The following is a 56,721-nucleotide window of genomic DNA, read 5'->3' as shown; positions in this document are numbered from 1 at the left end:
CCGACACGGGCGTGCACGCGTGGGGCCAGGTGATCCACTTCGACACGACGACGCCCGCGGCGGACCTCGACCTCGAGAAGCTGCAGCGGGCGGTGAGCTCCATATGCGGGCCCGCGATCGTCGTGCGCGCCGCCGAGATCGCCGCCGAGGGCTTCGACGCCCGCCGCTCGGCGCGGGCGCGGCGCTACCGCTACACGGTGCTGAACCGTCCCGTCGCCGACCCGTTCCTCGCCGCGACGAGCTGGCACGTGCCCGACCCGCTCGACCGGCGCGTCCTCGACCTGACGTGTGATCCCATCATCGGCGAGCACGACTTCACGTCGTTCTGTCGCGCCCCGAAGGGCGTGAAGGACTACTCGATGGTGCGCCGGGTCGTCGACGCGCGATGGACCGACATCGGCGACGGCCTGGTCCGCTTCGACATCGAGGCCAACTCGTTCTGCCACCAGATGGTGCGCTCGCTCGTGGGCACCATGGTCGAGATGGGCCGGGGCCACAAGACCGCGGGGCAGATGGCGGCCATCCTCCGGGCCCGTTCCCGAGCCGCGGCGGGCGACCTCGCACCACCGCACGGGCTGTGCCTCTGGGATGTCGTCTACTGAGGCGAGACGTCGTAGCCCGCGCCGCGTAACCCGGCGACGACCTCGTCGCGGTGCTGGGGATCGCGGGTCTCGACGGTGACGAGCACCTCGACGCGATCGAGCGGGAGCGCGACGCCGGATCGGTGGTGCTCGACGGACAGCACGTTCAGGCCCATCTCCGCCACCGCGCCCGTGAGCCCGGCCAGGGCGCCGGGGCGGTCGTCGAGGACGATCCGCAACCGCAGATAGCGGCCCGCCGCGGTGAGGCCGTGGTTGATGAGCTTGATGAGCAGCAGGGGATCGACGTTCCCTCCCGACAGCACCGCGACGACCGGACCGGTACCGGGCACCTTGCCGGCGAGAAGTGCCGCGAGCGTCACCGCGCCGGCCGGCTCGACCACCGCCTTGGCCCGCTCGAGAAGCAGCAGGACGGCGCGGCTGATGTCCTCCTCGGTGACCGTGACGATGTCGTGCACGTGGGCGCGGATGTGGGCCATGGTCAGCTCGGACGGCGACTTGGCGGCGATGCCGTCGGCCATGGTGGCCACCCGGTCGAGGCACACGAGCCGGCCCGCGTCGAGCGAGGCGCGCACCGCCGCCGCGCCCGCGGCCTCCACGCCGACGACGCGGACGTCGGGACGGGTGCACGCGAGCGCGGTCGCGACGCCGGAGATGAGGCCCCCGCCGCCGACGGCGACCACGACGACCTCGGCCTCGGGCGCCTCGTCGGCCAGCTCGAGGCCGACGGTGCCCTGCCCCGCGATCACGAGCGGGTGGTCGAACGGGGGCACGTAGACCGCACCGACCTCCTCCGCGTACCGGTTGGCGGCCGCGAGCGCGTTGTCGACCGCGCCGCTCTCGAAGCGCACGGCTGCGCCGTAGCCGCGGGTGGCCTCGATCTTCGGCAGGGCGGCGTTGGCCGGCATGAAGATCGTGGCGCGGCGACCGGTCAGCGACGCCGCGAGCGCCACGCCCTGCGCATGGTTACCCGCCGAGCCGGCGACCACCTCGAGGGCGTCGGCAGGCAGGCGGGAGACGAGGTTGTAGGCACCCCTGATCTTGAACGAGCCGGTGCGCTGGAGGTGCTCAGGCTTGAGCATCACCGGACGGCCGAGCCGCCGGCTCAGGCTGTCGGAGCGGTCGACGGGCGTGGGCCGGATGATCCCGGCGATGCGCCGGCGGGCGTCACGCACGTCGTCGAGGGTGATCATTCGCTCGAGTCGATCGTACCGACGTTTGCCCGAGGTACCGGCCGCCCGTAGAATCTCCGGGTTCGCCCACGCTCGAGACGAGAGGACAGCGTGCGCACCTTCTCCCCGAAGGCCTCCGACATCCAACGCGCCTGGCACGTCGTCGACGCCGACGGCCTGGTGCTCGGTCGCATGGCCTCAGAGGTGGCGCGGATCCTCCGCGGCAAGCACAAGCCGATCTTCGCCCCCCATGTCGACACCGGCGACCACGTGATCGTCGTCAACGCGACCCGGGTCGTGCTCACGTCCGACAAGAGCGAGAAGCGTCTCGTCTACCGTCACTCGGGGTACCCCGGGGGCCTCAAGCGGCGCACCTACGGCGACCTGCTCGCGGCCAAACCCGAAGACGCGATTCGCCGGTCGGTGCGCGGCATGTTGCCCAAGGGCCCCCTCGGCCGGAGCATGCTCAAGAAGCTCAAGGTCTACAGCGGTCCCACCCATCCGCACGCGGCGCAACAGCCGCAGGCGCTCATCATCGAGCACGCCCGCCACACCACCGCCGAATCCTGAGGCGAAGCGAGGAACGACGTTGCCCAAACCCCTCACGCAGTCGACCGGACGCCGCAAGCAGGCGGTGGCGCGCGTGCGCCTCCGTCCGGGCAGCGGCCAGATCACGGTGAACCGGCGCAAGCTGACCGACTACTTCCCGTCGGAGACCCACCGCATGATCGTCACCGAGCCGCTGCGCCTCACGACCACCGCTGAGGTCTACGACGTCGACGCGACGATCGCCGGTGGCGGGATCACGGGTCAGGCCGGCGCCCTGCGCCTCGGCATCGCACGCGGGCTCATCGATCTCGACGCAGAGCTGCGCAGCGCGTTGAAGCGAGCCGGCTTCCTCACTCGTGACGCGCGCGAGAAGGAGAGCAAGAAGTACGGCCTGAAGAAGGCCCGCAAGGCGCCGCAGTACTCGAAGCGGTAGTGAGGCCGCGCTGACGCTCCGCTTCGGCACCGACGGCGTGCGCGGTGTCGCCAATGCCGACCTCACACCGGAGCTGGTCGTCGCTCTCGGCCGGGCCGCCGCCAGGGTTCTGGGACCCGGGCCCTTCATCGTCGGCCGCGACACCCGCGTGTCCGGACCGCTGCTGCGCGCCGCGTTGACGGCCGGGATCACAGCCGAAGGCGACGACGTCGTCGATCTCGGGATCCTCCCGACGCCGGGTGTCGCCGCCCTGTCGGCGGCGGACGGTCTCCCGGCCGCCATGCTCTCGGCGTCGCACAACCCGTTCTCCGACAACGGGATCAAGTTCTTCGCGGCCGGGGGGCGCAAGCTGGGCGACGACGCGGAGCGGGCGCTCGAAGCCGAGCTCGACCGCGTGCTGCGCGACGGGCCGCCTGCAGAGCCACCTACCGGCGCCGACGTCGGTGCGATCACGTCCGGGCTCGGCGGGCGCGAGCGCTACGAGGCGAGCGTCATCGCCACCCTCGAAGGGCGACGGCTCGACGGCTTGCGCGTCGTCATCGACTGTGCCCACGGCGCGGCGTTCGCGGTGGCACCGAGCGTGCTCGGCCGGCTCGGTGCTGATGTGACGGTCCTCAACGCGAGACCGGACGGGACGAACATCAACGCGCATTGCGGGTCGACGCACCCCGAGGGGCTCCAGCACCGCGTCGTGGCCGAAGACGCGCAGGTCGGGCTCGCCTTCGACGGTGACGCGGACCGCGTGCTCGCCGTCGACCACCAGGGCCGGCTCGTGGACGGCGACCAGCTGGTCGCGCTCTGCGCGCTGGACCGGCGTGACCGGGGCCTGCTCGTGGGTGACACCGTCGTCGTCACCGTGATGACCAACCTCGGGTTCCGGCTGGCGATGGCCGAACGCGGCATCAAGTGCGTGGAGACCCAGGTCGGCGATCGCTACGTGCTGGAGGCGTTGGAGGAGGGAGCCTGGTCGCTCGGGGGCGAGCAGTCGGGCCACGTGATCTTCCGCGACCTGGCGACGACGGGCGACGGTCTCCTCACGGGCGTGCAGGTCCTCGACGTCGTCGCCCGCAGCGGTCGGCCCTTGGCCGAGCTGGCGGCGGTGATGACCCGACTCCCCCAGGTGCTCCGCAACGTCCGGGTGGCCGATCGCGACGGGCTCGATGCCGCCGATGCGCTGTGGTCGGAGGTGCGCGACGCAGAGGCCGCGCTCGGCGACCACGGTCGCGTGCTCATACGGCCGAGCGGCACCGAGCCGGTGGTACGCGTGATGGTCGAGGCGCCTACCCTGGAGGACGCGGAGGCGGTGACCGCCCGCCTCGTCGCCGCGGTCGAGCGTTCCCTGGGCCCGAGCGGCCCTTAGAGCGGGGTGCACAGGGCCCGAGCGGCCCTTCGAGCGGGGTGCACAGGGCCCGGGTCGGGAGCCGTAGCCTGGAGAGATGTGCGGGATCGTGGCCGTCGTCCGTCGCCCCGGCAGGCGAGCCGTCCCCGACCTGCGCGCGCTGACGTCGGAGCTCGCGGAAGCCGCGTCCCTGCTCGGACCGACGCTGGGCTCGATGGAGCCGGCCGACGTCGTACGAGCGGTGCGGCGGGCCGCCGGCGGAGTCGAAGGCGTCGACCGGCAGCTGGGAGGCACGGCGGGGTTGCGAGCGCTGCTCGTCGCGCCGGTCGATGACCTCGACGGGCCCGCCGGGGAGCTCGAAGCCGGGATCGCCCGGATCGAGCGGCTCCTCGACGCGGAGGGGGTGCGCTTCGGGAGCCACATCGAGGCGGTGAACGTGTCCCTCGAGCAGCTGAAGGACTCGGTGTGGGCCGTGCGCAACGACCGCCTCCGTACCGCTCGGGCCGTGGCGGAGTTGACCGGGCCCGAACCTTCGGTGGCGGCGATCGAGGCCTGCGCGTCGATCCAGATCGCGCTGTCCGCGCTCGACCGGTTGGAGGTGCGCGGCCGTGACTCTGCGGGCGTGCACGTGACCGTCGAGGGACACGGGCTCGACCTCGAGGCTCCCGCGGTGCGCGCGCAGCTGTCCGAACGCACATCCGACCGCCTGTTCAGGTCGACCGCGGTGCGGCTGAGCGACGGGCACCTGTGCTTCGTCTACAAGGCGGCGGCCGAGATCGGTGAGCTGGGCGACAACACGCGTGCCATACGTCAGGCCATCGTGTCCGACGAGCTCCTGCGTCTGGCCCTTCGTCACGACGACGCACAGGCGACGGTGCTCGCGCACACCCGATGGGCGAGCGTCGGGATCATCTCCGAGGCCAACGCCCACCCGGTCAACCAGGAGGAGCACGACCGCGACGGGCCCTACGTGGTCGCGGCCCTGAACGGCGACGTCGACAACTACGCGCAGCTGCGCGACGCGGCGGGCCTGCGCCTGCCGCCGGAGTTCACGACCGACGCGAAGGTGATCCCCGCGCTCGTGTCGCGCCGCCTCGTGGACGAGCCCGATCTCGCCGAAGCCTTTCGCCGTACGGTTGCCTCGTTCGACGGATCCGTCGCCATCGCCGCCGGGTCGACGAAGGCACCCGGACAGGTGCTTCTGGCGCTGCGTGGCAGCGGACAGGCGCTCTACGTCGGACTGGCCGAGGACGCCTACGTGGTGGCGAGCGAGCCGTACGGAGTCGTGGAAGAGACGTCGACGTACCTGCGGATGGACGGCGAGACGTCGCCCGGTGCGTCCGCGCCGGGCCAGATCGTGGTGTTGGACCGCGCCGGCGCAGGCACGTCGGAGGGAATCCGGCGCTTCGCGTACGACGGCACTCCGCTGCCGGTCCACGACGGCGACCTCACCACCGCGACGATCACGACCCGCGACATCGATCGCGGCGACTTCCCTCACTTCCTCCTCAAGGAGCTGTCGGAGGCCCCGCAGTCGTTCCGCAAGACGCTCCGGGGTCGCATCGAAGAGCACAACGGCAGGCTGGCCGTGGCCCTCGGGCGAGAGGCGCTTCCCGACGCGATCGTGGAGCGACTGCGCGACCGCACCATCCGGCGCGTCCTGGTGATCGGGCAGGGGACCGCGGCGGTGGCGGGTCAGGCGATCGCCGCCGCGATCGACGGTGAGGTCGGCGCGGCGCGACTGCGCGTCGGGGCGCTCCCCGCAACCGAGCTGTCGGGCTTCGCCCTCGACGACGACATGTCCGACGTCCTGCTCGTCGCGGTGAGCCAATCCGGCACCACGACCGACACCAATCGCACCGTCGACCTGGTGCGCGCGCGCGGCGCGAGCGTGATCGGCATCGTCAACCGGCGGAACAGCGACCTCGTGGAGAAGGCGCACGGGGTCCTCTACACGTCCGACGGGCGCGACGTCGAGATGAGCGTGGCTTCGACCAAGGCCTTCTACGCGCAGATCGCGGCCGGCTACCTGCTCGCGCTCGCCATCGCTGCCGCGCTGAGCCCCGAGGACCGAGGTGCGCACCACGAGCTGCTCGCGGCGCTCCGCGACCTCCCGGCGGCCATGGACCGGGTGCTGGCGCGGCGCGACGAGATCGCGGATGCCGCTCAGCGTCACGCGCCGGGCCGGCGCTACTGGGCGGTCGTGGGCAACGGGCCCAACCGGGTCGCCGCGCAGGAGATCCGGATCAAGCTCTCCGAGCTCTGCTACAAGTCGATCGCCTGCGACACCACCGAGGACAAGAAGCACATCGACCTCTCGTCGGAACCGCTGATCCTCGTGTGCGCGGCGGGACTCGAGGGCCCCAACGCCGACGACGTCGGCAAGGAGGTCGCCATCTACCGGGCCCATCGGGCGGCCCCCGTCGTCATCGCGACGGATGGTCAACGGGCGTTCACCGCTGCGCTCCAGACCCTTCGCGTCCCGAAGACCCATCCGCGGTTGGCGTTCGTGCTCTCGGCGATGGTGGGTCACCTGTTCGGCTACGAGGCCGCGCTCGCGATCGACGGGCAAGCGCGCATCCTCCGCGAGGCGCGCGCCGCGATCGAGGCCTCCGTCGCGGCCGGCTACGACGGCCACCGCGTGCTGGAGCAGCTCGCGCCGGCGCTCGAGCCACTGACGTCGCGCTTTCTCGACGAGGTGCGCGCCGGCTCCTACAACGGCCACCTCGAGGCCAGCACCGCGGTTCGAGTGGCCGCGCTGCTCCGCTACGCCACGGGCATCGCGCCGCTCGAGGCGTACGCGGTCGACTCCGGCAAGGTGGGTACGCCGGGCGCACTGATCGAGGACCTCACCGAGGCGCTGACCCGGGCCATCGAGGAGCTCACCCGGCCCATCGACGCGATCAAGCACCAGGCCAAGACGGTGACCGTGGGGATCTCGCGTTCGGAGGACGCGCTGTTCGAGGCGCCCCTCGTGCGCCAGGTGCTGACGACGGGCGTCGCCCGAGACTGCCTCAGCTACCGGGTGCTGCGGACGCTCGCCGGTCTCGACCCCTCGGTCGCCGAGGTCACGGGCTTCACGCGGTACCGCATCGAAGGTGACGTCGGCGACAATCTGGCGACCGTCCACGTCGTCGACAAGGGTGGCATCGCGGCCGATCTCGTCTCGCGGACCGAGCGCGACCCGCGGTTGCGCGGTACCAAGCACACGGTGGCCAGCGACCACGAGGTGATGGTGGCCCGCGGCCGCAACGACGGGCGCACGGTGGTGATCGTGCCCGAGAGCAAGGACACACACGTCACCGGGCTCGCGCTCCTGCATGTCCGGTTCCACGACCGCCTCACGGCCGAGGCGGCGCGTTCGGTGCTGAAGGCGTACCGGGGCCGCTACGACGCGCTACGCGACACCGTCACCGAGACCGAGCCCTCGTTCGACGAGGACGAGCTCGCCGCGCTCCCGGTCGTCGACCTGCTGACCGCGCCGATGCACACCCTTGCGGACCACTGGCGCGCATGAGCGAGGCGGTCCAATCCGCGGGTGCGTCCCGGCGGTCGTGATCGGTATCGGCATCGACGCCGTGGAGGTCGACCGCTTCCGGCGGGTGCTGGCGCGCACGCCGGGCGTCGCCCGCCGGCTCTTCACCGAGTCGGAGCGGGCGTACGGCGATCGGAAGCGTGACCCGGCCGAGCGACTGGCCGCGCGGTTCGCGGCCAAGGAAGCGGTGATGAAGGCGCTCGGCGTGGGGCTGGGCGCATTCCCCTTCCACGACGTCGAGGTGGTGCGGGCCCCGTCCGGCCAGCCCGTGCTCGAGCTCCGCGGGCGCGCCGAGGCGCTCGCCCGGCAGCTGGGCGTCACGGGCTGGCGCCTCTCGCTGACGCACACCCACCGCGTCGCCGAAGCAATCGCCGTGGCTCTCTAATGGTGGCTCCCGGCTCCTGTCAGGCGGGAGCCCTTCCCACCGCTCCTCGCTTCGCTGCGGGCGGCGGGCCCCTTCCCACCTGCCACCCGCTCGCTCGCGTTGATGGAACCGGCCAGCGGCCGGTGCTGCTTTGATCCCTGTCCTGACGCCGGAGGAGATGAAGCGGGTCGACCAGGCCGCGCCCGAACCCGTCGACGTGCTGATCGGCCGGGCGGGGGCCGCGGTCGCCCGCGTCGCGCTCGACATGCTCGGCGGCGCGTACGGACGCCGGGTGGTCGTCGTCGCAGGGAAGGGGAACAACGGCGCCGACGGACGGGTCGCGGCCGAATGCCTGCAGCGCCGGGGTGTGCGGACGCGCGTCTTCGACGCGGCGGACGCGCCGAAGGTCGTTCCGCCGTGCGACCTCGTCGTCGACGCCGCGTACGGCACCGGCTCTCGCGGCGCGTACGACGCGCCCGACACCGACGGCGCTCCGGTGCTCGCCGTCGACATCCCATCGGGTGTCGACGGGCTCACGGGGGAGGCGCAGGATGGCGCCGTCCAGGCCGATGTCACGGTGACCTTCGCCGCGTTGAAGCCGGGCCTCGTGCTCTCGCCCGGCGCGGAGCGCTCCGGTCGCGTCGAGCTGGTCGACATCGGGCTCGACGTCTCGGGCGCGACGGCCCACCTGATCGAGGCCTCCGACGTGCGGGCCTGGCTACCCGAGCGCGCACCCGACGCCCACAAGTGGCGGAGCGCTGTGTGGGTGGTCGCGGGATCGCGCGGCATGACGGGTGCGGCCGACCTCTGCGCGCGCGCCGCCATGCGCGCCGGGGCGGGGATGGTCCGCTTGGGCGTGCCCGGGCTGGAGCGACCGGAGCCACCCCTCGAGGTCGTGGGGCGGGTGCTGCCGGCCGGCAACTGGGACGGCGAGGTGCTCGAGGAGCTCGACCGATTCCGCACGCTGCTGCTCGGTCCCGGCCTGGGTCGCACCGACGCGACCCGTGACGCGGTGCGTGCCCTCGTCGCGGCCGCGCCGGTGCCGCTGATCGTCGACGCCGACGGTCTCGTCGCGCTGGGCGACGCTGACGCGGCGGCCGGGGCCATCGCGCCCCGCCGTCACCCGACGGTGCTCACGCCGCACGAAGGCGAGTTCGGCGGGCTGGCCGGCAACCCGCCGGGCCCCGATCGCATCGGCTCGGTGCGGGCGTTGGCGCGCCGCACGGGCGCGACCGTGCTGCTCAAAGGGTCGACCACCGTCGTGGCCGCGTCCGACGGTCGCATGCTGCTGGAGAACGAGGGCGACGCCCGGCTCGCCACCGCCGGTACCGGCGACGTGCTCTCCGGAGTCGTGGCCGCCTTCCTGGCCCAGGGTCTCGACGGGCCCGAGGCCGCGGCCGCGGCCGCCTTCGTCCACGCCACCGCGGGCCACCTAGGCTGGCGCCGGGGCCTGGTGGCGGGCGACCTGATCGACCTCCTGCCGGCCGCGCTGAGCCGTCTCGACCCGTAGCACCGACCGCAGCGCACCGAGGACCAGCGTCACCGAGACCAGCGTCACCCGAAGATCAGCCCGAGGAGACCCATGCCGAGGAGCACACCCGTCCGCCAGCTGATGACCACCGACGTCGTGACCTTCCGGCCCGACGACACCGTGGAGTCGGCCGCTCGTGTGCTCACCGAGCGGCGCCTCGGCGGGGGTCCCGTCGTCGACGCCGAGGGCCACGTGCTCGGGCTCTTGGAGGACGACGATCTCATCGTGCAGGACGCCAAGCTCCACTTCCCGACGGTCATCACGGTGCTGGGCGCCTATATCGAGCTCCCGTCGTCGCAGCGCCACTTCGAGGAGGACCTACGCAAGGCGGTCGGCGTGACAGTGGTCGACGTGATGGACCCCACCGCGCCCACGTGCGGGGAGGACGACACGCTCGAACAGGTCGCCACGGTCATGCACGACCGCAACCTGTCCCGCCTTCCGGTCGTGCGCGCTGGCAAGCTGGTGGGCATCATCTCCCGAGGCGACGTCGTGCGGGCCCTCGTGCAGCCCTGATGGCGCTCCGTCCCGCGTGGGCCGAGGTCGATCGCGCCGCGATCCGCCACAACACGCGGCTCATCGTCGAGCGGGTCGCGCCGGCTCAGGTGTGCGCGGTCGTGAAGGCCCACGGCTACGGGCACGGTCCGGTGCAGGTTGCCGACGCGGCCCTGCGCGCGGGTGCCACGTGGTTGGGCGTCGCCCTGGTGGAGGAGGGTGCGCACCTGCGTTCGGCAGGTCAGTTCACCGAGCCGATCCTCCTGCTCTCCGAGCCCCCCTGCTCGCAGATGGACGCCGCGGTGGCCCACGGCCTCACGCCGACCCTCTACACCGCGGCTGCCGTCGATGCCGCGGCGAAGGCGGTGGCGGCGTCCACGCGACGCGAGCCCCTGCCGGTACACGTCAAGGTCGACAGCGGCATGCACCGCGTGGGGGCACGTCCTGACGCGGCGGTGCGGCTCGCGCTGGCCGTCCACGACTCGCCCGAGCTGCGGCTCGAAGGGCTCTGGACCCACCTGGCGGTGGCCGACGAGCCCGACCACCCGTTCACCACCACGCAGATCCAGCGGTTCGGCGCGGTGGTCGACGAGTTGGCTGCGCACGGCGTCCGCCCGCAGCTGTTGCATGCGGCCAACTCCGCGGCCGCGCTCACCCGACCGGACGCGCGCTACGACATGGTGCGCTGCGGCATCGCGCTCTACGGCCTCACCCCGAGCCCACAGCTCGGCGCCGTCGCCGACCTCCACCCGGCGCTGGCGCTCAAGGCGCGGGTGGCGCTCGTGAAGCGCGTCGACGCGGGGGAGGCTGTCTCGTACGGCTTGCGCTACCGGCTCGACAAGGTCTCCCACGTCGTCACCGTGCCAATCGGCTACGCCGACGGCGTGCCCCGGCGGTTGGGGGCGGTGGGCGGAGAGGTGCTCATCGGCGGTCGCCGCCGACCCATCGCGGGCACGGTCACGATGGACCAGATCACCGTCGACTGTGGCGACGACGACACCGTCGTCGCCGGCGACGAGGTCGTGCTCATCGGGCGACAGGGTGACGAGGAGATCACCGCGTGGGACTGGGCCACGCGCCTCGACACCATCGCCTACGAGATCGTGAGCGGCATCAGCCGCCGAGTCCCGCTCGACTACCCGTGAGGCACGCGACGAGTTGCACCGCCTGATCGCAGACTTCGCGTCCAACCCGTGATCACCGACGTCGCGGGCGTGCGAGTCGGGCACTGGACCGACGTGCGTGCTGCGACCGGCTGCACCGTGGTGCTCTTCCCCGCGGGCACCGTCGCGTCAGGCGAGGTGCGGGGCGGGGCGCCGGCCACGCGCGAGTGGGCGCTCCTCGAGCCGCATCGCACCGTCACCCGGCTCGACGCGCTCGTGCTGACGGGTGGGTCGGCGTTCGGCCTGGCTGCCTGTGACGGTGTGATGCGGTTCTGCGAGGAGCGGGGGATGGGCTTCGCGACCTCGGCCGGCGTCGTCCCCATCGTCGTGGGCGCGGGGCTCTTCGACCTGACGCGCGGCGACCCGACGGTGCGACCGGGCCCGGACGAGGGCCGCGCTGCGTGCGAGGCCGCGACCGACGGCCCCGTGCCCCTGGGCTTGGTCGGCGCCGCGACCGGCGCGACGGTCGGTGGGTGGCGCGGCCGTGACCACGTGCGCCCGGGCTGGATCGGCTCGGCGACGCGCCGCGCGGGCGACCTCGTCGTGGCCGCGCTCGTGGCCGTGAACGCCTTCGGCGAGGTCGACGGCCCTGACGACGCTCTCATCGCGTCCGCCGACGACCCCACCGTCGACTGCGCTGCTGCCGGCGGTGCGTTCGTGCACACCACGCTCGGCGTGGTCGCCACCAACGCGACCCTCGACAAGGTGGGCTGTCTGCACGCCGCGCAGGCGGGCCACGACGGCCTCGCCCGGGCCCTGATGCCGGCGCACGCGACGGTCGACGGTGACGCGATCGTCGCGGCCGCGGTCGGGGGCGTCGCCGCACCCGTCGACCAGGTCCGGTTGCTGGCGACACGGGCCGTCGAGGCGGCGGTCCGGTCGGGAAGCGTCCCTCCGGGTGGGCAGTAGCATCGTCGGAGTGCGCACGCTCGATGATCTGGCCACGGAAGCGAGCGCGTGCACGCGCTGCGCACTTGCCCACGGGCGCACGAACGTGGTGTTCGGGATGGGCGATCCCCATGCCGACCTGATGTTCGTGGGCGAGGGACCGGGCGCGGAGGAGGACCAGCGCGGCCTGCCGTTCGTCGGCCGCTCGGGGAAGCTGCTCGACCAGCTCATGATGGAGGAGATCGGAATCACGCGCGACCGTTGCTACATCGCGAACACGGTGAAGTGCCGGCCGCCCGGGAACCGCGACCCATTTCCCGACGAGGTCGCGACCTGCCGGCCCTACCTCGAGCAGCAACTCGATCTCATCGCGCCTCGCGTCGTCGTTACGCTCGGCAACTTCGCCACCAAGTTGCTCCTCGACACGAACGAGGGCATCACTCGCGTGCGGGGTCGGACCTATCCGTATCGCGACGGAGTGTTGGTCCCCACCTTCCACCCCGCTGCCGTCCTCCGCGGCGGCGGCCAGCAGCTGGCGATGATGCGCGCCGATCTCGTGCGCGCCAAGCGCGCGCTCCCCTCGACGACCGAGGCCGCGAGATGATCCGACTGCGGACGAAGTCGGTCGACGACACCGGCGCCCTCGCGTTCGAGCTCGCCGCCCTGTCGCGCCCCGGCGACGTCATCCTGCTGGCCGGCGACCTCGGTGCCGGAAAGACCGTCTTCGCCCAGGGGTACGGGCGCGCGCTCGGCGTCGTCGAGCCCATCACCAGCCCGACGTTCACGCTCGTCCGCACCTACCAGGAGGGTCGCTTCCCGCTAATCCACGTCGACGTCTACCGTCTCGACCACCTCCAGGAGCTGATGGACCTCGGGATCATGGAGCTGCTCGACGCCGGTGGGGTCACGTTGATCGAATGGGGCGACGTGGTGGCGGTGTCGCTCCCGCCCGACTTCCTCGAGGTTCGCCTCGAGCTCGGCGACGACGACGACGAGCGCGTGGTCGGGATCCGCGCCGTCGGCGCCGCGTGGTCCGCTCGCATCGCGGCCATCCGACTCGCGTGTGGACGCTGGGTCGCGGAGAGCTGAGCGACCGCTTTGCTGATCCTCGGCATCGAGACCGCCACCTTGCAGGTGGGTTGCGCCATCGGCGGTCATGAAGGCGTGCTCGCGTCGTTCTGCGCCGCGCGCGGTCGCCGCCACGCGGAGACGCTCACACCCGCGATCGACTTCGTCTGCCGTCAGGCGAGGGTGAGCTTCGATGAGATCGGGGCCGTCGCCGTCGACATCGGGCCCGGGCTGTTCACCGGGCTGCGCGTCGGCGTCGTCACCGCCAAGGCGCTGGCTCAGGCGCTGCGGGTGCCCATGATCGGTGTGGCCAGCCTCGACCTGCTCGCGTTCCCTCTGCGGCACTCGAGCAAGCTGATCGTGCCGGTGATCGACGCGCGCCGGGGGGAGCTGTTCTACGCCTTCTACCGGCAGGTCCCCGGTGGCGCGCAGCGCCTCTCGCCGTACCAGCTGGGCACGCCCGCCGACCTCGCGTCGGAGCTCCAGGCGACCGGCGCGGACTGCCTCCTGGTCGGTGACGGTGCCCTGCGGTACCCCGAGGTCTTCGACGACGTGGCGCGCACGGAGTTCGGGTCGGTCAGCAACGCCTACCCGTCGCCCTCGTCCCTTGTCGAGCTCGCTCACCCGCGGGCCCTGCGCGAGGAGTTCCTGCCGACGTGGGAGCTCGAGCCGCTCTATCTCCGCAAGGCCGACGCGGAGATCAACTGGGAAAGGCGGGCGGGTTAGGTGGCGCAGGCGCGCGACGATCGCCGCTCGCTGGAGCTGGCCGTGCAGCTGGTCCCGATGCGACGCCGTCACCTGCGCTCGGTGCTGCGAATCGAGGCGCAGGTGTACCCGCGCCCGTGGTCGCTCAGCTTGTTCATGAGCGAGCTGGCGCTCCGCAGCACCCGGGCGTACTACGTCGCGCGCGTCGAGGGGATGGTCGTCGGCTATGCCGGTCTGATGATCACCGCCGACGACGGCCACGTCACGACGATCGCGGTGGATCCCGCCTGGCACCGCCACAAGATCGCGACGCGCCTCATGCTCGTGCTGGCGGGCGAGGCGATTCGTCGCGGCGCCACCGGTCTCACGCTCGAGGTACGCGTCGGCAACCACGGCGCCCAGGCCCTCTACCGGCAGTTCGGGTTCCATCCGGCCGGCATCCGCAGGAACTACTACGTCGAGACCAACGAGGACGCGCTCGTGATGTGGGCGGACGACGTCGACGGGCCCGAGTACGCGCAACGGCTCGCGCGCATCGAGGCGGGCGTTCCGGGGACGACCATCGTGGAGGAGCTTCGGACGTGGTGACGGCGCCGCGCGCCGAGCCGTTCATCATCCTCGGGATCGAGACATCGTGCGACGAGACCGCGGCGGCGGTGGTGGCCAACGGCTCCGACGTGCTCTCCTCGGTCGTGTCGAGCCAGATCGACCTGCACGCGCGCTTCGGCGGCGTGGTCCCCGAGCTCGCGAGTCGGGCTCATGTGCAGCTGCTCACCCCGGTCGTGGCCGAGGTGCTCGTGGAGTCGGGAGTCGACGGGAGCGCGCTCGACGCGGTTGCCGCGACCATCGGGCCCGGGTTGGTCGGCTCGCTGCTCGTCGGCATCAGCGCGGCCAAGGCGCTCGCGCTCGTGTGGGGCGTCCCCTTCGTCGGCGTCAACCACCTCGAGGCGCACCTCTACGCGGCGTTCCTGGAGGAGCCCGACCTCGAGCCGCCGCTGGTGGTCCTGCTCGCCTCGGGTGGTCACACGCTGCTGGTGGCGATGGACGGCCACGGTCGCTACCGCCAGCTGGGCACGACGGTCGACGACGCGGCGGGGGAGGCGTTCGACAAGGTGGCCCGCTTCCTCGGGCTCGGCTACCCGGGCGGTCCCGCCATCGACCGGGTGGCGATCACGGGTGACCCCGAGGCCGTCGCGTTCCCGCGAGCCATGCTCGACGAGGGCTACGACTTCTCCTTCAGCGGGCTGAAGACGGCGGTCGTGACCTACGTGCGGAAGCACCCCGACGTCGCCACCGCGGACGTGGCGGCGTCGTTCCAGCGGGCGGTCGTCGACGTGCTGGTGGCGAAGGCCCGCCGGGCGGCGCGCGACGTGGGGGCCACGGGCCTCTGCCTCGCCGGCGGGGTCGCCGCCAACTCCCTGCTCCGCGAGCGCGTCCTCGACGCCTGTGTGGAGGACGGGCTGCGTGCGTTCCTGCCGAGCCGCCAGTTCTGCACGGACAACGCGGCGATGGTGGCGGCCGCCGCCTGGTGGCGGCTCCGCACCCACGGGCCGACCGGGCTCGACGAGGGCGCCCACCCCAACCTGCGCCTGGTCTGACGGGGCGCCGGGAGGCCAGGTTGATGAGCACGCCGGGGCGGAGCTATCGTTAGCACTCGTCGAGTGTGAGTGCTAACTCAGGGCACGAGCGCCGACCGTCCCGCATCCCGCCCCACGGAGGCGCCCCAGAATGAACCTCAAGCCGCTCGAAGACCGCATCGTCGTCCGGCCCGGCGAGGCCGAAGAGACCACGGTCAGCGGGATCGTCATCCCCGACACGGCCAAGGAGAAGCCCCAGACCGGTGAGGTGCTGGCGGTCGGGCCGGGCCGCCGGAGCGACCAGACCGGCGCCATCATCCCCCTCGACGTGAAGGTCGGCGACACCGTCGTCTACAGCAAGTACGGGGGCACCGAGATCGTCGTCGACGGCGAGGACCTGCTGATCCTCTCCGGCCGCGACGTGCTCGCCATCCAAGAGACCAAGAAGAAGAAGTAGGAACCCCATGCCCAAGATGCTGAAGTTCGACGCCAACGCCCGTCGCGGCCTGGAAGCGGGGGTCAACAAGCTCGCCGACGCGGTCAAGGTCACCCTCGGCCCGCGCGGTCGCAACGTGGTGCTCGAGAAGAAGTTCGGCGCGCCGACGATCACCAACGACGGTGTCACGATCGCGCGCGAGGTGGAGCTCGACGATCCGTTCGAGAACATGGGCGCCCAGCTCGTGAAGGAGGTCGCCACCAAGACCAACGACGTGGCGGGCGACGGCACCACCACCGCCACCGTGCTCGCGCAGGCGCTCGTCCACGAGGGCCTCCGCAACGTGGCCGCAGGTGCGAACCCGATGGACCTCAAGCGCGGCATCGAGCAGGCCGTGAACGCGGTCGTCGCGTCGATCAAGAAGCAGGCGAAGGACGTCGACGACAAATCGGAGATCGCCCAGGTCGCCACCATCTCGGCGGGCGACCCCGCCATCGGCGCCGTCATCGCAGATGCGATCGACAAGGTCGGCAAGGACGGCGTCGTCACCGTCGAGGAGTCGAACACGTTCGGCATGGACCTCGACTTCGTCGAGGGCATGCAGTTCGACAAGGGCTTCCTGTCGCCCTACTTCGTCACCGACCCCGAACGCCAGGAGGCCGTGCTCGACGACCCCTACATCCTGCTCGCCAACCAGAAGATCAGCTCGGTCCACGACCTGCTGCCGATCATGGAGAAGGTCGTGCAGGCCGGAAAGCCCCTGCTGATCATCGCCGAGGACATCGAGGGCGAGGCGTTGGCCACCCTCGTCGTGAACAAGATCCGCGGCACCTTCCAGGCTGCGGCCGTGAAGGCCCCCGGCTTCGGCGAGCGCCGCAAGGCGATGATGGAGGACATGAGCGTCCTCACGGGCGGTCAGGTGATCTCCGAGGAGGTCGGGCTCAAGCTTGAGAACGCCACCCTCGACCTGCTGGGCCGCGCCCGCAAGGTGCAGATCACCAAGGACGACACCACCATCGTGGAAGGTGCGGGCAGCGAAGACGCGGTAAAGGGTCGCATCAGCCAGATCAAGCGTGAGATCGACGACACCGACTCCGACTGGGACCGCGAGAAGCTGCAGGAGCGGCTGGCGAAGCTGTCCGGTGGCGTGGCTCTCATCAAGGTCGGCGCGGCCACCGAGATCGAGCTCAAGGAGAAGAAGCACCGCATCGAGGACGCCCTCTCGGCCACGCGCGCCGCGATCGAAGAGGGCATCGTCGCCGGCGGCGGCACGTCGTTGCTGCGGGCCCGCCCCGCCATCGACAAGCTCAAGCTCACGGGCGACGAGGCCACCGGCGCGGCGATCGTGCGCAAGGCGCTCGAGGAGCCGCTCAAGTGGATCGCCTTCAATGCCGGGCTCGAGGGATCGGTGATGGTGCAGCAGGTGGAGCGCGAGACCGGCAACATCGGCCTCAACGCCGAGACCGGCGCCTTCGAGGACCTGCTGAAGGTGGGCGTCATCGACCCCGCCAAGGTCACCCGCTCGGCTCTGCAGAACGCGGCGTCGATCGCCGGGCTCCTGCTCACCACCGAGGCGCTCGTCGCCGACAAGCCCGAGAAGGTCGATGCCGCCGCCGGCGGTGGCATGCCTCCGGGCGGCATGGGCGGCATGGGTGGTATGGGCGGCATGGGTGGCATGGGGATGATGTGAGCCCGCGGGCTGGGCTCGCATGACCGACCGACCCCCGCCCGACCCGGCCAAGCTGCTCGGGTACTGGATGGAGTGGGAGCGGGGGCAGACGCCTCCGGGTCGGGTGATCACCAATATGAAGCAAGCCGGGCTGCGTGAGCTGCTCGAGAGCATCCTCGCGACACGGGACGCGATCGCCGAGCTGGGTGACGACGAGCCCGCGTAGCGAGCTCGCGACCGGGTCCCCGTGAGCCCGGCGCGCGGCGGGCCGCAGAAGATCCCCCGGCCTCCCGGCGCTCGCGCCGGTGACGACGCGCCGTGGGCGAACGTGCCGGTCGAGGGGCGCCGCGCGATCGGGTTGGCCCGGGTGCGGCCCGTGCTCGAGGCGCTGGGACCGCCACGCCGTCCCGAGTCGCTGATGCCGCGCGCCACTCCCGCCGGGGTGCTCGTCACCCTCTTCGAGGAGGACGGCGAGACGAGGGTCGTGCTCACCCGGCGCACGACCACGCTGCCGTCGCACCGAGGCGAGGTCTCCTTCCCGGGCGGCAAGGTGCTCGTCGGCGAGGACCCTCGCACCGCCGCGCTGCGGGAGGCGGAGGAGGAGATCGGCCTGTCGCCCGCCGTGGTGGAGGTCGTGGCCGAGCTCGACCATCTCGCCACCGTGGCCAGCCGATTCGTGCTCGCGCCGTTCGCCGGCCTGCTCACGGCCCGACCGGCGCTCACCCCGAACCCGAGCGAGGTCGACCGCGCGTTCGACGTCTCGCTCGCGGAGCTGCTGCAGGACGACGTCTTCCACGAGGAGCGCTGGGACATCTTCGACGAGGAGCGACCGGTGTTCTTCTTCGACCTCGTCGGCGACACCGTGTGGGGCGCCACCGCTCGCATCCTCTACCAGCTGCTCGCGCTGCTCACGGTCGGCGACGTCCCCAAGGACGCGCTGTGATCTGCCGACAGGGCCCCGGCCTCACCGTCCCGACGGCCCACATCGGGCGACGGTAGCCTGACCTCCGATGCCGACCCTGATGTTCGAGGGCGAGACCCACGACGAGATCGTCCGCAAGGTGCGTCGGTGGTTGGCGTCGATCGACGGCGGGGAGCACCTGTCGCCCGTCGAGGTGGTCGAGCGGGCATCCGAGCTCACCAAGGACGCCCTCGGCGTGATCGCCGCTGCCGCGCCCGCTCCGGTGGCCCAGAGCGAGCTGGTGAAGGCGCTCACCCGCCGGGGCTACGAGGCCACTGACCAGACGAAGCGGGCGGTGACCACCGGTCTCACCGCACTGAACGAGTTGTCCGGGGGCGAGATGGTGAAGCGCATCGAGGGCGCCCGCCGGTCGGCGGTGTACGAGATGAACGTGGCCGTCGCCAAACAGGTGCTCAAAGCCCTGCGGGGCTAGGCGGCCCGTGACCCGGAAGCAGGGCGCGCAGAGGCGCGGTCTTCGGCCGTGGGTTCGATATCCTGGGCGGTTTCCACCGGGTGAGCGAGACGGGAGGCTGTGTGGCTGACGTCGAGATCGGCATCGGCAAGTCGGGCCGACGGGCATACGGGTTCGATGACATCGCCATCGTGCCCAGCCGGCGCACGCGCGACCCCGAGGACGTCGACATCTCGTGGGAGATCGACGCGTTCCGGTTCGACCTGCCGCTCATGGCCGCGGCGATGGACGGCGTCACCAGCCCCGCGACCGCGATCGAGGTGGGTCGCCTGGGCGGCCTGGCCGCGCTCAACCTCGAGGGCCTGTGGACCCGCTACGAGGACCCCGACCCGTTGTTCGAGGAGATCGCCACGCTCGACAACGACAAGGCGACGGCCCGCATGCAGCAGATCTACGCGGAGCCGATCGACCCGGAGCTCATCACGGAGCGCATCCGCGAGATCAAGGAGGCCGGCGTCGTCTCGTGCGCGTCGCTGACGCCGCAGCGCACCGAGCTCTACGCCAAGGCCGTCCTCGAGGCCGAGCTCGACCTCCTCGTCATCCAGGGCACCGTGGTGTCGGCCGAGCACGTCTCGAAGACGGTCGAGCCGCTCAACCTCAAGCGCTTCATCCGCGAGTTCGAGATACCCGTCATCGTCGGCGGATGCGCGTCGTACCAGGCGGCGCTCCACCTGATGCGAACCGGCGCGGTCGGCATCCTCGTCGGCGTGGGCCCCGGCAACGCGTGCACCACCCGCGGCGTCCTCGGAGTCGGCGTGCCGCAGGCAACTGCCATCGCCGACGCAGCCGGCGCGCGTATGCGTCATCTCGACGAGACGGGCGTGTACGTCCACGTCATCGCGGACGGCGGTATGAGCAAGGGCGGCGACATCGCCAAGGCCATCGCGTGCGGCGCCGACGCAGTGATGATCGGTTCGCCCCTCGCCTCCGCCCAGGAGGCGCCGGGAAAGGGCTACCACTGGGGCATGGCCACGTTCCATCCCACCCTGCCCCGCGGGGCCCGGGTGCAGACGCGCATCCGCGGCTCGCTCCAGGAGATCCTCGTGGGCCCCGCGCACGAGAACGACGGTCGCCTCAACCTCATGGGCGCGCTCCGCACGTCGATGTCCACGTGCGGGTACGACTCGGTCAAGGAATTCCAGAAGGCCGAGGTCATGGTCGCCCCGGCGCTGCAGACCGAGGGCAAGGGACTGCAGCGGTCACAGGGCGTCGGCATGGGGCGCTAACGGGTTCCCATGGCGCCGACAAGTCCTGTCCCTCAGGGACACTCCCGGAGCTGTGGGCGCCCCGGGACTGCGCGCGGGTCCTGTCCCTCAGGGTCCCCCCCGAATGGGCCCCTCCCCGCAAGCGGGGCCCCTCCCATCCGGGTCCCTCCCTACGGGCCACCCGCGCGCATTCCCTCGTCTTCCGAGAGGCTCCCGTCCGGGCCTCTCGCTGCGGGCCACCCATCGGCGTCGTCGCCCGTTAGCTTGGGTTCTTGAGCGAGTTCGACACTGTCTTCGTTGTTGATTTTGGGGCGCAGTATGCGCAGTTGATCGCGCGGCGGGTGCGTGAGGCGCATGTGTACAGCGAGATCGTGGCGCGTGATGTGCCTGTCGCGGAGCTGCTGGCGCGGCGGCCTCGGGGGATCATCTTCAGTGGCGGGCCAAAGTCGGTGCACGTCGAGGGTGCGCCCACCATCGACGCCGCGGTGTACGACGCCGGCGTGCCGATCCTGGGCATCTGTTACGGCGCCCAGCTCCTCGCCCAACAGCTCGGGGGCGACGTGGCCCGCACGGGGTCGGGCGAGTACGGCCGCACCGGCCTCGAGGTCCTCACGTCGTCATCCGCCCTCTTCGGCGACCTGCCCACCCTGCAGGACGTCTGGATGAGTCACGGCGACTCGATCGTGGCCGCGCCGCCGGGATTCCGGGTCACCGCGCGCACTGCGCAAGTGCCGGTCGCGGCGCTCGAGGACCCCGAGCGACGCGTCTACGGCGTGCAGTTCCACCCGGAGGTCGCGCACACCGCGCGGGGCCAGGAGGTGCTCAAGCACTTCCTCTACGACGTGTGCGAGTGCCGGCCCTCGTGGACGATGACCTCGATCATCGAGCAGTCCGTCGAGGCGGTGCGCGCCCAGGTGGGCAGTGAGAAGGTCATCTGCGGGCTGTCGGGTGGTGTCGACTCCGCGGTGGCGGCCGCGCTCGTGCACAAAGCGGTCGGCGACCAGCTCACGTGCGTCTTCGTCGACACCGGTCTCATGCGCATGGGTGAGGCCGAGCAGGTGGAAGAGACGTTCCGGCGCCAGTTCAACGTCGATCTCGTGCACGTGAAAGCGGCCGACCGCTTCATCGAGGCGCTCGACGACGTCATCGACCCCGAGCGGAAGCGCAAGGCTATCGGCGAGACGTTCATCCGGGTGTTCGAGGAGGTGGCGCGCGATTTCGAAGATGCGCGCTTCCTGGTGCAGGGCACCCTCTACCCCGACATCATCGAGTCGGGCACGAGCGACGCGGCGAAGATCAAGTCGCACCACAACGTCGGCGGCCTCCCCGACGACATGCAGTTCGACCTCGTCGAGCCGCTCCGCAACCTGTTCAAGGACGAGGTCCGGCTCATGGGCGAGGAGCTGGGGCTGCCCGAGGAGATCGTGTGGCGCCAGCCCTTTCCCGGGCCCGGCCTGGCAGTGCGCATCGTGGGCACGGTCACGCCCGAGCGGCTCGAGGTGTTGCGCCGCGCGGACGCCATCGTCACCGAGGAGATCAAGCGAGCCGGGCTGTACCGCGAGCTCTGGCAGAGCTTCGCGGTGCTGCCGGCGGTGCGCACTGTCGGCGTCATGGGCGACGAGCGCACATACGCCTACCCGATCGTCATCCGCGCCGTCACCAGCGACGACGCCATGACCGCGGACTGGGCCCGCCTCCCCTACGACGTGCTCGAGCGCATGTCGACCCGGCTCATCAACGAGGTACCGGGTGTGAACCGGGTGGCCTTCGACGTCACGTCGAAGCCGCCGGGCACCATCGAGTGGGAGTAGCCCCCGCCGACCTTCCCGCGCAAAGTGACGCCGGAGCGTTGCCCGGCGGGGGAAGATCGGAGGCGATGCCGGACCGCGACCTCCTCGAGCACCTGAACCCCGTGCAGCGGGAGGCGGTGACCCACCCCGGCGGGCCCCTGCTGCTCGTGGCCGGCGCGGGCTCCGGGAAGACGCGTGTGCTCACGCATCGGGTGGCGTACCTGATCAAGGAGCTGGGCGTCTCGCCGTTCGAGATCCTGGCCATCACGTTCACCAACAAGGCCGCAGACGAGATGAAGAGCCGGGTGTCGGCGCTCGTCGGCCCGGTCGCCCGCAAGATGTGGGTCTCGACGTTCCATGCCGCCTGCGTCCGCATCCTCCGCCGCGACGGTGATCGCCTCGGCTATCGCTCGTCGTTCACGATCTACGACCAAGCCGATTCGCAGCGTCTGACCGCGTACGTGTTGCGCGACCTCAACATCGACGCCAAGCGCTTTCCGCCGCGGACGGTGCACGGCCTGATCAGCGCGGCCAAGAACGAGCTGATCGACTTCGAGACGTACGCCGCGACCGCACGCACGATCTACGAGCGGCGCATCGCCGAGGTCTACCGCGAGTACCAGCAGCGCCTCCATGCGGCCAGCGCCATGGACTTCGACGACCTGCTCACCGTCACCGTCGACCTCTTCCGCACCAGCCGCGATGTGCTCGCCCACTCGTCGACGAGTTCCAGGACACCAACAAGGCGCAGAACGAGCTGGTCGTGATGCTGGCCGAGAAGCATCGCAACATCTGCGTGGTGGGCGACAGCGACCAGAGCGTGTACCGGTTCCGCGGGGCCGACATCCGCAACATCCTCGAGTTCGAGGAGGCGTTCCCCGACGCGACCTTGATCGTGCTCGAGCAGAACTATCGCTCGACCCAGACGATCCTCGACGCGGCCAACGCGGTGATCGCCAACAACCAGATGCGCAAGCCCAAGGCGCTCTGGACCGAGCAGGTCGGCGGCGAGCTCATCCAGCGCTACTACGCGGAGGACGAGCACGACGAGGCGCTCTGGGTCGGGCACGAGATCTCACGTCTCCACGACCAGACCGGCTACCGGTGGGGCGACGTTGCCATCTTCTACCGCACCAACGCCATGAGCCGCGTGTTGGAGGAGACGCTCGTTCGCCTCGGCCTTCCCTACAAGGTGGTCGGGGGCACGCGCTTCTACGACCGACGCGAGGTGAAGGACGTCATCGCCTATCTGCGCGCGGTCGTGAACCCCACCGACGAGGTGTCGCTCAAGCGCGTGGTCAACGTTCCCAAGCGGGGAGTCGGCGACACGAGCATCAACCGGCTCGACGCGTGGGCCAACGCCCACGGGGCCACGTTTCACGACGCGGTGCGAGCCGGTGAGCAGGCCGGGCTCAGCGGCAAGGCGTTGTCCGGCGTGCATCAGTTGACGGTGCTCCTCGACGAGCTGCGCGAGCTCAACGCCGAGAGCGGGCCGGCCACCGTGCTCGAACGGGTGCTCGCGCGCACGGGCTATGCAGCCGCGCTAGAAGCCGACCGCAGCATCGAGGCGCAGGGGCGGCTGGAGAACCTCGCCGAGCTGGTCGGCTACGCGCGCGAGTACGAGAGCACCGACGAGTTCCTCGAGGCCGTCAGCCTCGTCGCGGACGCGGACGAGGTCGACGACGATGAGACGAAGATCGTGCTCATGACGCTGCACACGGCGAAGGGCCTCGAGTACCCCGCCGTGTTCATGGTGGGCCTCGAGGACGGCATCTTCCCCCACCTGCGCTCCCTGGGCGAGCCGGACGAGCTGGAGGAGGAGCGTCGCCTCTGCTACGTCGGCATCACGCGCGCCCGCGAGCGGCTCTACCTCTCGCACGCGTGGGCCCGCATGCTGTTCGGGTCGACGCAGTACAACCCACCCAGCCGCTTCCTGAAGGAGATCCCCGAGCAGCTCACGGCAATGGTCGAGGGTGGACGTCAGGAGCGCGCGGGCAGCATCCGGGCCGGACGCGACCAGATCGTCGATGCGGCGATGCGTGAGGGGCCGGCGCGACCCGCGCGCGGGACGGGGGCCGACCGGCTGGGCCTGGCCGTAGGCGACGACGTCGTCCACGGCAAGTGGGGTGAGGGCGTGATCCTCGAGATCATGGGTAGCGGCGACAACGCCGAGGCCAAGATCCGCTTCCCCAGCGTGGGCGAGAAGCACGTGCTGCTCGGGTGGGCGCCGTTGAAGAAGGTCCCGCGGTGAGGGTCGATGTCACCGACGTCGACGTCGCGCTGCGACTATTGGCGGCCGCCGGCCTCGGCGGCGCGATTGGCTTCGAGCGCGAGCTGTCCGACCAGCCCGCAGGCCTGCGAACGCACGTCACGGTCGCGCTCGGGGCCGCGCTGTTCGGCGTGATGAGCGTGCACGGCTTCGACGCCTACGTTCAGTTGCGGGCCAGCAGCAACTACCAGATCGACGTGACCCGGGTCGCCTCGCAGGTGGTGGTGGGTGTCGGTTTCCTCGGGGCGGGGGCCATCCTCAAGGAGGGGCTGTCCATCCGGGGCCTCACCACCGCGGCCAGCCTCTGGGCGACCGCGGCCATCGGCCTGGCCGTCGGCCTGGGCAGCTTTCTCGCTGCGACGATGACGACCGCTTTCCTGGTGGTCACCTTCGTCGGTTTGCGGGCGCCCCGCCGATGGTTGCACGAGCACCTTCGCCGCGACCGCGAGCTTCTCGTCATCCGGATGGCGGCAGGGTCGGACGCTTCCCAAGTGATCACGGAGCTGACGTCGATCGACGGTCTCGACGTGCGGTCGCTCAGCACCCGACGTCGCGACGACGCGGTGGTCGTGCAGGCCGACGTCGTGAGCTCCAGAGGGGAGCACCTCAGCGACCTCCTGGCGCCGATCGCCGAACGCGCCGACGTCGCCGAGCTCGACATCGGTTAGCCCGGCGATACCCTGCGAGAACCACGTCAACCCGAGAAGATGCGCTCGAAGGTCGAGAGGTCGGCGGCGTAGGGCTCGTGAGGCCGGGGCCAGTGCACGACGAAGTCGGTGGCCCCGGCCTCGGCGTAGCACTCGGCGGTGTGGCGGAACGCCTCGATCGAGCCGAGCCCGCTGTCGAGGCGCGCGCCGGAGAGCACGAGGCGGCGCAGCGAGGTGGGATCACGACCGACCTCGACGCACGCCTGGTCGAGCCGCGCCATCTGCTCGGCGACGAGCTCGGCGCCCGCTTCGGCGCTCAGCTTTGGCGCACGGATGCGATCGCCGTTCGTGACCCAGGTGTCGCCGTAGGTCGCCGCGAGCCGCATTCCCGAGCGCCCGGAAGCGGCCACTGCGAACGGGATGCGCGGGCGCTGCACGCACCCGGGGTAGGTGCGGGCTTCGTCCGCTGAGTAGAAGCGCCCCGCGAACGAGGTTGCCGGCTCCCGAAGCAGTCGGTCGGTGAGCTCGACGAACTCCGCGAACCGCTGCGCCCGCTCACGCGGCGACCACGAGTCCTGCCCGAGCATCGTCGCATCCCAACCGTCGCCGCCGGCACCGATGCCGAGCGTGAGCCGGCCGCCCGAGATGTCGTCGAGCGTCACGAGCTCGGTCGCGAAGGGCACGGGATGGCGGAAGTTCGGCGACGCGACCAGCGGGCCGAGACGGATTCGCTCGGTCGCGCTCGCCGCGGCGGTGAGCGTCGGCACCGCGCCGAACCATGTCGAGTCGCGCAGCGAGCGCCAGGCCAGGTGGTCGTACGTCCACGCGTGGTCGAACCCTAGCTCCTCGGCGCGTCGCCACGAGCGTTGCGCCTCCGCCCAGGGGAGCTCGGGCAGGATCACGACTCCGAGCCGCATTCCCGCGCCCACGGCGGCGGGCTCGGCGGCGCTCATCGCGGAGGCGCGGTCGTGGTGACCTCGGTGCGGAGGTCGATGATGAGCCGCCCCGCCTTGTTCACGGTGGCGGAGTACTGCTTCAGGCCGGTGCCGTCGATGGGGTAGACCGCGCCCGTGCAGGGGGCCCTGAAGTCGCGTGTGGCCGCACGCCAGCGCACCTGACACCGCCGGCCCTTGCCGGGCGGGTTCGCTTCGAAGGCCCGCCATTCGTCGCGACCGACGTGGCTCACGAGGATGTCGCGCTGGAACCCGACGAGAGCGGGGAGCAGCACGGGCTGCTCGTCGGCCCGATGTGCGAACGCCGCTGCGTTCCCGGCGTCGTAGACGGGGTCGCCCAGACGGCTCTTGACGTCGCCCGAGCTCAACAGCAGCAACACCAGTCCGGCGAGGAGCACCGCGACCAGCACGCCACCGACGCTCGTCACGAGCAAGGTGGTGCTGCGCTTCACCCCAGCCATCGGGCGGTCACCTCGTCGAAGCGGCGGCGCCTGTCACCCGGACGGGCCGCGTCGAGCGCCGCGACGAGCGCGCGGCACATTGACGCGGAGTCCTCGCGCACGACCTCGTCGACGATGCCGAGGTCGAGGAGATCGGTGCTCGTGAGCCGCAACCGCGCCGCCAGCTCGGGCGCCTTCGCCGCGTCGCGCTCGAGGATGGCGGCCGCGCCCTCGGGCGCGATGACCGAGAAGATGGCGTGTTCCTGGATGAGGAGACGATCGGCGTACGCGAGCGCGAGCGCGCCGCCGCTGCCGCCCTCCCCGACGCAGATCGACACACTCGCCGTCGCCAGCCCGTCCATGGCCGCGAACGTGAGGGCGATCTCGCGCGCGATGCCGTCGGCCTCCGCGTCGGGCCCGGGATCGGCGCCCGCGGTGTCGACGAACGTGAGCAACGGCAGCCCGAGGCGACCGGCGAGGGCGATGGCGCGGCGGGCCAGGCGGTAGCCCGCGGGCTGGTGCCTTCCGTCCCGGGCTCTGTTGGTGGCCTCCGGGGCCGGCCGGGCCCGGCGGTCGTCGGCGATCACGACGACGCGTCGACCGGCGATCGCCGCCAAGCCGGCCCGCACTGTGGGGTCGGTGCCGCGCAGGTCGACCCAGGGTGCACAGAGCAGGTCGGCCCACTGTCTACCGGTGAAGCGATGTCGGGCCCGCGCCCGCTGCACCTCGCCCCACGGCTCCTCGGCGGGCTCCACGTCGGCGACGACGGCTGCGGACGCCGCGGCGGCGGCACCCTCGATGCCCAGGACGACGTCGATCCAGGCCGCCTCTTCGTCCTCGGTCACGAGCGCGTCGATCAGCGCATGGGCGTACGCGGACTCCGCGGTGTGCGAGCCCTCGGGCAATCGCTCACCCGTCGTGAGCTCGACGACCCGAGGCCCGGTGAACCCGATGACGGCGCCGGGGCGTGCGGCCGAGACGTCGACGAGGGACGCGTACGACGCCAGCACGCCTCCCGTCGTCGGACCGCGGTGGACGGCCAGCGACAGGAGGCCCGCCTCCGAGTGCTCGCGCGCCGCGCCGGCCGTGCGCGCCATCTGGATGAGCGACACCATTCCCTCCTGCATGCGCGCGCCGCCTGACGCGCTGAGCACGACCATCGGCAGCCGTTCCTCGACCGCCCGCCGGTATGCCCGCACGACCTTCTCGCCGTGCGCCGCGCCCATCGAGCCACCGAGCACGTCGAAGCGGCCCTCGACGAACGCGTAGTCCCGCGTCCGACCGGTGACGACCGATTCTTCCGTGGGCGGCGAGTAGCCCGGCCACCGCAGCGGGTCGCCGCCCGTGAGGTGGTCGTCCCATGTCGTCTGGATGGGGTGCGGCGGCACCCGCCTAGTATTGCGACTTCGTGAGTCGCAGATACCGAGTCGTCGTCGCCAAACCCGGCCTCGACGGCCACGACCGGGGGGCCAAGGTGATCGCGCGTGCGTTGCGCGACGCGGGCTTCGAGGTCATCTACACCGGCCTGCACCAGACACCCGAGCAGGTCGCCGAGACGGTCGTGCAGGAGGACGCCGACGCCGTCGGGCTGTCGCTGCTCTCCGGTGCGCACATGACTTTGTTCCCTCGTGTGCTCGACCTGCTCAAGGAGAAGGGCGCGGGCGACGTGCTCGTGTTCGGCGGTGGCATCATCCCCGACGCGGACATCCCGAAGCTGAAGGCGATGGGGGTGGCCGCCATCTTCACGCCCGGGGCCACGATGGCATCGATCACTGACTGGCTGACCGAGGCGTTTCGGGAGTCTGCGGCCGAGAGCGGAAACGGGAGACGGGAGTAGTTGGACCTCTTCGAGTACCAGGGCAAGCAGTACTTCGCGCGCTTCGGCATCCCGGTGTCCGACGGCGGGGTGGCGACCACGGTCGACGCGGCCGTCGCCCAGGCCGAGAAGGCGGGCTACNNNGGTGGGCGGGCGAGGCAAGGCGGGCGGCATCAAGCTGGCCGCGGACGGGGACGAGGTGCGCACCCACGCCGGCAACATCCTCGGCATGGACATCAAGGGCCACGTCGTACGCCGCGTCTGGGTCGAGCACGCGTCCGACATCACCCGCGAGTTCTACGCCAGCTTCACCCTCGATCGGGGGGCCAAGCTGCACCTCGGCATGCTCTCCGCCCAGGGCGGCGTCGAGATCGAGCAGGTCGCGGCGGAGTCGCCCGACGCGATCGCGCGGATCCACGTCGACCCCGTCGACGGCCTCACCGAGGACGCGTGCCGCGAGTGGGTCGACGCAGCCAACCTCGATCCTGCGGCGCGTGAGGGCACGGTCGACATCCTGTTGAAGCTCTGGCGTTGCTACGTCGAGGGCGACGCCGACCTGGTCGAGATCAACCCGCTCATCCTCACGCCGGAGGGCAGGGTACACGCGCTCGACGCCAAGGTGACGCTCGACGACAACGCCGCGTTCCGCCATCCCGAGTGGGACGAGTTCCGCGGCCTCGAGGAGCTCGACGACCGCGAGCGTCTCGCGAAGGAGAAATCGGGCTCGACGGTACCGTCGGCATCATCGCCAACGGCGCCGGTCTGGCGATGAGCACGTGCGACGTCGTGAACCAGGTGGGCGGAGCGCCGGCGAACTTCCTCGACATCGGTGGTGGTGCCAGCGCGGAGGTGATGGCCAACGCGCTCGAGGTCATCAACACCGACCCGAAGGTGAAGTCGATCTTCATCAACATCTTCGGGGGCATCACCCGTGGCGAGGAGGTGGCGAACGGCATCGTGCAGGCGCTCGGCCGTGTCGCCATCGACGCGCCGATCGTCATCCGCCTCGACGGCACCAACGCCGACGAGGGGCGCAGAATCCTCAAGGCCCACGAGAGCGACTCGTTGATCTCGCTGCCGACGATGCTCGACGCAGCGCGCCGAGCCGTGGCGCTGGCGGGAGGTGCCGGGTGAGCATCTTCGTGAACAACGAGACGAAGGTCGTGTACCAGGGCCTCACCGGGTCGCAGGGCCGCTTCTACGGCCTGCGCAACCGCGCGTACGGCACCGGCGTGGTGGCCGGCACGCACCCGAAGAAGGCGGGCACCGACGTCGACGGCATCCCCATCTTCGCCACGGTCGCCGAGGCGGTGCAGGCGACGGGTGCGACGGTGTCGTGCGTGTTCATCCCCGCGGCCGGCGTCGAGCGCGCGGTGGTCGAGGCGGCCGAAGGCGGGGTCGAGCTCGTCGTCGTGATCACCGAGGGCGTGCCCGCGCACGACGAGGCCCGCTTCTACAACCGGCTCCGCCGCGACTTCCCGGCGACACGTCTGCTGGGGCCCAACTGCCCCGGCATCATCACGCCCGGTGAGTGCAACATCGGCATCACCGCGGGCGAGATCGCCAAGGGGGGCGGCCCGGTGGGCATCGTCAGCCGCTCGGGCACCCTTACCTACCAGGCCCTCTACGAGCTGAAGCAGCAGGACATCGGGGTCACCACCTGCGTCGGCATCGGAGGCGACCCGGTGCCGGGCACGACGTTCATCGACTGCCTCGCCGCCTTCGAGGCCGACCCCGCGACCAGAGCCGTCATCATGATCGGCGAGATCGGCGGGGCCGAGGAGGAGAAGGCGGCCGACTTCATCGCCAAGGAGATGTCGAAGCCCGTCGTCGCCTACGTGGCGGGCGTGACCGCGCCGCCAGGCAAGAAGATGGGCCATGCGGGCGCGATCATCTCGGGTTCAAAAGGCACGGCCAAGGCGAAGATGGAAGCGCTCGAGGCGGCCGGTGTGCGTGTCGGGCTCAACCCCACCGAGGCGGGGGCGCTGATGGCCGAGGTGGTGGCCGGGCTCTGACCGGCCTCCCGATAGGGTGAGGCCATGCGGATCGGGGTGCTCGCGTCGGGCGGGGGCACCAATCTGCGCGCCATCCTCGAGGCCGACCTGCCCGTCGTCGTGGTGGTGTGGTGGTGGTCGACTGGCCGTGTGGAGCGGCTTCCGTGGCCGAGGCGCGCGGTGTGCTCGTCGAGCTCGTCGAGCGGCGGAAGCCGTTCGACCGGGTCGAGTTCACCCATCAGGTGGTCGACGCGCTCGAGCGTCACGGTGTCGAGCTGGTGGCGATGGCCGGCTTCATGACGATCCTCGAGAAGCCGATGTTCGACGCGTTCGCGGGCCGGGTCCTCAACACGCACCCCTCGCTGCTGCCTTCGTTCAGGGGCGCGCACGCGGTCGCCGACGCCCTGGCTGCGGGGGTGAAGGTCACCGGCTGCACCGTCCACGTGGCCACGCTCGAGGTCGACGAGGGGCCGATCGTCGCTCAGGAGGCGGTTCCGGTCCTCCCGGGTGACACGACGGAGGCGCTCCACGAGCGCATCAAGGCGGCCGAGCACCGCCTCTACCCGCAGGCGATCAGGGAGCTCATCTCGAGATGAGGGCACTGCTCTCCGTTTGGGACAAGACCGGCCTGGTCGACCTGGCGCGCGGCCTCACCGACCTGGGTTGGGAGCTGGTGTCGAGCGGCGGCACCGCCCGTGCGCTCGCCGACGCGGGCGTGGCGGTCACCGAGGTCGAGGCGGTCACGGGCTCGCCCGAGATGCTGGGCGGTCGGGTCAAGACGCTGCACCCCCGCATCCACGGCGGCATCCTCGCCGATCGCTCGAAACCCGACCACCTCGACGACCTGCGCGAGAACGCGATCGAGCCCGTCGACCTCGTGGTGTCGAACCTCTACCCCTTCACCGCCGAGCCCTCGATCGAGATGATCGACATCGGCGGTCCCACGATGGTGCGGGCGGCGGCGAAGAACCATGCGCACGTGGGCGTCGTGGTCGACCCCTCCGACTACGCGACCGTCCTCGACGAGCTGCGACTCGGTGGTCGTTTGAGCGACGACACGCGCCTGCGCCTGGCGCGCAAGGCCTTCGCCCACACCGCGGCGTACGACGCCGCCATCGTGGCGTGGTTCGATCGCGACGGGACCGCGCTCCCGCCCACGTTGCACCTCACGCTCGAGCGGGCGCAGGAGCTGCGTTACGGCGAGAACCCGCATCAGGAAGGCGCGCGTTACCGCCGTATCGCGGACACCAGTTGGTGGGACACGGCCGTACAGCACGGCGGCAAGGAGCTGTCCTACCTCAACCTGTACGACACCGAGGCGGCCTGGCGTCTGGTGCACGAGCTGGGCACCGACGAGCCGACGGTGGCCATCATCAAGCACGCCAACCCGTGTGGCGTCGCCGTCTCCGACGACATCACCGCCGCGTACACCCGCGCCTTCGAGTGCGACCCGGTGTCAGCGTTCGGCGGCATCGTCGCCGTCAACCGTCCGGTGCCCGTGAGCCTGGCCGAGGCGATCGCGCCCGTGTTCACCGAGGTCGTCGTCGCTCCGGCGTACGAGCCGGGCGCGCTCGAGGTGCTGGCGGCGCGCAAGAACCTCCGCGTGCTGGAGGCCCCGCCTCCCGGGCACGACCCGCTCGACCTCCGCTCGATCGACGGCGGGCTCCTGGTGCAACAGGTCGATCGCTTCGTCTCGCCACGATCGTCGTGGCGCGTGGCGGGCAGCATCGCGCCGAGCGACGCGCAATGGCGGGACATCGAGCTGGCCTGGCGGGTCTGCGCCCACGTGAAGTCGAACACCATCGTGCTGGTGGCCGAGGGCCAGGCCGTCGGCATCGGTGCGGGTCAGCAGAACCGCGTCGACGCGGCTCGCATCGCGGCGGAGAAGGCCGCAGGAAGGGCCAAGGGGGGCGCGGCGGCGAGCGACGCCTTCTTCCCGTTCCGAGACGGCCTCGACGCCTGCGCCGCAGCAGGTGTCGCCGCCGTGATCGAGCCCGGCGGCTCGATGCGCGACGACGAGGTCATTGCCGCAGCCGACGAGCACGGCATCGCCCTGGTCTTCACGGGCGAGCGCCACTTCCGACATTGAGTTGCCGGCATTGAGCGCGATCTCGCTCGACGGCGCCGCGCTGCTCGCGAAAGTCAAGGCGGAGCTCGCGGCCGAGGTGGAGGACCTGCGGTCGCGTGGTGTCACGCCCGGCCTCGGCACGATCCTCGTCGGTGACAACCCCTCGAGCGCGGCCTACGTCCGGCTCAAGCACCAGGACTGCGCGGAGCTCGGCATCACCTCGGTGGGTGAGCACCTCCCGGCCGACGCCGGTCAGGACGAGGTGCTTGCAACCATCGAGCGCTTCAACGCCGACGACCGCGTCGACGCGTTCCTCGTGCAGGTCCCGTTGCCGAAGGGCCTCGACGAGGAGGCGGCGTTACTCGCGGTCGATCCCGTGAAGGACGTCGACGGCCTGCACCCGGTCAACCTGGGGCGGCTGGTGATGGGGAGCCCCGGGCCCATCCCGTGCACGCCGGCGGGCATCCTCGAGCTGCTCGTTCACCACGGCGTCCCCATCGAAGGTCGTCATGTCGTCATCATCGGTCGGGGCCTCACCATCGGGCGCCCACTCGCGCTGCTGCTCTCGCTCAAGCGCCCCAACTGCAACGCGGCCGTCACGGTCGTGCACACCGGCGTCGCCGATCTGGCCGATCACACGCGGCGGGCCGACATCCTGATCGCCGCGGCGGGCGCCCCCGGGCTGGTCACGCCCGACATGGTGAAGCCCGGCGCCGCAGTGGTCGGCGCGGGTGTGACGATGGACGGTAGGCGCATCATCTCCGACGTCGTCGACGAGGTGGCGGAGGTGGCGGGTTGGATGACGCCGCGCGTCGGTGGTGTCGGGCCCATGACGCGTGCCGGGCTCCTGCGCAACTGCGTGCGCGCGGCCAAACGTCGGGCCTGAGCCCACGCCCGGCCGGTACGATCTCTGCAATGACGCGCATCGCGGACATCCTCGCCGGCGGCCGCACGTTCTCCTTCGAGTTCTTCCCACCGAAGAACGAGGCGGAGCAGGCCACCCTCGTGCGCACGCTCCGCGACCTGGAGCCCCTCGACCCCTCGTTCGTGTCGGTCACCTACCGCGGTGGGCGCGAGTCCCGCCGGCGCACGCACGACCTGGTGGTCGGGATGTTGCGCACCACCACCCTCACCCCGATGGCGCACCTCACGTGCGTCGTGCACAGCCGCCTGGAGCTGGCCGAGATCCTGGTCGACTACCGCAAGGCCGGCATCGAGAACGTGCTCGCCCTCGGCGGAGACCCGCCCGTCGAGGCCTCTGACGGCGCAGGTGAGCTCGCCTTCGCGCTCGACCTGGTCGAGCTGGCGCGAGCCATCGGAGGGTTCTCCGTCGGAGTCGCCGCGCATCCCGAGCTCCACCCGCGCTCGCCCGACCGCGCCACCGACCGCGACCACCTGGCCCGCAAGCTCGAGGTCGCCGACTTCGCCATCACCCAGTTCTTCTTCCGCGTCGAGAACTACCTCGACCTGATGGACGACCTGTCGGCGCGTAACCTCGACAAGCCGGTCGTGCCCGGCATCATGCCGATCACCAACCTCAAATCCGTCGCACGCATGGCCGAGCTGTCCGGCGCCGCAGTGCCGCGCGAGGTGGTCGAGCGCCTCACCGCCGCGGGCGACGAGCCCGACGACGTGCGTCGCATGGGCGTCGAGATCGCCACCGAGCTGTGCGAGAAGCTGCTGGCCGAGGGCGCACCCGGACTGCACTTCTACACGCTCAACCGTTCCACCGCGACGCGGGAGATCTACACGAACCTCGCTCTGGCCGCCGGCTGAGCGGCGGTAGGCTCGCCGGCCATGGCCGAGAAGATCACGCTTGCTGCCGACGGCGGTCTCAACGTCCCCGCCGAGCCGATCATCCCCTTCATCGAGGGCGACGGCACCGGCGTCGACATCTGGCCGGCGGCGCAGAGGGTTCTCGATGCGGCTGCCGCCAAGCACGGCCACGCGATCGCGTGGCAGGAGGTGCTGGCGGGGCAGAAGGCATACGACGAGACGGGCAGCTGGCTGCCCGACGAGACCGTCACCGCGTTCGACGAGCACCTCGTGGGCATCAAGGGACCGCTCACGACACCCGTCGGCGGTGGCATCCGCAGCCTCAACGTCGCCCTGCGCCAGATCCTCGACCTCTACGTGTGCCTGCGCCCGGTGCGGTGGTTCACCGGCGTGCCGTCACCGGTGAAGCACCCCGAGAAGGTCGACATGGTGATCTTCCGTGAGAACACCGAGGACGTCTACGCGGGTAAGGAGCTCCAGGAGGGAACACCCGAGGTCAAGCGCCTGCTCGAGTTCCTCCACGACGAGTACGGCTGGGACATCCGGCCCGACTCGGGCATCGGCATCAAGCCCATCTCCGAGACGGGATCGAAGCGCCTCGTCCGCGCCGCGCTCAAGTACGCGGTCGCCAAGGGCCGCAAGAGCGTGTCGATCGTGCACAAGGGCAACATCCAGAAGTTCACCGAGGGGGCCTTCCGGGCGTGGGGCTACGAGCTCGTGAAGGAGGAGTTCGCCGACGTCGCCGTGAGCTGGGACGACTGCGGTGGCGACCCCGGCGGCAAGGTCCTCGTGAAGGACACGATCGCCGACATCTTCCTGCAGCAGGTGCTGACCCGGCCCGACGAGTTCGATGTGATCGCGACCACCAACCTCAACGGCGACTACGCGTCCGACGCGCTGGCGGCGCAGGTCGGGGGCATCGGCATCGCACCCGGCGGCAACATCAACTACGTCAGCGGGCACGGCATCTTCGAGGCCACGCACGGCACCGCGCCGAAGTACGCGGGACAGGACAAGGTCAATCCGGGCTCGCTCCTGCTCTCCGGAGTGTTGATGCTCGAGCACCTGGGGTGGCAGGACGCCGCCGACGACATCGTGCGCGCGCTCGAGGCCACCATCGCGGACAAGATCGTCACCTACGACTTCGCCCGCCTCATGGAAGGCGCCACCGAAGTGAAGACGTCGGAGTTCGCGGCTGCGATCGTCGAGCGCCTGTGACGACGATCGGATCGGCGGGCACGCCGTAGCGGGCACTCGTGCCGTGACCGGTAACGTTCGCCCGCGTATCGGCGAGTCAGGGGCGTCGCTCGCAAGGCCGCAGGACGAAGCCATAGCCGAGCCCTACGGCGAGGACGAGAACGCCGCGAGCGCCGTCATCTGGCCGGCGAGACGCGGCAGACGTTGCCGGTCAGGGCACTAGGCGCGCTCCGCCACCGCCTTCAACCGCTCGAGGGTCTCGCGCATACTCTCCACCATCTGAGCGGGGCGGTCCTCCCACGACACCCCCGTGCCGAGCTTGTTCAGCCGGCGCATGACCACGTTGGGCTCCTTGAGGATCTCGAACGACTCGGTCACGTCGGTGCCGGTGCCGGACGGGGCGAAGCTGTAGCGCCATGCGGTCTCGCCCTTACCGACCTCGAACGCGAACTGCCGGCCGGGCTCCGCCACCGTGACGGTGCACGTGGTCTTCCAACCCGCCCGGCGCTTGTTGTGGCCGCGGAAGCGGGCGCCGACGACGGGTGCGGTCGCCCCTTCGACCCACTCGGCCCGCACGGTCTCCGGGCTCCATTCGCCCATCCGCGTCACGTCGGCGACGAGCGCGTACAGCGCCTCCGGGGGCGCCTCGACGTGAAGGCTGGTCTCGCCCGTGCGTTGCACCATCTGGATCCGCCTCGCTTTCCACCCTCGGGATGGCACCTGTCTAGTGTCTCCCCCGTCCGCCTGTGAAGGGAGCTCGTGCAGTGAAGATCACCGTCGTGGGGTGTGGCTTCTACGGTTCGACGCTCGTTCAGCGAATCGCCGAGGCCGACTATGCCGACGAGGTTGTCATGACCGACATCATCGACGGCAAGCCACAGGGCCTGGCCCTCGACATGATGCAGAGCCGGTCGATCGAGGGCTTCGACACGCGCATCGTGGGCACCAACGGGTATGACGAGACTGCGGGCTCCGAGGTCTGCGTCATCACCGCGGGCCTGCCGCGTAAGCCCGGGATGAGCCGCATGGACCTACTCGAGGTCAACGCCAAGATCGTCGGCGATGTCACCGACAAGCTGGTGGCCGGCTCGCCCGACGCAGTGATCATCGTCGTCTCCAACCCGCTCGACGAGATGACCGCGTTGTGCGCCAAGGTCGCGCGCCTGCCGAAGGCTCGGGTGATCGGCCAGGCCGGCATGCTCGACACTGCCCGCTTCAAGCACTTCGTAGCCGAACGCATCGGCACCACGCCGTCGCAGGTCGAAGCGGTGACCCTCGGGTCGCACGGCGACACCATGGTGCCCGTACCCTCCTTGGTGAAGGTCGGTGGCCGACCTCTGCGCGAGCTGCTCGACGACGGTGCCATCGAAGAGCTCGTGCAGCGGACGCGTGACGGTGGCGCAGAGATCGTCTCGTACCTGAAGACCGGCTCTGCGTACTACGCGCCGTCGTCGGCCGCCGAGGCAATGGTGGAGGCCGTCGTGCGCGACAGTGGCGAGCTCATGCCGGTGTGCGCGTGGGTGGAGGGCCAGTACGGCGTGCGCGACGTGTACCTCGGGGTGCCGGCCCGGATCGGCGCAGGCGGGGTCAAGGAGATCGTCGAGCTCCCTCTCGCCGACGACGAGCTCGCGGCCCTGCGTGCCGCGGCCGACGCCGTGAGGGCCAAGCAGTCCGACGTCGACAAGCTCGTCTGACCCGCGCCACCAGCCAACGTCTGTGCCTTCTTGTCGTCCTCAACCGTCCTCAGCACGGTTGAGTACGACGAGACGCGTCACGATTGCGAGCCTCGGTCGTTACCGGTCGCGCCTCGGCGCCTGACGCTTCGGCGCAGCACGAGCAGCGGCGTGGCCACGAAGCTCGTCACCGCGACCGCGAGGAGGATCACCGAGGTGAGCAGGAGCGCGGGCGCCTCCGTCATGGTGCTGAACGCGAAGCACCCCACCGCTACCGCGAGAAGAGCTGCCGGCACGAGCACGAGCGCGTCGGCCGGCGTGTAGGGCCGCGGCTCGGGATCGGGATCGAACCCGCCACTGAAGCCGGCGAAGTTGACGAAGCCGGTGAAGTCCTCAGCGTCGACGTCGCGCGGATCGATCACACCCATCCGGCGGGCGAGCTCGCGGTCGTAGCTCTCCCGGCGGACGGGATCGCCGAGCACCGCCCACGCGGCGTTGACCTCCACCATCGGGTCTCCGCTGCTTTCCGCCCGTACGTCGGGATGGTGCTCGCGCGCCATGCGGTGGTAGGCGCGCTTGACCTCTTCGGCCGATGCTGACGCCGACACCCCGAGGACGTCGTAGTGGGTTCTCAGGTGCCTCATGAGAATGTGGTCGCCTCTCGCACGGCCGCGAGCGCGTGGCCCAGCCGCTCGAAGGCCGGTTGGTGACGAATGAGCAGGCCCACCTGACCGGCCAACTTCAGCCGCCCGGTCGCGAACGCCTCCGCCGGGCTGAGGTCGCCGCGGCCGACCTCCGTCGCGGTCTCGTGGCTCTGCGTGATCACGACCTCCGCGTCGGGCGCCCGACCCGGGCCGATCTCCACGCTGCCGTCGCCCAGCCGCACATGCCAGGCCACGTCGCCGTCGGGCCCGTCCGTGACGACCTGCTGGACCGTGAGCGAGACGCCGGACGCGGCTGCCTGCACCCCCGGGTCGTCGCGGGCGGCGGCGGCCACCTGCTCGAGCCACTCGGCGCTGAGGAACCGGGCCATCGCCCCATCATGGCGCTGACTACCATCGCCCCACCATGAAGGACTTCGGGCGGGGCGCCAAGGTGTTCGACCACGACCCGGTGTCGGGCACGTGGCGCGCCATGGAGTCGCCCGACGACGTGCTCGAGCTCATGGGGTCGGGGGCCGAAGGGGTGGTGGCGCTCGTTCGCGATGCGGGCGCGACGTTCCTCGCGCCGATCTACCACGAACTCACCGCCGTCGTCTGCACGAGCGGCACACCGCGGAGCCACATCGGCATCGTGAGCCGCGAGTTCCAGGTGCCGTGCGTGATGGGCACCACCTTCGCCAGTGGCGAGCCGGGCAACGGCGACGCGGTCGAAGTCGACTGCTCCGGGCCCGAAGGCATCGTGCGTGCCTGAGTTGAGCGAGGTGAGCGACGTCAAGGCGGCGACCAACCGGTTGCTGGCCTGGCACTCGGGCATCAGCGGTGCGATGACGGCGGAGCGCACCAGCCTCGAGTCGAAGCTCATCCCGGTGTCGGCGTACATCGTCGTGGCCGCGGTCGAGTGCTGGTACCGCCACCCCGAGATGATGCGGGTGATCGACGCGGCCATGCCCGCAGAGGCGATCGGCGCCGCGGGCCGGCGTCCGGGATGTCGCGTCAACGCCGTACACCTCTGGTCGATCGCGAACATCTACCTCACCGGGCGCAAGGTGCTGAGCGCCTTCCAGCTGGCCGACGACCGACCCGAGCCCACCTGGACCGTCCTCGACTTCTGGGAGCGCGCCGCCCGCGCCTACCGCGGCGACGGCGAGGCGTTCGCGTGGGACGCCGGCTTCGTCCTCCGCCCGTACGGAGCGGAAGTGACCGACGCCCTGCTCGCGGGCGCGATTCCCGTCACCGACGAGCAGGCGCGGGCGCGGATCAAGCGCTTCAACGCGACCGTCGTCAACTATCTGTTCCTGCTGTACTTCGACACCCGGGTCGGCACGGCCGACACGGGCCCCTACCCGCTGCCCGACGGGCGCACCCTGCTCGTGCGCGACTTCTACCAGTTGGGCACGAGCGACTTCGACTGGTCGTCGGTCGCGCGCGACGTCCCCTACGACAACTTGACGGCTGCGCTCGTCCTCGACGACGTGAAGCTGCGGGTGAACGACTGGGGCACGAGCGTCACCGACCCCGAGGACTACCTCGACCGCCTCGTCGGCTTCGGTCTGTTCACGACGGACACGCCCGATCGCTCGTTGCGCCCGGTGCCGCTCGAGGAGCTCGACGCGATCGTCGGAGCCATCCGCACCGCGCAGGCCGCTCAGTATCGCAACGTGGTTGCGATGACGAGGGATCAGAAGATCGCATGCGGCGCGTACGTGTACTTCTCCTTCCTGCGTCCCTTCGCCGAGGTCGCCGGCGTCGCCGAGGCGCTCGACTGGACCGTCCCCCGGGACAGCCTCGGTCCCCTTTACGACGCCATGTCGATGTTCGAGGGAACCAACACCGCCCCGGACGACGAGGAGGCCTACTACGCGCCCATCGCCTGACGCCACCGACGAGCACCGCCACCAGCACGGGCCCGAGCGACTGTGGAGCGAGTCGTGGTACTTCGACTTCGCCAACGCCGACGGCACGCTCGGTGGCTACGTGCGCCTCGGACTCCTGCCCAACGAGCGGCGCGCCTGGTACTGGGCCTATCTGGTCGGCGAGGGCCGTCCCCTCGTGGCCGTGCGGGACCACGAGGCGCCGCTGCCAACGGGCGGGTCGTTGGAGGTGCGTGCCGAGGGGCTCTGGGCCGAGCTCGTCTGCGAGACACCCGACGACCACTGGAGCGTGAACCTCGAGGCGTTCGCTGTGGCCCTCGACGACCCGGCCGAGGCGTACCGCGGCGAGCGGGGTGACCGCACCGCGCTCGGGCTCGAGCTCGAGTGGGAGGCGGCCGGCGACATCTTCAGGTATCCCGGCATGACCCGCTATGAGCAGGCGTGCGCGGTCCACGGCCAGGTGCTCGTGGGCGACGAGCGCATCGCGTTCGACGGCTGGGGCGAGCGCGACCATTCGTGGGGCGTGCGCGACTGGTGGTCGATCCCGTGGTGTTGGACCTCGGGCCGGCTGGGCGACGGCACCGCCTTCCACGCCGCGACCACGCTCCTCGAGGGTGTCGACTGGCATCCCGGCTTCGTCGTCGTGCCGGGGACAACCGAAACCACCACGATCGACGGCTTCACCGTCGCAACCGACACGGGCGACGAGGGGCTCCCGATGGTGGCGCGCATGCGTCTGCACGACCTCGACCTCACGGTCGTCCCGCTCGCTCACGCGCCGGTGCTGCTCGAGGCCGCCGACGGGCGGGTCAGCCGTTTCCCCCGCTCGCTCTGCCGCTTCGACACCACCGACGGCCGGCGCGGCTACGGCTGGACGGAGTGGAACCAGCTCGGTTGATGGCGGCGGGCCCCGCCTCCGCTTCGCTTCGGCACCCGCCGCGTCCGGCGGGGACCCCAACCCCGCCGGCTGCGACACGCGGTTGCAGTTGCGCACTTCCAAGCGGCGGCGGAGGCGTGAGGTGCATAGCCTCGCGACCGGTCGTCACAGGGAGGTTGAGTGATGCGTGTCGTCGACATCATGCGCAAGAACGTGGTGACCATCGAGGCGGACAGCACGTTCTCGGAGGCGGCGCTGCTGTTGCAGGAGCACAGCATCTCGGCAGTGGTGGTGCTGGCCGAGAACGCTCCGAGGGGGATCATCACCGAGCGCGATTTCGTGACCCTCGTGGCCAATGGAGGCAACCCGGCAGCCGTCACGGTGGGCGACAGGATGACGACCGAGCTGGTCACGGTTCAACCCAAGACCGATCTGGCCGACGCGGCCCAGCTCATGTCGGACCATCACATCCGGCATCTACCGGTGGTCGAACGGGGCAGGCTCGTCGGGATCCTCTCGATACGAGACCCCGTGCTGCGGCACCCTGCCCTTCGTCGCGTCGATGAGGAACGCCGCCAGAGCGTTCAGGCGCGGCTCGCCGACACCATCACCGCCTTTGCCGGTTCGATGCCCTTCGTCTACCTCCATCTGGTGTGGTTCACAGTGTGGATCGCGCTCCGCCTCGAGAAGTACCCGTTCGGCTTGTTGACCATGATCGTCTCGCTCGAGGCGATCTTCCTGGCCACGTTCGTGATGATCAGCCAGAACCGGGCGGATGCCAAACGGCAGGCGCTGGCCGACCACCAGTGGGAGATGGTGCAGTACGAGGAGAAGCAGAACGAGGAGCTGCTGACGCTGTCCACGCAGATCCTCGACCTCACCGGGGCCATCCACACGCTTACGGTCGCGACGGAGGGCCGCAACGACGGGACGGTCAGACCCGGTTGTACAGGATCGCCCGCTTGACCTCTTCGATGGCCTGGGTGACCTTGATGTCGCGGGGACAGGCCTCGGAGCAGTTGAACGCGGTGCGGCAGCGCCAGACACCGGAGCGCTCGTTCAGGATGTCGAGGCGGTCGTTGGCGGCCTCGTCGCGCGAGTCGAAGATGAAGCGGTGGGCGTTGACGATCGCGGCGGGGCCCACGTACTGCGAGTTCCCCCAGTAGATCGGGCACGACGTCGTGCACGCCGCGCAGAGGATGCACTTGGTGGTGTCGTCGAAGCGGGCGCGGTCCTCGGGGCTCTGCCGGCGCTCCTTGTAGCCCGGGTCACCCGTGTTGACGAGATAGGGCATCACCGACCGGTACTGCTCGAAGAACGGCTCCATGTCGACGAGGAGGTCCTTGATGACGGGCAGGCCGCGGATGGGCTCCACCGTGATGGTGGTGCCCAGGTCGTCGATGAGCGCCTGACAGGCGAGCATGTTGGCGCCGTTGATGATCATCGCATCCGACCCGCAGACGCCGTGGGCGCACGAGCGGCGGAACGTCAGCGTCCCGTCGTGGCGCCACTTCGCGGCGTGGAGCGCGTCGAGCACGACCGATCGGAAGCGGCGCACCTCGACGTCGAACGTCTGCCAGTGCGGCTTGGTGTCGGCTTCGGGGTTGAAGCGCTTCACCTTCAGCTCGACGCGGATGTCGTCTTGCTCGGGCATCAGTATTTGCGCTCCATGGGTTCGTAACGCCCGAGCTGCACGGGCTTGTAGTCGAGGGTGACCTTGCCGTCGTCGGCCCGGCGCACGAGCGTGTGCTTCAGCCAGTTGGCGTCGTCGCGCGTCGGATGGTCGTCGCGGAAGTGGCCGCCCCGGCTCTCGGTGCGGGCCATGGCTCCGATCACCAGGCTCTCTGCCAGATCGATGAGGTACCCGAGCTCGAGCGCCTCCGTCAGGTCGAGGTTGAACGTCGAGCCCTTGTCGTCGATGTGGGCGTGCTCGTACCGGTCCTTCAGATCTTCGATCGTGTCGAGCACCGACTGCAGCGTCTCCTCCGTGCGGAACACCGATGCCTTCTCGGTCATCTCCGCCTGCAGGAGGTCGCGCATGTCGACGATCCGCTCTTCGCCGGTCGACGACTTCAGCTTGGCGATGCGTTCACGGACGTCGTCCTCGACGCCCTTGGGAGTGACGGCGGGATCGACGCTCGTCACGTAGTCGGCCATGGCCCGCCCTCCCCGCCGGCCGAAGACGACGATGTCGAGCAGCGAGTTGGTGCCGAGGCGATTGGCCCCGTGCACAGACACGCAGGCGCACTCACCCGCGGCGTAGAGACCCGGGAACACCGTGTCGTCGGCGTCGACGACCACCTCGCCTCTGATGTTGGTGGGGATGCCGCCCATCGCGTAGTGGGCGGTCGGTTGGATGGGGATGGGCTGAGTCTTCGGCTCGAGCCCGAGGTAGGTGCGTACGAAGTCGGTGATGTCGGGCAGCTTGGCGTCGATGAACTCGGGGGCGAGGTGCGTGAGGTCGAGGTGCACGTAGTCGCCGTCGGGCCCGATGCCGCGACCGGCGCGGATCTCGGTGAGGATGCAGCGCGACACCATGTCGCGGGGTGCCAGGTCCTTGATGGTCGGCGCGTAGCGCTCCATGAAGCGCTCGTTCTCGGAGTTGCGCAGGATGCCGCCCTCGGCGCGCGCTGCCTCCGACAGGAGGATCCCGAGCTTGTAGATGCCGGTGGGGTGGAACTGGAAGAACTCCATGTCCTCCATGGGGATGCCGCGCCGGTACAGCAACCCCGGTCCGTCGCCCGTTAGCGTGTGGGCGTTGGAGGAGATCTTGAACATCTTGCCGTAGCCACCGGTCGCGAAGAGCACTCCCTTGGTGTTGAAGACGTGGAGGTCGCCGGTGGCCAGCTCGTACGCGACGACCGCCGCCACGCGCCCGTCGACGAACGCGATGTCGAGGACCTGGAACTCGTTGAAGAAGTTGACGCCGCGGGCGACGCACTGCTGGAAGAGCGTCTGCAGGATCATGTGGCCCGTGCGGTCGGCGGAGTAGCACGAGCGGCGGACCGGCGCCTCGCCGTGGTTCCGGGTGTGGCCCCCGAAGCGGCGCTGGTCGATCTTGCCCTCGGGCGTGCGGTTGAACGGCATCCCGAAGTGCTCGAGCTCGATCACCGCGTCGATCGCCTCTCGGCACATCACCTCGGCCGCAGGTTGGTCGACGAGGTAGTCGCCACCCTTCACCGTGTCGAACAGGTGCCACTCCCACGAGTCGTCCTCGACGTTGGCCAGCGCCGCGCACATGCCTCCCTGCGCCGCGCCCGTGTGCGAGCGCGTCGGGTAGAGCTTGGTGAGCACCGCGGTGTGACACTTCCCGGCCGTCTCGATGGCGGCCCGGAGGCCGGCGCCTCCCGCGCCGACGATGACGGCGTCGTACGAGTGGTGGTGGACGTTCACGTGCGCATCCTCCCATCGCGACCGGCAACCTGAAAATCAGCCACGCAGAGGATCCTCGACGATGAGGGTCTCGTAGCGGTTCGACGTCTTGACGTTCTCGTGCTCCAGCTCGAGGTCGAGCACGAGCGGGCCCTCCTCGTCCGGCGCGACGGCCTGCACCGTCCCCACGAGCACGCAGCTGTCGGCGGCCACCGCCCCTTCCCACGCCCATGCGTGGTCGCCACCGGCCCATCGGAGGCGGGCCTGGACGCGCACTCCGTCGAGCGTGGCGCGCAGGTCGCTGACGACGTGCACGTCGAGGGTGATGGGATCGCCCGGTGCGTAGGTGGCGGCCGGGCGGTCGGCCACGACGATCACGGGCGCGCACGCCTCCTGCAGCGCCAGGTGACCGGCCTTGGGCACCCGTTGGTGGTCGAGCACCGACCACGTCACCGCGGGGTGCCCGTCGGCGAAGCAGAAGTGGCAGAAGCCGCCCGTCGGCCGGTACTTCAGGCGCCGCAGGGTCTCGACGTGGTGCTTGATCACCGCGGCCTGGTAGTGCTGGGTCGCCTGCCGCCACGCGTCGAGCGTGCGGTAGTCGGCCGGGGGGACGAAGCGGACGAAGATCGCCTTCTGCAGGGAGTGCGTGTGACGCAACCGGTCCCAGTCGAGGTCGGGCCACCGGTCGGGCTCCATGAACCCGTCGCTCGTCGGCACGGCCTGGGCGCCGAACTCCGACACGAAGCGGGCGAACCGGGGCCACGCAGCCAGGAACCGGGGCAGGTCGCGCTCGTCCCCGTGGTACCAACCGAAGTAGAGGTGCGCGTCGGTGCCACCCGAGCCGAGGCTGGGCCAGACGCCCGAGTGGGCGATCACCGGCCGCGTGGGGTCCGCCGTCTCGAGGGCCCGGCTCACCGAATGGTCGAGGACGGTCTTGTTCCACGTGGGCAGCTCCATCGACGCCACGAGCCGGCCCAGGCGCACGCCCTGCTCGGGGTCGAGGGTGAGCGGCTCGTTGTGGCCACACCACAGGGCGACCGACGGGTGGTGGCCGAGCAGATCGACGGCCTCGCGCGCCTGGCGGGCGGCCTGCTTGCGGATCCCCCGCGCGTACCCCCATTGCAGCGGCATGTCCTGCCACAACAGCAGCCCCGCCTCGTCGGCGGCGTCGTAGAGCTCGGCTCGCGTCACGTGCCCGTGGACGCGCAACAGGTCGAGGCCCGCCTCCTTGGCCAGTCGCACGTCGGTCGCGAGCTCGGCCGGCGTCGCGTCGGCGAGCGCCATGCGCGTCGGTCCCTGGTTCGATCCCTTGACGAAGAGGCGCTCACCGTTCACCGACAGCACCCAGCGCTTCATCTGGACCTGGCGCAGCCCGGTGCGAAAGGCGCGCCGGTCGCTCAACTCGTTCGGCTCGGTGAGCACCTCGACGGCCACGTCGCACAGCGGTTGCCCGCCGAGGGCGTGAGGCCACCAGAGGGCGGGTCGCGCGACGGTGACGGTCCACTCGACCTTGTTGGCGCCGGTCGCCAGCGGGTGCTCGACCTCGTGGTCGGTGCCACCAATCGTCGTGCGCAGCGTCACGGTTGTCGCTTCCGCCGCGTCGAGCTCCGCGGTGAACCCGACGACGGCGCGCACTTCGGTGGCCTCGCGACACAGCGTGCGCAGCCGGGTGATGCGTACCGTCCCCGTGTCGTGCAGGCGGACCGGACGCCAGATGCCTCCGGGGTTCCAGTCGGGGTCGAGGCAGTCCCAGTGCTCGAAGACGCCGGTGATGTTCCGCTTCGCGGTGCGGTCCTTCGACGGGGAGCAGGTGACCTCGACGGCCAGGCGATGCTCCCGACGCTCGAGCATCGCCTGGGTGACGTCGAACGTGTGGGGGAAGAAGTAGCCCTCGGTGTCGCCGACGTAGGCGCCGTCGAGCCAGACGTCGCCCAGGTAGAAGAGCCCCTCGAGGGTGAGCCAGACCCGCCGGTCCGGCGCCGGCCGCGGGAAGTCGAACTGCCGACGGTAGAGCACGGGGCCGTCTTCCTCCGCGAACGCGGGCGACGAGCGCCAGTGGCCGGGAACGTCGACTTCGGGCCACCCGGAGTCGTCCAGCTCGCCGCTGGGGAACGCCCGGCGAAGGTCGTCGTCGGCCACCTGCGCCCGCCAGGTGCCCGACAGGTCCACGGCCCGCAGGCTAGCGCCGGAACGTAGCCGTCGAGCCGAGGGTAGCTTTGGCGCCATGTCTCGCCCCGCCACCCTCGGACAGCTGCGCGAGTCGGGTTGGGAGTCCGTGCCCGTCAAGGAAGAGGTGCGGCGCAACGCGGCCGCGCGCATCGCGTCGGGCGAGCCATTGGTCGCCGGCGTGATCGGTTTCGACGACAGCGTGCTCCCCCAGCTGGAGAACGCGCTCCTCGCGGGGCACGACGTGATCTTTCTCGGCGAACGCGGCCAGGCCAAGACACGCATGATCCGCGCGCTGACCGCTCTGCTCGACGAATGGCTGCCGATCGTCGCCGGCTCGGAGATCAACGACAACCCGTTCGCCCCGGTCTCGCGACACGCGCGCGACGTCATACGCGAGCACGGCGACGACACCTCGATCGAGTGGGTGCACCGCGACACCCGCTTCGGCGAGAAGCTCGCCACTCCCGACACGTCGATCGCCGACCTGATCGGTGAGGTCGACCCCATCAAGGTGGCCGAGGGTCGCTATCTCTCCGACGAGCTCACGCTCCACTACGGCCTGGTCCCCCGCACGAATCGCGGCATCTTCGCCATCAACGAGCTGCCCGACCTCGCCGAGCGCATCCAGGTCGGGCTGCTCAACGTGCTGGAGGAGCGCGACGTGCAGGTCCGTGGCTACAAGATCCGGCTGCCCCTCGACGTGATGCTCGTCGCGTCGGCCAACCCCGAGGACTACACCAACCGGGGCCGCATCATCACGCCGCTCAAGGACCGGTTCGGGGCTCAGATCCGCACGCACTACCCGCTCGACGTCGAGACCGAGCTCGCCGTCGTGCGCCAAGAGGCACACGCGCTCGACCAGAGCGCACTGCGGGTGCAGGTGCCCGACTTCATGTCGGAGGTCGTGGCCACGCTGACCCACCTGGCCCGGTCCAGCCCCCACGTCAACCAGCGCTCGGGCGTGTCCGTTCGGCTCTCGATCGCAAACTACGAGACGCTCGTTGCCAACGCGACGCGTCGCGCGCTGCGGCTCGGCGAGCCCGACGTGGTGCCGCGCGTGAGTGACCTCGAGGCGCTCGCCGCGTCCACCGCGGGGAAGGTCGAGATCGAGAGCCTCGAGGACGGGCGCGACGAAGCCGTCGTCGAGCGCCTCATCAAGGCGGCGGTGCTCACCGTGTTCAAGGCGCGTTGCCCGATCGAGCGGTTCTCCGAGCTGCTGCTCGTCTTCGACGAGGGCACGGTGATCCACGCGGGCGACGATGTGCCGTCGAAGGACTACGTCGACTCCCTGTCCCGGCTCCCCGCGCTGCGCGCGTCGGTCACCGAGCTGGCCGGGAGCGAGACGCCGGCCGCCATCGCCAGCGCGGTCGAGTTCGTGCTCGAGGGCCTGCATCTCTCGAAGCGTTTGAACAAGGAGGCCGTGGGCGCTCGCGCAACGTACCGCGGTCGCGGCTAGCCGCGCGATGAGCACGGCCCGTGCGTGTCCAGGCGACTTTCGTGCCCGAAAAAACCGCCCGACCATGCGCGCGGCCAGGGCCCTTTGCCCTACACTCAGTGGCGGAACCGGAGTGCGCAGGATCGAAGGAGGGGGATCGGAGTGGGGCTGATGGACCGTTTGCAGGCTGCCCGGCAGATGCGCGCGGACGGCTCCCAACACACCGTCGACCTGACGGCTGCGGAGCTCGGGGGCGAGACGCCGCCGAAGCCCAGGCTCGAGTGGGGCCGCCCGAGCCGCTGCCCGGAGTGCAACGGTCGCGGGTACCTCGACCACATCGACATGGTCGACCGCATCATGTACGAGCACTGCACCGAGTGCGGGCACAAGTGGACGATCACGCAGGCCCAGACCCAGGCCTCCCAGGCGTAGCCGCCATCCCTGCCCCACCAGACCGTACGCGGAGGCATCGCCTACCCTGAGGCCATGCCCCGGGGCTTCCACTACTCACGCTGGGACGGCACCCAGGTCGGCTTCGAGCTCGATGCCGACAGCGTCCTCGCCGAGATCACCGACGACCTGCTGTACCACGGTGACCTCAACGCGGCCCTGCGTCGCATGCTCCAATCGGGCTTCCGCGACCAGAACGGCGAGCGACTCGCCGGCATCCGCGAGTTGCTCGAGCGTCTCCGCAGGCGGCGGCGCGACGAGCTCGAGCGCTACGACCTCGGCGGGGTCTACGACGACATCGCCCAGGAGCTGCGCGACGTGGTCGAGATGGAGCGCTCGGGCATCGACGAGCTCGAGCAGGAGGCGCGCGACTCGGGCGACGAACGCCGGCGCGAGATCACCGAGCAGGTGGCGTCCGAGCGTCGCGCCCAACTCGACATGCTGCCGCCCGACCTGGCCGGCATGGTGCGGGAGCTGAGCGACTACGACTTCACCTCCTCGGAGGCGCGGGAACGCTTCGACGAGCTGGTCGACAAGCTCAAGCAACAGCTCATGCAGAGCTACTTCAACCAGATGGCCGGGGCGATGAGCGACGTGAGCCCCGAGCACATGGCGCGCATGAAGGACATGTTCAGCGCGCTCAACCAGCTGCTCGAGATGCGCGAGGCCGGCCAGGACACCCAGCCCGCGTTCGAGCGCTTCATGGCCGAGTTCGGCGATTTCTTCCCGGGGAACCCGCAGAACCTCGACGAGCTCCTCGAGCAGATGGCCGAGCAGATGGCGGCCATGCAGGCGATGCTCAACTCGATGACGCCCGAGCAGCGGGCGCAGCTCCAGGGGCTCGCGCAACAGCTGCTCGAGGACATGGACCTGCGGTGGCAGGTCGACCAACTGTCCGACCACCTGCGCCAGGCCTTTCCGCAAGCCGGCTGGGACAAGCGGTACCAGTTCTCGGGCCAGGACCCGTTGGGCTTCGCCGAGGCGGCGCAGCTCATGGACCAGCTGGGCGACATCGACCAGCTCGAGAACCTGCTGCGCTCGGCGACATCACCCGGTGCGCTGGCCGAGGTCGACCTCGACGCGGCGCGCAACCTGCTCGGCGACGACGCGGCGCGCAGCCTCGAGCGGTTGGCGGAGCTGGCCCGGATGCTCGAGGAGGCGGGGCTGATCGAGCAGCGGGAGGGCCGCTTCGAGCTCACGCCCCGCGGGATGAGGCGCATCGGCCAGAACGCGCTCTCCGACCTGTTCGACAAGCTCTCCCACGATCGGATCGGGCGTCACGAGGTCGACCGGACGGGTGTCGGCCACGAGCGGGCGTACGAGACGAAGGGCTACGAGTTCGGCGATCCGTTCAACCTCCACATCGAACGCACCGTGCGCAACGCGATCCAGCGGCAAGGTCGTGGCACACCGGTGCGCCTCCAACCCGACGACTTCGAGGTCGAGCGCACCGAGACGCTCACGCAGTCGAGCACCGTGCTCATGCTCGACCTGTCGCTCTCGATGCCCATGCGCGACAACTTCCTCGCGGCGAAGAAGGTCGCGATGGCGTTGCACTCGCTCATCTCGTCGCAATTCCCGCGCGACTTCCTTGGCATCGTCGGATTCAGCGAGGTGGCGCGCGAGCTCAAGCCGCAGCAGCTGCCCGAGGTGTCATGGGACTTCGTCTACGGCACGAACATGCAGCACGCGTTCCTGCTCAGCCGGCGCATGCTGGCCCGTCAGACCGGCTCGAAGCAGATCATCATGATCACCGACGGCGAGCCTACGGCTCACATCCAGGCCAACGGTGACGTCTTCTTCAACTACCCACCCGTGCGCGAGACGGTCGACGCCACCCTGAAGGAGGTGGCCCGCTGCACGCGCGACGGTGTGCGCATCAACACGTTCATGCTCGACGCCACCAGCTACCTGCGCGACTTCGTCGAACGCCTCACCCAGCTCAACCGCGGGCGAGCGTTCTTCACCACGCCGGAGACGCTCGGCAACTACGTGCTGGTGGACTTCATCGAGCAGCGTCGCGCCATGCAGCGACGCGGCCCGCGCTCAGCCTGACCCGCGCGCCAGGCGCTGCTCGTAGAGGTGCAGGGTGCGCTCGTCGAACGCGACCAACCGCACCACGTCGACGGTGGTCGGGGTGGTGCGGATGGTGTCGACGGCGACGGTGGCGGCCTCCTCGGGTGGATAGCCGTAGATGCCCGTCGAGATGGCGGGGAACGCGATCGACTTCGCGCCGAGCTCCTCCGCGACCTCNNCGCCGTGGCGACCGTCGCGGTAGCGCGGCCCGACCGCATGGATGATCCAGCGGGCGGCCAGCCCGAAGCCGGGTGTCGCCTTGGCCTCGCCGGTGGCGCAGCCGCCGAGCGCGGCGCACGCCTCGTGCAGCTCGCGGGCGCCGGCCGCCCGGTGGATCGCGCCGTCGACCCCACCACCCCCGGCCAGGGCCTGGTTGGCGGCGTTCACGATCGCGTCGACGTGCTCCTGCGTGATGTCGCCCCGCACGGCCTCAACCCGCACGGCCGTCACCCTACGGCTGTCACCGGTCTCGCACTGCACCGTCTTCGAGCGAAAAAACGCTCTCTGTGCTCACTTACTCACGATTCGCGCGCGAGACTCGGGTTTCAGCTTGCAAAGACCCTCCGATCGGGGGATGATCACACCGTTGTAATTACATCGGTGCCATCAGCCGATCGAGGGGAGGCGCCACCGATGCCAGCCCAAAATGCGATGCCCCAGAATGCGATGCAGAGCCAGAACGCCCTGCGCGCGGGGAGCACGCCGGCGAGCTCGGTCCTGCAGCATCGGGCCCAGCCCGATCAACCGCCCGAGGAGCGGTCGTGGCACGACCAGGCGAACTGCCTGGGCGTCGACCCCGACCTCTTCTTCCCCGAGCGCGGCGCGTCGACGCGGGAGGCCAAGGAGGTCTGCCGCGGGTGCGTCGTGCGCGAGGCCTGCCTCGAGTACGCGTTGACCAACGGCGAGAAGTTCGGCATCTGGGGGGGAATGAGCGAACGCGAGCGGCGCCGCCTGCGCCGGGCCCGCGCGCTGGCCCGCCGGGGCCTCGGCCCGACCGGCGCGGCGTCCGCTTAGGGCGCCCGCCCCAGCCGCGCCTCGATGGTGCGCGCGGGATCGAGGTCGAGCTCCTTCCACCGTGCCCTCGGCACGGCCGCGAGCACACCCCTGGGCAGCAGGCCCACCACCTCGGCGCGAACGACTCCGGTCCCGAGCGCCCGGGCGTGGCGAGCCACCTCGTCGTAGGCCTGGGCGGGGCCGACCTCGACGGGGTCGATCAGGTTCATCGACACCTGCACGTGGTCGCCGACACCGAGCGCGAGTGATCGCACGACCGGGCCGCGCACAGCCGACGCGATCGCCCGGGCGACGGCCCGGCTCGTCCCCTCGCGGAGCCAGACGTTGTACGCGACGAGGACGGGACGGGTGCCGACGCACGTGGCACCTGCGCTCGGGTGCGGGAGCACGGGGCCCGTGCCCGGCCACAGGGTGCGGAACGCCCGGCGCCGCACCTCGGGCAACGAGATGTGGGCGCCGTACAGGAAGCACGGCACCCCGAGCGCGTCGCTCATCCACCCTGCGAAACGCACCTGCGCGGCGCGCGCGTCGGCCGGGGTCGTCGCGCCGAGGGGCACGAACGGGACCACGTCGACCGCCCCGAGCCTCGGGTGCACGCCGCGGTGCGACCGCAGGTCGACGACCGACACCGCCATGAACGAGAGCGCACGGGCGGCCGCCTCGACGCCGGCACCCGCGAGCGTGAGCACCGACCTGTGGTGGTGGGGGTCGGTGTGCACGTCGAGGAGGCATGCGCCGGCTGCAGCCGCCACCGCCGCGATGGCGCTGTCGCGACGACCCTCGCTCACGTTGATCACGCACTCGAGCACCCGCTCGGCTCCCTGTGGCTACGTGCCCGGAAGGACACCCCGTCTCTCCAGACCTCCGGTTCGCCTCTCGCTCTACGCTCGCGCACCCCATGGACATCGGGCTCGCTCTGCCGCAGTTCGACTTCTCGGTGCCGGGCGAGCAGCCGCTGCGCTGGCGCACGGTGCTGCACTGGGCCGCGAAGGCCGAGGCGCTCGGGTTCGGCTCGGTCTGGGTCGCCGATCACCTCTTCTTCAGCATCGAGAAGTACGGCGGCCCGCCCGGAGAGCACGGCGTCTACGACCCGATCGTGGTGCTGGGAGCGCTCGCGCGCGCCACGTCGCGCGTGCGACTGGGGACGCTCGTGCTCTGCGCCCAGCTCCGTCCGCCGCTGGTGCTGGCCAAGGCGCTCGCCACCCTCGACGTGATGAGTGGAGGGCGGGTCACGGTGGGCCTCGGCGCGGGTTGGTACGAGCGCGAGTACGCGGCGGCCGGCATCCGGTTCGAGCGACCGGGCGTGCGCGTAGCTCAGCTCGCCGAGGTGGTCCAGATCGTGAACCGGCTGCTCACCGGCGACGAGGTCACGTTCCGGGGCCGGCACTACCAGGTGGACGGAGCGCGCGTGCGCCCGCAGGCGCGACAGCGGCCGCGCCAGCCGATCTGGGTCGGCGGCAAGGGTGACGCGCTGCTCCGGGTGTGCGCCGCCCACGCCGACGGCTGGAACACGGTGTGGAGCTGGACCTTCGACGACTACCGCCGGCGCGCCAGGTTCCTCGACGTTGCCTGCGAGCGTGCGGGTCGCGACCCCGTCGAGGTCGCGCGGTCGCTCGGGCTCTTCGCGCTGGTCGGCGAGACAGCATCGGACCTCGCCCGCCGCTACGAGCGCCTGCAGCGGCTCACGCCGGCGGGTGTGCTCGACAGCGTTCCGCTCGCCGAGTGGCGCCAGGGCCGTCTGGTCGGCACGGTCGAGGAGGTGCGCGAGCAATTGCAACGGTGGCGAGGGCTCGGAGTCTCGACCCTCATCGTGGGAGCGGGTGCCCTCCCGTTCGTCGTGGCCAGTCCCGACGACGTGGAGATGGTCGCCGCGGCCTGTAGCCTGGGCGCACCATGAATTTCGGACCAACCGAAATGATCATCCTCCTCGTGATCGTGCTGCTGCTCTTCGGCGCGGCCAAGCTCCCGAAGCTGGCCCGGTCGATGGGCGAGGCCCAACGGGAGTTCAAGAAGGGCCTGCGCGACAACGACGAGCCGCCTCCACCGGCCGACGAGAAGATCACCATGACGCGGGCCGAGCTCGACGCGATGCTGGCCGAGCGCGAGACCAAAGCTCCCAAAGACGGCAATCCCGCATAAGCCGGGAACCGACGGCTACGGGCCGTCGTTGTCATGGCGGATGACGGGATACCCACCTGGGAGGAGGTCGCCCGGACCTACGGGCGGTTCCTCTACACGGTGGCCTATCGCCTGACCGGCAATGACGACGATGCGCAAGATCTCGTACAAGACGTGCTGCTTCGGGTTCGACGGGGCCTCGAGACGTACCGCCCGGGCTCGCTGGAGGGCTGGTTGAGCAGGATCACGACCAACGCCTTCCTCGACGATCTCCGGCGGCGCCGGCGCCGGCCGCTCGACGCGCTGCCCGACGACCCCGACCGCGCCGTGCCTCCCGCAATCGGCGCGGACGAGACGTCGGCGGCCGAGTCCATCTCCGACGAGGTGCAGGCCGCGTTGACCCATTTGCCAGACGAGTACCGGGCCGCGGTCGTCCTGTGCGACGTCGTGGGCTTGTCCTACGAGGAGATCGGCGAGGCTCTCGGCATCCCGGTCGGCACGGTGCGGAGCCGCATCCACCGCGGCCGGCGTCAGCTACGGGAGGGGCTCGCATGACCGGTCCGGGAGACCGGTCCATGGGTGGAGCCGGTCCGGGAGACCGGTCCATGGGTGGAGCCGGTGCGGGAGACCGGTCCATGGGTGGAGCCGGTCCCCACGCGGCCGAGGCCCTCAGCGCCCTGCTCGACGCCCAGCTGGCGGCGGCGGACGAGCAGGTCGTGCGGGCTCACCTGGCCGGCTGTCCGGCCTGCGCAGCCGAGCTTCGACAGGTGGAGATGGCTCGTTCGTGGGTGCGCGGGCTGCCGCCCGTCGACCCACCGTTCGGCTTCTACGAGCGACTGCTCGATACCCCGCGACGGCGGCGTTGGGCGGCGGCGTCGCTGGCGGCGGCTGCCGCTGCGTCGGTGGCCTTCATGGGGGTCCTGCCGGCGCGTGAGGCGCCGGTGAAGCCCGCCGTCGCGACACTCATCCGCACCCATGCCGTCACCGCCTCGGTCGATGGCGATCCGGTCAGCCAGTTGGCGACCGCGGGCGTGCCGGTGAGCTTCCGGCCGTGAAGGCGCTCGTAGGGGCGGCCGCTCTCGCGGTCATCGTGGGAGGCGCGGCGGCCGGACCGGTTGCGGCCGACTCCGAGACCGCCCTCGATCAGGCGCGCCGTTCGGCCCAGGCGTCGTCGTTCTCGGGTGTGGTCGACGTCGTGTGGCGCGACGGCAAGGTGATGCGGGAGCGCCAACTCACGGTCAAGGCCGCGGGCGGTGTGCTGCTCTTCGGCGGGCCGACCCCGCTCATGGCGCTGGACCAGGCCCGCCTCGTGCACGAGGACGCGGCGTGGGACGTGCTGTGGCCCGCCGCGTTCGCGCGCCTGAGCCGGCCCGACAGCGGCACGAAGTACGAGCAGCGGGTGTCGGTCGGCCCCAAGATGCTCGGGTACGACACGATCATCGTCGACATCCGGCGCGGCGAGCGGGTGCGCGAGCGCCTGTACGTCGAGCAGTTCTTCGGGTTGTTGCTGCGCCGGGAGCAGTTCGACGACAGGGGCCGGATTCAGCGCTCGGTGGGCTTTCGTGAGCTCCGAATCGATGCCGCCGCGCCGCCGTTGCCGCGGCCCGTGAGCACGGCCACCCGGGCGCTGCGCTCGGTAGCGGTCGACGAGCTGCACGGTGCCTACTCGGCACCCGTCGTGCTCGGCGACGGCTACCGGCGCACCGGGGCGTTCCGGCAGGGGGACGTCGTCCAGGTGGTCTACAGCGACGGCATCTACGACCTGTCAGTGTTCGAGCAGCGAGGCCGACTGGGTTCGAAGGCGGCCCCCCGAGGGGGGAGGCCGGTGCGGATCGCAGGCGCGAAGGGCTGGCACTACACGTGGCCGGGCGGCCAGCTCATCCTGTGGCAGGCGGGTCGCACCGTCTACACCGTGGTGGCCGACGCCCCCTACGACGACGTGGTGGGTGCCATCCGCACCGTGAAGGGCTCGTCCGGCCCGTCGGTTGCCTACCGGTTCCGGCAGGCGTGCCGTTCGCTGGTGGCGACCTTCACCGACGACCGGTGAGGTCGGGTGAGGCGTCAGGCGTGGCCGTTGGCGGTGTGGGCGAGCCGCCGTTTGCGGGCGATGCGCCGCCGCTCGCGTTCCGAGGTACCACCCCACACTCCGTGGTCGACGCGGTTCCGCAGCGCGTACTCGAGGCAGGGCGCCTGCACCGGGCAGGTCGCACAGATGCGTCGGGCCAACTCGACCCCGACGCCGTCGCTGGGGAAGAACGTCGACGGCGGATGGTCACGACAGTTCCCCTGGCCCATCCAGTTGGTGCTCATCGGCTCGCGGCCTTCCTCTCTCCCTCACCTCTCAACGGGGGCGTGCGGTGAGTGGTTCCCCGGAGGGGGTACGGAGGAACAGACGATCCTGGACCGGCGTTGGTTTGCTGCTGTGACCGGTGACGAGGCGGGCGACCAGGCGGGCGAAACCGAGCCAGGAGAGCCGCAGTCAGGTGACGCGCGGATTCGGGAGACGCCGTTCGATCCCACCCGAACCCTGCCGCTCGCGACCGAGCCGACCTCCGAGCCACCGTACGAGCCGCCACCCGCGGCGACTCCCGCCCTGCCGTTCGCCCCGTCGGCCGACCCCCGTCGCGGACCGCGCCAGACCTGGCTCGTCGCCGCGCTCGTCGGTGCGGTCGTGGGCGCGCTGGTCGGTGGGGGCATCGTGTACGCGACGCGCGACGACTCGCCGGCTCCGCAGGTCGTCACGTTCGGCCGCAACACCAGCCGTTTCGCCAAGCCGCGCGACATCCAGGGGATCCTGAGTCGGGTGCAGCCGGCCGTCGTGGCCATCAGCACGCGGGGCTTTCAGCAAGACGAGTTCTTCAACGTCGTGCCCAGTCAGGGCGCGGGTACCGGGATGATCATCACGTCCGGCGGCGAGGCGCTCACCAACGCCCACGTCGTCGGCAACGCCAACTCGATCAAGGTGAAGCTGGCGAACGGCGAGACCAAGGACGCGGATCTCGTCGGCACCGACCCTGTGGCCGACCTCGCGCTGATCAAGATCCGAGACGTACGCGACCTCCCCACGGTCGACCTCGGTCGCTCGTCCGCGCTCCGGGTGGGCGACTCGGTCGTCGCCATCGGCAACGCGTTGGCCCTGCCGGGCGGTCCGACCGTGACCGAGGGGATCGTGTCCGCCCTCGACCGCACGATCGGCACCCGTAGCGATCGCCTCGAGCACCTCATCCAGACCGATGCGGCGATCAACCCCGGGAACTCCGGTGGGCCGCTGGTCAACGCGGACGGACAGGTCATCGGTATCAACACGGCGGTGCTGCAGCAGACCGGTAGCGACGCGGTCGCCCAGAACATCGGTTTCGCCATCGCGATCGACACGATCAAGCCCCGGATCGAAGAGCTCCGTACAGGCAACGGGACGAGCGCGTTCCTCGGTCTGAGCACGATTCCTGTCGACGAGGCGGTGCGGGCGCGCTACGGCCTCGAGACGTCGAAGGGCGCGCTCGTGATCGACGTGACCGCGGGTTCGGCTGCGGAGCGCGCCGGTGTGCGGCAAGGCGACGTCATCGTCGGCATCGGGACCGACGACATCTCCTCCGCCACCGACCTCACCACCGCGGTCCGCAAGCACAAGCCCGGTGATCGGGTCGAGCTGAGGTGGAAGCGGGGGGCCGGCGACCAGTCGGCGAATGTCGAGCTGGGCTCGGCGACGTCAGGGGGTCGCTAGGTGTAGTGCCTAGCTACGTTGCCGACGCGGTGCATGGGCGGGCCACCGATCGCGGTGTGGTGTCGGTGATGGTTGTAGATGTGCAGCCAGCGCACAAGGGCACGGACTCGTCGGCCCTCTGAGGTCCACGTGCGCGCGTAAGCCCACTCGGCCAAGAGGGTGCGGTTGA

The 56,721-nt window shown here is 70.7% G+C and carries 57 protein-coding genes and 3 pseudogenes (1 of these 60 only partly in view); 47 read left to right on the top strand and 13 right to left on the bottom strand.

The features are described 5' to 3' along the window. Positions 1-602 carry the 3' portion of a tRNA pseudouridine(38-40) synthase TruA gene (truA, locus tag E6G06_19470; protein TML86945.1) on the top strand. Its footprint begins 193 nt before the window's first position, so 602 of the gene's 795 nt are visible here — the last part of the coding sequence; its start codon lies beyond the left edge, outside the window; the stop codon is at positions 600-602. Here the strand turns inward: truA and E6G06_19465 are convergent. Continuing rightward, the gene (locus tag E6G06_19465) at positions 596-1,792 is read right to left on the bottom strand and encodes a threonine ammonia-lyase (GenBank protein TML86944.1); all 1,197 of its coding nucleotides are present in this window, start codon (positions 1,790-1,792) and stop codon (positions 596-598) included. The two genes, truA and E6G06_19465, sit on opposite strands and share 7 nt — an antisense overlap. A 90-nt stretch (positions 1,793-1,882) precedes the next feature. Here E6G06_19465 and rplM point away from each other — a divergent pair, with 90 nt between their 5' ends. From rplM to E6G06_19350, 23 genes and pseudogenes are all read left to right on the top strand, one after another. Next, a complete protein-coding gene (gene rplM / locus E6G06_19460; GenBank protein ID TML86943.1) occupies positions 1,883-2,341 on the top strand; it encodes a 50S ribosomal protein L13 in 459 nt (152 codons plus the stop codon). A 19-nt stretch (positions 2,342-2,360) separates the two neighbouring features. Continuing rightward, positions 2,361-2,753, top strand: coding sequence for a 30S ribosomal protein S9 (rpsI, locus tag E6G06_19455; GenBank protein ID TML86942.1), 393 nt, complete (start codon positions 2,361-2,363; stop codon positions 2,751-2,753). Positions 2,754-2,763: 10 nt separating this feature from the next. Beyond that, positions 2,764-4,113: a phosphoglucosamine mutase gene (glmM, locus tag E6G06_19450; GenBank protein ID TML86941.1), complete on the top strand. Its 1,350-nt coding sequence runs from the start codon at positions 2,764-2,766 to the stop codon at positions 4,111-4,113. A gap of 76 nt (positions 4,114-4,189) precedes the next feature. After that, complete coding sequence (locus E6G06_19445) at positions 4,190-7,609, top strand: SIS domain-containing protein (protein ID TML86940.1); 3,420 nt, start codon at positions 4,190-4,192, stop codon at positions 7,607-7,609. A gap of 37 nt (positions 7,610-7,646) precedes the next feature. Continuing rightward, the gene (locus E6G06_19440; protein TML86939.1) at positions 7,647-8,012 is read left to right on the top strand and encodes a holo-ACP synthase; all 366 of its coding nucleotides are present in this window, start codon (positions 7,647-7,649) and stop codon (positions 8,010-8,012) included. Between the two features lie 130 nt (positions 8,013-8,142). Next, positions 8,143-9,501, top strand: coding sequence for an NAD(P)H-hydrate dehydratase (locus E6G06_19435; protein TML86938.1), 1,359 nt, complete (start codon positions 8,143-8,145; stop codon positions 9,499-9,501). 72 nt (positions 9,502-9,573) lie between these two features. After that, a complete protein-coding gene (locus E6G06_19430; protein ID TML86937.1) occupies positions 9,574-10,038 on the top strand; it encodes a CBS domain-containing protein in 465 nt (154 codons plus the stop codon). Continuing rightward, entirely contained in the window at positions 10,038-11,162 is a 1,125-nt protein-coding gene (gene alr / locus E6G06_19425; GenBank protein ID TML86936.1) for an alanine racemase, read from the top strand. Before E6G06_19430 ends, alr begins: the two co-directional genes overlap by 1 nt. A 48-nt stretch (positions 11,163-11,210) precedes the next feature. After that, positions 11,211-12,089: a P1 family peptidase gene (locus E6G06_19420; protein TML86935.1), complete on the top strand. Its 879-nt coding sequence runs from the start codon at positions 11,211-11,213 to the stop codon at positions 12,087-12,089. Further along, complete coding sequence (locus E6G06_19415; GenBank protein TML86934.1) at positions 12,079-12,672, top strand: uracil-DNA glycosylase; 594 nt, start codon at positions 12,079-12,081, stop codon at positions 12,670-12,672. The genes E6G06_19420 and E6G06_19415 overlap by 11 nt, the downstream gene beginning before the upstream one ends. Beyond that, entirely contained in the window at positions 12,672-13,157 is a 486-nt protein-coding gene (gene tsaE, locus E6G06_19410) for a tRNA (adenosine(37)-N6)-threonylcarbamoyltransferase complex ATPase subunit type 1 TsaE (GenBank protein TML86973.1), read from the top strand. Before E6G06_19415 ends, tsaE begins: the two co-directional genes overlap by 1 nt. Positions 13,158-13,166: 9 nt before the next feature. Beyond that, positions 13,167-13,862, top strand: coding sequence for a tRNA (adenosine(37)-N6)-threonylcarbamoyltransferase complex dimerization subunit type 1 TsaB (gene tsaB / locus E6G06_19405; protein ID TML86933.1), 696 nt, complete (start codon positions 13,167-13,169; stop codon positions 13,860-13,862). Further along, positions 13,863-14,429, top strand: coding sequence for a ribosomal-protein-alanine N-acetyltransferase (gene rimI / locus E6G06_19400; protein ID TML86932.1), 567 nt, complete (start codon positions 13,863-13,865; stop codon positions 14,427-14,429). Beyond that, positions 14,423-15,439 carry a tRNA (adenosine(37)-N6)-threonylcarbamoyltransferase complex transferase subunit TsaD gene (gene tsaD / locus E6G06_19395; GenBank protein ID TML86931.1) on the top strand — a complete coding sequence of 339 codons (1,017 nt, stop codon included), beginning with the start codon at positions 14,423-14,425 and terminating at the stop codon, positions 15,437-15,439. Before rimI ends, tsaD begins: the two co-directional genes overlap by 7 nt. Positions 15,440-15,569: 130 nt before the next feature. After that, a complete protein-coding gene (locus E6G06_19390; protein ID TML86930.1) occupies positions 15,570-15,875 on the top strand; it encodes a co-chaperone GroES in 306 nt (101 codons plus the stop codon). A gap of 7 nt (positions 15,876-15,882) precedes the next feature. Further along, positions 15,883-17,544, top strand: coding sequence for a chaperonin GroEL (gene groL / locus E6G06_19385; protein ID TML86929.1), 1,662 nt, complete (start codon positions 15,883-15,885; stop codon positions 17,542-17,544). Positions 17,545-17,563: 19 nt separating this feature from the next. Beyond that, complete coding sequence (locus tag E6G06_19380) at positions 17,564-17,749, top strand: hypothetical protein (protein ID TML86928.1); 186 nt, start codon at positions 17,564-17,566, stop codon at positions 17,747-17,749. Between the two features lie 21 nt (positions 17,750-17,770). Further along, positions 17,771-18,466 carry a CoA pyrophosphatase gene (locus E6G06_19375; GenBank protein ID TML86927.1) on the top strand — a complete coding sequence of 232 codons (696 nt, stop codon included), beginning with the start codon at positions 17,771-17,773 and terminating at the stop codon, positions 18,464-18,466. A gap of 67 nt (positions 18,467-18,533) precedes the next feature. Further along, a complete protein-coding gene (locus tag E6G06_19370; GenBank protein ID TML86926.1) occupies positions 18,534-18,917 on the top strand; it encodes a hypothetical protein in 384 nt (127 codons plus the stop codon). Positions 18,918-19,018: 101 nt separating this feature from the next. Next, a complete protein-coding gene (locus E6G06_19365) occupies positions 19,019-20,182 on the top strand; it encodes a GuaB3 family IMP dehydrogenase-related protein (GenBank protein TML86925.1) in 1,164 nt (387 codons plus the stop codon). A 251-nt stretch (positions 20,183-20,433) separates the two neighbouring features. Next, on the top strand, positions 20,434-21,972 hold the full coding sequence (gene guaA, locus E6G06_19360) for a glutamine-hydrolyzing GMP synthase (protein TML86924.1): 1,539 nt from the start codon (positions 20,434-20,436) through the stop codon (positions 21,970-21,972). Between the two features lie 65 nt (positions 21,973-22,037). Continuing rightward, positions 22,038-24,202 (top strand): annotated as a pseudogene (pcrA, locus tag E6G06_19355) (DNA helicase PcrA). Beyond that, positions 24,199-24,888 carry an MgtC/SapB family protein gene (locus E6G06_19350; protein ID TML86923.1) on the top strand — a complete coding sequence of 230 codons (690 nt, stop codon included), beginning with the start codon at positions 24,199-24,201 and terminating at the stop codon, positions 24,886-24,888. The pseudogene pcrA and the gene E6G06_19350 overlap by 4 nt, the downstream one beginning before the upstream one ends. Positions 24,889-24,914: 26 nt before the next feature. On the opposite strand, the gene E6G06_19345 is transcribed toward E6G06_19350, so the two are convergent. Genes E6G06_19345 through E6G06_19335 form a run of 3 tightly spaced genes read right to left on the bottom strand, consistent with a single transcriptional unit; the run spans position 24,915 to position 27,648 of the window. Next, on the bottom strand, positions 24,915-25,796 hold the full coding sequence (locus E6G06_19345; protein ID TML86972.1) for an LLM class flavin-dependent oxidoreductase: 882 nt from the start codon (positions 25,794-25,796) through the stop codon (positions 24,915-24,917). A 20-nt stretch (positions 25,797-25,816) separates the two neighbouring features. Then, positions 25,817-26,281, bottom strand: coding sequence for a hypothetical protein (locus E6G06_19340; GenBank protein TML86922.1), 465 nt, complete (start codon positions 26,279-26,281; stop codon positions 25,817-25,819). Next, positions 26,269-27,648 (bottom strand): acetyl-CoA carboxylase carboxyl transferase subunit beta, encoded by a 1,380-nt coding sequence (locus tag E6G06_19335; GenBank protein TML86921.1) that lies wholly within the window; start codon positions 27,646-27,648, stop codon positions 26,269-26,271. Before E6G06_19335 ends, E6G06_19340 begins: the two co-directional genes overlap by 13 nt. A gap of 20 nt (positions 27,649-27,668) precedes the next feature. Here E6G06_19335 and E6G06_19330 point away from each other — a divergent pair, with 20 nt between their 5' ends. The 8 genes and pseudogenes from E6G06_19330 (at position 27,669) to E6G06_19295 (ending at position 35,132) form a co-directional block, all read left to right on the top strand. Continuing rightward, positions 27,669-28,097 carry a cobalamin B12-binding domain-containing protein gene (locus E6G06_19330; protein ID TML86920.1) on the top strand — a complete coding sequence of 143 codons (429 nt, stop codon included), beginning with the start codon at positions 27,669-27,671 and terminating at the stop codon, positions 28,095-28,097. Beyond that, a pseudogene (gene sucC, locus E6G06_19325) lies at positions 28,098-29,210 on the top strand (ADP-forming succinate--CoA ligase subunit beta). After that, the gene (sucD, locus tag E6G06_19320; GenBank protein TML86919.1) at positions 29,207-30,091 is read left to right on the top strand and encodes a succinate--CoA ligase subunit alpha; all 885 of its coding nucleotides are present in this window, start codon (positions 29,207-29,209) and stop codon (positions 30,089-30,091) included. Before sucC ends, sucD begins: the two are co-directional and overlap by 4 nt. Before the next feature lie 107 nt (positions 30,092-30,198). Beyond that, the gene (locus tag E6G06_19315) at positions 30,199-30,666 is read left to right on the top strand and encodes a phosphoribosylglycinamide formyltransferase (protein ID TML86918.1); all 468 of its coding nucleotides are present in this window, start codon (positions 30,199-30,201) and stop codon (positions 30,664-30,666) included. Then, a complete protein-coding gene (gene purH, locus E6G06_19310; GenBank protein ID TML86917.1) occupies positions 30,663-32,159 on the top strand; it encodes a bifunctional phosphoribosylaminoimidazolecarboxamide formyltransferase/IMP cyclohydrolase in 1,497 nt (498 codons plus the stop codon). Before E6G06_19315 ends, purH begins: the two co-directional genes overlap by 4 nt. 10 nt (positions 32,160-32,169) lie before the next feature. Continuing rightward, positions 32,170-33,024, top strand: a complete 855-nt coding sequence (locus tag E6G06_19305; protein ID TML86916.1) for a bifunctional 5,10-methylenetetrahydrofolate dehydrogenase/5,10-methenyltetrahydrofolate cyclohydrolase — start codon at positions 32,170-32,172, stop codon at positions 33,022-33,024. A gap of 29 nt (positions 33,025-33,053) precedes the next feature. Continuing rightward, entirely contained in the window at positions 33,054-33,914 is an 861-nt protein-coding gene (locus tag E6G06_19300) for a 5,10-methylenetetrahydrofolate reductase (protein ID TML86915.1), read from the top strand. A gap of 21 nt (positions 33,915-33,935) precedes the next feature. Beyond that, a complete protein-coding gene (locus E6G06_19295) occupies positions 33,936-35,132 on the top strand; it encodes an NADP-dependent isocitrate dehydrogenase (GenBank protein ID TML86914.1) in 1,197 nt (398 codons plus the stop codon). A 198-nt stretch (positions 35,133-35,330) separates the two neighbouring features. Here the strand turns inward: E6G06_19295 and E6G06_19290 are convergent, their stop codons facing one another. Beyond that, positions 35,331-35,795 carry an SRPBCC family protein gene (locus tag E6G06_19290; protein ID TML86913.1) on the bottom strand — a complete coding sequence of 155 codons (465 nt, stop codon included), beginning with the start codon at positions 35,793-35,795 and terminating at the stop codon, positions 35,331-35,333. A gap of 80 nt (positions 35,796-35,875) precedes the next feature. Between E6G06_19290 and mdh the strand changes: the two genes are divergently transcribed. Further along, a complete protein-coding gene (gene mdh, locus E6G06_19285) occupies positions 35,876-36,805 on the top strand; it encodes a malate dehydrogenase (protein ID TML86912.1) in 930 nt (309 codons plus the stop codon). Positions 36,806-36,882: 77 nt separating this feature from the next. Here the strand turns inward: mdh and E6G06_19280 are convergent, their stop codons facing one another. Both E6G06_19280 and E6G06_19275 read right to left on the bottom strand, forming a co-directional pair. Further along, on the bottom strand, positions 36,883-37,428 hold the full coding sequence (locus tag E6G06_19280) for a J domain-containing protein (protein ID TML86911.1): 546 nt from the start codon (positions 37,426-37,428) through the stop codon (positions 36,883-36,885). Next, positions 37,425-37,817, bottom strand: a complete 393-nt coding sequence (locus E6G06_19275) for an SCP2 sterol-binding domain-containing protein (protein ID TML86910.1) — start codon at positions 37,815-37,817, stop codon at positions 37,425-37,427. Before E6G06_19275 ends, E6G06_19280 begins: the two co-directional genes overlap by 4 nt. A gap of 35 nt (positions 37,818-37,852) precedes the next feature. Between E6G06_19275 and E6G06_19270 the strand changes: the two genes are divergently transcribed. The 4 genes and pseudogenes from E6G06_19270 to E6G06_19255 all read left to right on the top strand — a co-directional run bounded on the left by E6G06_19270 (position 37,853) and on the right by E6G06_19255 (position 41,160). Then, a complete protein-coding gene (locus E6G06_19270; protein TML86909.1) occupies positions 37,853-38,197 on the top strand; it encodes a hypothetical protein in 345 nt (114 codons plus the stop codon). Next, on the top strand, positions 38,190-39,320 hold the full coding sequence (locus E6G06_19265) for a hypothetical protein (protein TML86908.1): 1,131 nt from the start codon (positions 38,190-38,192) through the stop codon (positions 39,318-39,320). Before E6G06_19270 ends, E6G06_19265 begins: the two co-directional genes overlap by 8 nt. Next, positions 39,319-40,215: pseudogene (locus tag E6G06_19260) on the top strand (hypothetical protein). Before E6G06_19265 ends, E6G06_19260 begins: the two are co-directional and overlap by 2 nt. 162 nt (positions 40,216-40,377) lie before the next feature. Beyond that, a complete protein-coding gene (locus E6G06_19255; protein TML86907.1) occupies positions 40,378-41,160 on the top strand; it encodes a CBS domain-containing protein in 783 nt (260 codons plus the stop codon). On the opposite strand, the gene E6G06_19250 is transcribed toward E6G06_19255, so the two are convergent. Genes E6G06_19250 through E6G06_19240 form a run of 3 tightly spaced genes read right to left on the bottom strand, consistent with a single transcriptional unit; the run spans position 41,129 to position 45,885 of the window. Continuing rightward, positions 41,129-41,848, bottom strand: a complete 720-nt coding sequence (locus E6G06_19250) for a succinate dehydrogenase iron-sulfur subunit (protein TML86906.1) — start codon at positions 41,846-41,848, stop codon at positions 41,129-41,131. The two genes, E6G06_19255 and E6G06_19250, sit on opposite strands and share 32 nt — an antisense overlap. Beyond that, positions 41,848-43,587 (bottom strand): succinate dehydrogenase flavoprotein subunit, encoded by a 1,740-nt coding sequence (locus E6G06_19245; GenBank protein TML86905.1) that lies wholly within the window; start codon positions 43,585-43,587, stop codon positions 41,848-41,850. The genes E6G06_19250 and E6G06_19245 overlap by 1 nt, the downstream gene beginning before the upstream one ends. A gap of 36 nt (positions 43,588-43,623) precedes the next feature. Next, complete coding sequence (locus E6G06_19240) at positions 43,624-45,885, bottom strand: hypothetical protein (protein ID TML86904.1); 2,262 nt, start codon at positions 45,883-45,885, stop codon at positions 43,624-43,626. Here E6G06_19240 and E6G06_19235 point away from each other — a divergent pair. The 3 genes from E6G06_19235 (at position 45,791) to E6G06_19225 (ending at position 49,675) form a co-directional block, all read left to right on the top strand. Beyond that, positions 45,791-47,191 (top strand): magnesium chelatase, encoded by a 1,401-nt coding sequence (locus E6G06_19235; protein TML86903.1) that lies wholly within the window; start codon positions 45,791-45,793, stop codon positions 47,189-47,191. The two genes, E6G06_19240 and E6G06_19235, sit on opposite strands and share 95 nt — an antisense overlap. Before the next feature lie 150 nt (positions 47,192-47,341). Further along, complete coding sequence (locus E6G06_19230) at positions 47,342-47,602, top strand: hypothetical protein (GenBank protein TML86902.1); 261 nt, start codon at positions 47,342-47,344, stop codon at positions 47,600-47,602. A gap of 54 nt (positions 47,603-47,656) precedes the next feature. Then, on the top strand, positions 47,657-49,675 hold the full coding sequence (locus tag E6G06_19225) for a hypothetical protein (protein TML86901.1): 2,019 nt from the start codon (positions 47,657-47,659) through the stop codon (positions 49,673-49,675). Here the strand turns inward: E6G06_19225 and E6G06_19220 are convergent. Continuing rightward, a complete protein-coding gene (locus E6G06_19220; GenBank protein TML86900.1) occupies positions 49,667-50,137 on the bottom strand; it encodes a hypothetical protein in 471 nt (156 codons plus the stop codon). The genes E6G06_19225 and E6G06_19220 overlap by 9 nt on opposite strands. Positions 50,138-50,329: 192 nt before the next feature. On the opposite strand from E6G06_19220, the gene E6G06_19215 reads away from it, so the two are divergent. Then, positions 50,330-50,710 (top strand): WhiB family transcriptional regulator, encoded by a 381-nt coding sequence (locus E6G06_19215; protein ID TML86899.1) that lies wholly within the window; start codon positions 50,330-50,332, stop codon positions 50,708-50,710. Here the strand turns inward: E6G06_19215 and E6G06_19210 are convergent. Beyond that, positions 50,707-51,519, bottom strand: a complete 813-nt coding sequence (locus E6G06_19210; protein TML86898.1) for a hypothetical protein — start codon at positions 51,517-51,519, stop codon at positions 50,707-50,709. The two genes, E6G06_19215 and E6G06_19210, sit on opposite strands and share 4 nt — an antisense overlap. 89 nt (positions 51,520-51,608) lie before the next feature. Here E6G06_19210 and E6G06_19205 point away from each other — a divergent pair, with 89 nt between their 5' ends. From E6G06_19205 to E6G06_19185, 5 genes are read left to right on the top strand one after another with little or no spacing between them, the layout of a single operon-like run. After that, positions 51,609-52,607: an LLM class flavin-dependent oxidoreductase gene (locus E6G06_19205; GenBank protein ID TML86897.1), complete on the top strand. Its 999-nt coding sequence runs from the start codon at positions 51,609-51,611 to the stop codon at positions 52,605-52,607. Then, on the top strand, positions 52,604-52,849 hold the full coding sequence (locus E6G06_19200) for a twin-arginine translocase TatA/TatE family subunit (GenBank protein TML86896.1): 246 nt from the start codon (positions 52,604-52,606) through the stop codon (positions 52,847-52,849). The genes E6G06_19205 and E6G06_19200 overlap by 4 nt, the downstream gene beginning before the upstream one ends. Positions 52,850-52,882: 33 nt before the next feature. Next, positions 52,883-53,383, top strand: a complete 501-nt coding sequence (locus E6G06_19195; GenBank protein TML86895.1) for a sigma-70 family RNA polymerase sigma factor — start codon at positions 52,883-52,885, stop codon at positions 53,381-53,383. Then, positions 53,380-53,883 carry a hypothetical protein gene (locus tag E6G06_19190; GenBank protein ID TML86894.1) on the top strand — a complete coding sequence of 168 codons (504 nt, stop codon included), beginning with the start codon at positions 53,380-53,382 and terminating at the stop codon, positions 53,881-53,883. Before E6G06_19195 ends, E6G06_19190 begins: the two co-directional genes overlap by 4 nt. Continuing rightward, the gene (locus E6G06_19185) at positions 53,880-54,875 is read left to right on the top strand and encodes a hypothetical protein (GenBank protein ID TML86893.1); all 996 of its coding nucleotides are present in this window, start codon (positions 53,880-53,882) and stop codon (positions 54,873-54,875) included. The genes E6G06_19190 and E6G06_19185 overlap by 4 nt, the downstream gene beginning before the upstream one ends. Before the next feature lie 14 nt (positions 54,876-54,889). Here the strand turns inward: E6G06_19185 and E6G06_19180 are convergent, their stop codons facing one another. Further along, the gene (locus E6G06_19180; protein ID TML86892.1) at positions 54,890-55,123 is read right to left on the bottom strand and encodes a WhiB family transcriptional regulator; all 234 of its coding nucleotides are present in this window, start codon (positions 55,121-55,123) and stop codon (positions 54,890-54,892) included. On the opposite strand from E6G06_19180, the gene E6G06_19175 reads away from it, so the two are divergent. After that, complete coding sequence (locus tag E6G06_19175; GenBank protein TML86891.1) at positions 55,041-56,552, top strand: PDZ domain-containing protein; 1,512 nt, start codon at positions 55,041-55,043, stop codon at positions 56,550-56,552. The genes E6G06_19180 and E6G06_19175 overlap by 83 nt on opposite strands. The last annotated feature ends 169 nt before the right edge of the window (positions 56,553-56,721 follow it).

This window comes from Actinomycetota bacterium, assembly GCA_005888325.1.
Classification (GTDB): Bacteria; Actinomycetota; Acidimicrobiia; order Acidimicrobiales; family AC-14; genus AC-14.
Note: the sequence above shows the minus strand (reverse complement) of the source record. Positions and strands in the feature narration are given on the sequence as shown.

Coding starts and splice junctions, on each gene's coding strand:
- E6G06_19465 (TML86944.1), bottom strand. CDS start 1,792: ATGATCACCCTCGACGACGTGCGTGACGCCCGCCGGCGCATCGCCGGG.
- E6G06_19445 (TML86940.1), top strand. CDS start 4,190: ATGTGCGGGATCGTGGCCGTCGTCCGTCGCCCCGGCAGGCGAGCCGTC.
- E6G06_19430 (TML86937.1), top strand. CDS start 9,574: ATGCCGAGGAGCACACCCGTCCGCCAGCTGATGACCACCGACGTCGTG.
- alr (TML86936.1), top strand. CDS start 10,038: ATGGCGCTCCGTCCCGCGTGGGCCGAGGTCGATCGCGCCGCGATCCGC.
- E6G06_19390 (TML86930.1), top strand. CDS start 15,570: ATGAACCTCAAGCCGCTCGAAGACCGCATCGTCGTCCGGCCCGGCGAG.
- groL (TML86929.1), top strand. CDS start 15,883: ATGCCCAAGATGCTGAAGTTCGACGCCAACGCCCGTCGCGGCCTGGAA.
- E6G06_19380 (TML86928.1), top strand. CDS start 17,564: ATGACCGACCGACCCCCGCCCGACCCGGCCAAGCTGCTCGGGTACTGG.
- E6G06_19370 (TML86926.1), top strand. CDS start 18,534: ATGCCGACCCTGATGTTCGAGGGCGAGACCCACGACGAGATCGTCCGC.
- E6G06_19340 (TML86922.1), bottom strand. CDS start 26,281: ATGGCTGGGGTGAAGCGCAGCACCACCTTGCTCGTGACGAGCGTCGGT.
- purH (TML86917.1), top strand. CDS start 30,663: ATGAGGGCACTGCTCTCCGTTTGGGACAAGACCGGCCTGGTCGACCTG.
- E6G06_19300 (TML86915.1), top strand. CDS start 33,054: ATGACGCGCATCGCGGACATCCTCGCCGGCGGCCGCACGTTCTCCTTC.
- E6G06_19295 (TML86914.1), top strand. CDS start 33,936: ATGGCCGAGAAGATCACGCTTGCTGCCGACGGCGGTCTCAACGTCCCC.
- E6G06_19290 (TML86913.1), bottom strand. CDS start 35,795: ATGGTGCAACGCACGGGCGAGACCAGCCTTCACGTCGAGGCGCCCCCG.
- E6G06_19280 (TML86911.1), bottom strand. CDS start 37,428: ATGAGGCACCTGAGAACCCACTACGACGTCCTCGGGGTGTCGGCGTCA.
- E6G06_19275 (TML86910.1), bottom strand. CDS start 37,817: ATGGCCCGGTTCCTCAGCGCCGAGTGGCTCGAGCAGGTGGCCGCCGCC.
- E6G06_19270 (TML86909.1), top strand. CDS start 37,853: ATGAAGGACTTCGGGCGGGGCGCCAAGGTGTTCGACCACGACCCGGTG.
- E6G06_19255 (TML86907.1), top strand. CDS start 40,378: ATGCGTGTCGTCGACATCATGCGCAAGAACGTGGTGACCATCGAGGCG.
- E6G06_19250 (TML86906.1), bottom strand. CDS start 41,848: ATGCCCGAGCAAGACGACATCCGCGTCGAGCTGAAGGTGAAGCGCTTC.
- E6G06_19235 (TML86903.1), top strand. CDS start 45,791: ATGTCTCGCCCCGCCACCCTCGGACAGCTGCGCGAGTCGGGTTGGGAG.
- E6G06_19240 (TML86904.1), bottom strand. CDS start 45,885: ATGCGCGCGGCCGCGTTGCGCCGCACCTCTTCCTTGACGGGCACGGAC.
- E6G06_19230 (TML86902.1), top strand. CDS start 47,342: ATGGACCGTTTGCAGGCTGCCCGGCAGATGCGCGCGGACGGCTCCCAA.
- E6G06_19225 (TML86901.1), top strand. CDS start 47,657: ATGCCCCGGGGCTTCCACTACTCACGCTGGGACGGCACCCAGGTCGGC.
- E6G06_19215 (TML86899.1), top strand. CDS start 50,330: ATGCCAGCCCAAAATGCGATGCCCCAGAATGCGATGCAGAGCCAGAAC.
- E6G06_19205 (TML86897.1), top strand. CDS start 51,609: ATGGACATCGGGCTCGCTCTGCCGCAGTTCGACTTCTCGGTGCCGGGC.
- E6G06_19200 (TML86896.1), top strand. CDS start 52,604: ATGAATTTCGGACCAACCGAAATGATCATCCTCCTCGTGATCGTGCTG.
- E6G06_19195 (TML86895.1), top strand. CDS start 52,883: ATGGCGGATGACGGGATACCCACCTGGGAGGAGGTCGCCCGGACCTAC.
- E6G06_19190 (TML86894.1), top strand. CDS start 53,380: ATGACCGGTCCGGGAGACCGGTCCATGGGTGGAGCCGGTCCGGGAGAC.
- E6G06_19175 (TML86891.1), top strand. CDS start 55,041: ATGCGTCGGGCCAACTCGACCCCGACGCCGTCGCTGGGGAAGAACGTC.
- E6G06_19180 (TML86892.1), bottom strand. CDS start 55,123: ATGGGCCAGGGGAACTGTCGTGACCATCCGCCGTCGACGTTCTTCCCC.